54 protein-coding genes and 1 tRNA gene (1 of these 55 running past the window's edge) are annotated in these 57,671 nt (G+C 41.6%); 22 read left to right on the top strand and 33 right to left on the bottom strand.

What is annotated here, in order from left to right:
• From M2135_RS09790 to M2135_RS15555, 3 genes are all read left to right on the top strand, one after another.
• Positions 1 to 436, top strand: the 3' portion of a protein-coding gene (locus tag M2135_RS09790; RefSeq protein ID WP_280748318.1) for a hypothetical protein. 560 nt of this gene lie to the left of the window's left edge; the window shows 436 of its 996 coding nt (coding positions 561-996); the start codon falls outside the window, past its left edge; the stop codon is at positions 434 to 436.
• Positions 429 to 1,397, top strand: coding sequence for a hypothetical protein (locus M2135_RS09785; RefSeq protein WP_280748317.1), 969 nt, complete (start codon positions 429 to 431; stop codon positions 1,395 to 1,397). The genes M2135_RS09790 and M2135_RS09785 overlap by 8 nt, the downstream gene beginning before the upstream one ends.
• 225 nt (positions 1,398 to 1,622) lie before the next feature.
• Positions 1,623 to 1,811, top strand: a complete 189-nt coding sequence (locus M2135_RS15555; protein WP_348537113.1) for a hypothetical protein — start codon at positions 1,623 to 1,625, stop codon at positions 1,809 to 1,811.
• Positions 1,812 to 1,830: 19 nt separating this feature from the next.
• On the opposite strand, the gene M2135_RS09775 is transcribed toward M2135_RS15555, so the two are convergent.
• Entirely contained in the window at positions 1,831 to 2,334 is a 504-nt protein-coding gene (locus M2135_RS09775) for an RNA polymerase sigma factor (protein ID WP_280748316.1), read from the bottom strand.
• A 298-nt stretch (positions 2,335 to 2,632) separates the two neighbouring features.
• Here M2135_RS09775 and M2135_RS09770 point away from each other — a divergent pair, with 298 nt between their 5' ends.
• Positions 2,633 to 3,970, top strand: a complete 1,338-nt coding sequence (locus M2135_RS09770) for an NfeD family protein (RefSeq protein WP_280748363.1) — start codon at positions 2,633 to 2,635, stop codon at positions 3,968 to 3,970.
• Here M2135_RS09770 and M2135_RS09765 read toward each other — a convergent pair.
• From M2135_RS09765 to M2135_RS09755, 3 genes are read right to left on the bottom strand one after another with little or no spacing between them, the layout of a single operon-like run.
• Positions 3,960 to 6,830 carry a hypothetical protein gene (locus M2135_RS09765; RefSeq protein WP_280748315.1) on the bottom strand — a complete coding sequence of 957 codons (2,871 nt, stop codon included), beginning with the start codon at positions 6,828 to 6,830 and terminating at the stop codon, positions 3,960 to 3,962. The genes M2135_RS09770 and M2135_RS09765 overlap by 11 nt on opposite strands.
• A 13-nt stretch (positions 6,831 to 6,843) precedes the next feature.
• A complete protein-coding gene (nadC, locus tag M2135_RS09760) occupies positions 6,844 to 7,683 on the bottom strand; it encodes a carboxylating nicotinate-nucleotide diphosphorylase (RefSeq protein WP_280748314.1) in 840 nt (279 codons plus the stop codon).
• Between the two features lie 4 nt (positions 7,684 to 7,687).
• Positions 7,688 to 8,059, bottom strand: coding sequence for a DUF4783 domain-containing protein (locus M2135_RS09755; RefSeq protein WP_280748313.1), 372 nt, complete (start codon positions 8,057 to 8,059; stop codon positions 7,688 to 7,690).
• Positions 8,060 to 8,148: 89 nt separating this feature from the next.
• Here M2135_RS09755 and rlmH point away from each other — a divergent pair, with 89 nt between their 5' ends.
• On the top strand, positions 8,149 to 8,622 hold the full coding sequence (gene rlmH, locus M2135_RS09750) for a 23S rRNA (pseudouridine(1915)-N(3))-methyltransferase RlmH (protein ID WP_280748312.1): 474 nt from the start codon (positions 8,149 to 8,151) through the stop codon (positions 8,620 to 8,622).
• 223 nt (positions 8,623 to 8,845) lie between these two features.
• Complete coding sequence (locus tag M2135_RS09745) at positions 8,846 to 9,820, top strand: alpha/beta hydrolase-fold protein (RefSeq protein WP_280748311.1); 975 nt, start codon at positions 8,846 to 8,848, stop codon at positions 9,818 to 9,820.
• A gap of 28 nt (positions 9,821 to 9,848) precedes the next feature.
• On the opposite strand, the gene M2135_RS09740 is transcribed toward M2135_RS09745, so the two are convergent.
• Positions 9,849 to 12,506 (bottom strand): DUF5916 domain-containing protein, encoded by a 2,658-nt coding sequence (locus M2135_RS09740; RefSeq protein WP_280748310.1) that lies wholly within the window; start codon positions 12,504 to 12,506, stop codon positions 9,849 to 9,851.
• A gap of 376 nt (positions 12,507 to 12,882) precedes the next feature.
• Between M2135_RS09740 and M2135_RS09735 the strand changes: the two genes are divergently transcribed.
• The gene (locus M2135_RS09735; protein ID WP_280748309.1) at positions 12,883 to 13,269 is read left to right on the top strand and encodes a hypothetical protein; all 387 of its coding nucleotides are present in this window, start codon (positions 12,883 to 12,885) and stop codon (positions 13,267 to 13,269) included.
• Positions 13,270 to 13,565: 296 nt separating this feature from the next.
• Here M2135_RS09735 and M2135_RS09730 read toward each other — a convergent pair whose 3' ends face one another.
• From M2135_RS09730 to porQ, 16 genes are all read right to left on the bottom strand, one after another.
• Complete coding sequence (locus M2135_RS09730) at positions 13,566 to 14,516, bottom strand: DUF4421 family protein (protein WP_280748308.1); 951 nt, start codon at positions 14,514 to 14,516, stop codon at positions 13,566 to 13,568.
• Positions 14,517 to 14,594: 78 nt separating this feature from the next.
• Positions 14,595 to 15,056: a MaoC family dehydratase gene (locus tag M2135_RS09725; RefSeq protein WP_280748307.1), complete on the bottom strand. Its 462-nt coding sequence runs from the start codon at positions 15,054 to 15,056 to the stop codon at positions 14,595 to 14,597.
• Positions 15,057 to 15,142: 86 nt separating this feature from the next.
• Entirely contained in the window at positions 15,143 to 16,255 is a 1,113-nt protein-coding gene (locus M2135_RS09720; protein ID WP_280748306.1) for a D-TA family PLP-dependent enzyme, read from the bottom strand.
• 72 nt (positions 16,256 to 16,327) lie between these two features.
• The gene (locus M2135_RS09715; protein ID WP_280748305.1) at positions 16,328 to 16,801 is read right to left on the bottom strand and encodes a RidA family protein; all 474 of its coding nucleotides are present in this window, start codon (positions 16,799 to 16,801) and stop codon (positions 16,328 to 16,330) included.
• A gap of 22 nt (positions 16,802 to 16,823) precedes the next feature.
• Entirely contained in the window at positions 16,824 to 18,143 is a 1,320-nt protein-coding gene (locus tag M2135_RS09710; protein WP_280748304.1) for a gluconate:H+ symporter, read from the bottom strand.
• Between the two features lie 77 nt (positions 18,144 to 18,220).
• Positions 18,221 to 19,312 carry an ABC transporter permease gene (locus tag M2135_RS09705; protein WP_280748303.1) on the bottom strand — a complete coding sequence of 364 codons (1,092 nt, stop codon included), beginning with the start codon at positions 19,310 to 19,312 and terminating at the stop codon, positions 18,221 to 18,223.
• A gap of 7 nt (positions 19,313 to 19,319) precedes the next feature.
• A complete protein-coding gene (locus M2135_RS09700; RefSeq protein ID WP_280748302.1) occupies positions 19,320 to 20,429 on the bottom strand; it encodes an ABC transporter permease in 1,110 nt (369 codons plus the stop codon).
• Positions 20,430 to 20,432: 3 nt separating this feature from the next.
• Positions 20,433 to 21,167 (bottom strand): ABC transporter ATP-binding protein, encoded by a 735-nt coding sequence (locus M2135_RS09695; RefSeq protein WP_280748301.1) that lies wholly within the window; start codon positions 21,165 to 21,167, stop codon positions 20,433 to 20,435.
• 5 nt (positions 21,168 to 21,172) lie between these two features.
• Positions 21,173 to 22,102 carry an ABC transporter ATP-binding protein gene (locus M2135_RS09690; RefSeq protein WP_280748300.1) on the bottom strand — a complete coding sequence of 310 codons (930 nt, stop codon included), beginning with the start codon at positions 22,100 to 22,102 and terminating at the stop codon, positions 21,173 to 21,175.
• A gap of 20 nt (positions 22,103 to 22,122) precedes the next feature.
• Positions 22,123 to 23,019, bottom strand: coding sequence for an HlyD family efflux transporter periplasmic adaptor subunit (locus M2135_RS09685; protein ID WP_280748299.1), 897 nt, complete (start codon positions 23,017 to 23,019; stop codon positions 22,123 to 22,125).
• A gap of 56 nt (positions 23,020 to 23,075) precedes the next feature.
• The gene (locus M2135_RS09680; protein ID WP_280748362.1) at positions 23,076 to 24,371 is read right to left on the bottom strand and encodes a TolC family protein; all 1,296 of its coding nucleotides are present in this window, start codon (positions 24,369 to 24,371) and stop codon (positions 23,076 to 23,078) included.
• 30 nt (positions 24,372 to 24,401) lie between these two features.
• A complete protein-coding gene (locus M2135_RS09675) occupies positions 24,402 to 25,040 on the bottom strand; it encodes a TetR/AcrR family transcriptional regulator (RefSeq protein WP_280748298.1) in 639 nt (212 codons plus the stop codon).
• A gap of 119 nt (positions 25,041 to 25,159) precedes the next feature.
• Complete coding sequence (proS, locus tag M2135_RS09670; RefSeq protein ID WP_280748297.1) at positions 25,160 to 26,641, bottom strand: proline--tRNA ligase; 1,482 nt, start codon at positions 26,639 to 26,641, stop codon at positions 25,160 to 25,162.
• A gap of 530 nt (positions 26,642 to 27,171) precedes the next feature.
• Positions 27,172 to 28,050 carry a 4-hydroxy-3-methylbut-2-enyl diphosphate reductase gene (locus M2135_RS09665; RefSeq protein ID WP_280748296.1) on the bottom strand — a complete coding sequence of 293 codons (879 nt, stop codon included), beginning with the start codon at positions 28,048 to 28,050 and terminating at the stop codon, positions 27,172 to 27,174.
• The gene (gene cmk, locus M2135_RS09660) at positions 28,043 to 28,738 is read right to left on the bottom strand and encodes a (d)CMP kinase (protein ID WP_280748295.1); all 696 of its coding nucleotides are present in this window, start codon (positions 28,736 to 28,738) and stop codon (positions 28,043 to 28,045) included. Before cmk ends, M2135_RS09665 begins: the two co-directional genes overlap by 8 nt.
• A 15-nt stretch (positions 28,739 to 28,753) precedes the next feature.
• Entirely contained in the window at positions 28,754 to 29,752 is a 999-nt protein-coding gene (gene porQ, locus M2135_RS09655) for a type IX secretion system protein PorQ (protein ID WP_280748294.1), read from the bottom strand.
• 285 nt (positions 29,753 to 30,037) lie between these two features.
• Between porQ and M2135_RS09650 the strand changes: the two genes are divergently transcribed.
• From M2135_RS09650 to M2135_RS09615, 8 genes are all read left to right on the top strand, one after another.
• The gene (locus M2135_RS09650; protein WP_280748293.1) at positions 30,038 to 30,730 is read left to right on the top strand and encodes an energy transducer TonB; all 693 of its coding nucleotides are present in this window, start codon (positions 30,038 to 30,040) and stop codon (positions 30,728 to 30,730) included.
• Positions 30,731 to 30,811: 81 nt separating this feature from the next.
• A complete protein-coding gene (locus M2135_RS09645) occupies positions 30,812 to 31,786 on the top strand; it encodes a polyprenyl synthetase family protein (RefSeq protein ID WP_280748292.1) in 975 nt (324 codons plus the stop codon).
• 2 nt (positions 31,787 to 31,788) lie between these two features.
• Positions 31,789 to 32,574, top strand: coding sequence for a TatD family hydrolase (locus M2135_RS09640; RefSeq protein ID WP_280748291.1), 786 nt, complete (start codon positions 31,789 to 31,791; stop codon positions 32,572 to 32,574).
• A 148-nt stretch (positions 32,575 to 32,722) separates the two neighbouring features.
• Positions 32,723 to 32,810: transfer RNA gene (locus M2135_RS09635), tRNA-Ser, on the top strand.
• 75 nt (positions 32,811 to 32,885) lie between these two features.
• The gene (locus M2135_RS09630) at positions 32,886 to 33,614 is read left to right on the top strand and encodes a MotA/TolQ/ExbB proton channel family protein (protein WP_280748290.1); all 729 of its coding nucleotides are present in this window, start codon (positions 32,886 to 32,888) and stop codon (positions 33,612 to 33,614) included.
• 8 nt (positions 33,615 to 33,622) lie between these two features.
• On the top strand, positions 33,623 to 34,102 hold the full coding sequence (locus M2135_RS09625; RefSeq protein ID WP_280748289.1) for a hypothetical protein: 480 nt from the start codon (positions 33,623 to 33,625) through the stop codon (positions 34,100 to 34,102).
• Positions 34,103 to 34,114: 12 nt separating this feature from the next.
• Positions 34,115 to 34,705, top strand: coding sequence for a biopolymer transporter ExbD (locus tag M2135_RS09620; protein ID WP_280748288.1), 591 nt, complete (start codon positions 34,115 to 34,117; stop codon positions 34,703 to 34,705).
• The gene (locus tag M2135_RS09615; protein ID WP_280748287.1) at positions 34,705 to 35,172 is read left to right on the top strand and encodes a biopolymer transporter ExbD; all 468 of its coding nucleotides are present in this window, start codon (positions 34,705 to 34,707) and stop codon (positions 35,170 to 35,172) included. The genes M2135_RS09620 and M2135_RS09615 overlap by 1 nt, the downstream gene beginning before the upstream one ends.
• Positions 35,173 to 35,221: 49 nt before the next feature.
• Here M2135_RS09615 and M2135_RS09610 read toward each other — a convergent pair whose 3' ends face one another.
• Positions 35,222 to 35,764: a GNAT family N-acetyltransferase gene (locus M2135_RS09610; protein ID WP_280748286.1), complete on the bottom strand. Its 543-nt coding sequence runs from the start codon at positions 35,762 to 35,764 to the stop codon at positions 35,222 to 35,224.
• A 259-nt stretch (positions 35,765 to 36,023) separates the two neighbouring features.
• Here M2135_RS09610 and M2135_RS09605 point away from each other — a divergent pair, with 259 nt between their 5' ends.
• A complete protein-coding gene (locus M2135_RS09605; RefSeq protein ID WP_280748285.1) occupies positions 36,024 to 36,506 on the top strand; it encodes an Lrp/AsnC ligand binding domain-containing protein in 483 nt (160 codons plus the stop codon).
• A 53-nt stretch (positions 36,507 to 36,559) separates the two neighbouring features.
• Here the strand turns inward: M2135_RS09605 and asnS are convergent, their stop codons facing one another.
• From asnS to M2135_RS09585, 4 genes are all read right to left on the bottom strand, one after another.
• Entirely contained in the window at positions 36,560 to 37,966 is a 1,407-nt protein-coding gene (gene asnS / locus M2135_RS09600) for an asparagine--tRNA ligase (protein WP_280748284.1), read from the bottom strand.
• A gap of 70 nt (positions 37,967 to 38,036) precedes the next feature.
• Positions 38,037 to 39,482, bottom strand: a complete 1,446-nt coding sequence (locus M2135_RS09595; protein WP_280748283.1) for a pseudouridine synthase — start codon at positions 39,480 to 39,482, stop codon at positions 38,037 to 38,039.
• Between the two features lie 55 nt (positions 39,483 to 39,537).
• Complete coding sequence (purB, locus tag M2135_RS09590) at positions 39,538 to 40,881, bottom strand: adenylosuccinate lyase (RefSeq protein ID WP_280748282.1); 1,344 nt, start codon at positions 40,879 to 40,881, stop codon at positions 39,538 to 39,540.
• Positions 40,882 to 41,146: 265 nt separating this feature from the next.
• Positions 41,147 to 41,398, bottom strand: a complete 252-nt coding sequence (locus M2135_RS09585; protein ID WP_280748281.1) for a GlsB/YeaQ/YmgE family stress response membrane protein — start codon at positions 41,396 to 41,398, stop codon at positions 41,147 to 41,149.
• A gap of 308 nt (positions 41,399 to 41,706) precedes the next feature.
• On the opposite strand from M2135_RS09585, the gene M2135_RS09580 reads away from it, so the two are divergent.
• Positions 41,707 to 42,213: an RNA polymerase sigma factor gene (locus tag M2135_RS09580; protein ID WP_280748280.1), complete on the top strand. Its 507-nt coding sequence runs from the start codon at positions 41,707 to 41,709 to the stop codon at positions 42,211 to 42,213.
• Position 42,214: 1 nt separating this feature from the next.
• On the opposite strand, the gene M2135_RS09575 is transcribed toward M2135_RS09580, so the two are convergent.
• Entirely contained in the window at positions 42,215 to 43,243 is a 1,029-nt protein-coding gene (locus tag M2135_RS09575) for a low specificity L-threonine aldolase (RefSeq protein WP_280748279.1), read from the bottom strand.
• 165 nt (positions 43,244 to 43,408) lie between these two features.
• Positions 43,409 to 44,596 (bottom strand): aminotransferase class I/II-fold pyridoxal phosphate-dependent enzyme, encoded by a 1,188-nt coding sequence (locus M2135_RS09570; protein ID WP_280748278.1) that lies wholly within the window; start codon positions 44,594 to 44,596, stop codon positions 43,409 to 43,411.
• A 191-nt stretch (positions 44,597 to 44,787) separates the two neighbouring features.
• Between M2135_RS09570 and M2135_RS09565 the strand changes: the two genes are divergently transcribed.
• On the top strand, positions 44,788 to 45,759 hold the full coding sequence (locus M2135_RS09565) for a diacylglycerol kinase family lipid kinase (protein ID WP_280748277.1): 972 nt from the start codon (positions 44,788 to 44,790) through the stop codon (positions 45,757 to 45,759).
• Here the strand turns inward: M2135_RS09565 and M2135_RS09560 are convergent.
• The 4 genes from M2135_RS09560 to M2135_RS09545 form a co-directional block, all read right to left on the bottom strand.
• Positions 45,744 to 46,463 carry a methyltransferase gene (locus tag M2135_RS09560; RefSeq protein ID WP_280748276.1) on the bottom strand — a complete coding sequence of 240 codons (720 nt, stop codon included), beginning with the start codon at positions 46,461 to 46,463 and terminating at the stop codon, positions 45,744 to 45,746. The two genes, M2135_RS09565 and M2135_RS09560, sit on opposite strands and share 16 nt — an antisense overlap.
• A gap of 8 nt (positions 46,464 to 46,471) precedes the next feature.
• Positions 46,472 to 47,470, bottom strand: coding sequence for an ABC transporter ATP-binding protein (locus M2135_RS09555; RefSeq protein WP_280748275.1), 999 nt, complete (start codon positions 47,468 to 47,470; stop codon positions 46,472 to 46,474).
• Between the two features lie 4 nt (positions 47,471 to 47,474).
• Entirely contained in the window at positions 47,475 to 48,509 is a 1,035-nt protein-coding gene (locus tag M2135_RS09550) for an iron ABC transporter permease (RefSeq protein ID WP_280748274.1), read from the bottom strand.
• Positions 48,510 to 48,586: 77 nt separating this feature from the next.
• Positions 48,587 to 48,934 (bottom strand): hypothetical protein, encoded by a 348-nt coding sequence (locus M2135_RS09545; RefSeq protein WP_280748273.1) that lies wholly within the window; start codon positions 48,932 to 48,934, stop codon positions 48,587 to 48,589.
• Between the two features lie 1,376 nt (positions 48,935 to 50,310).
• Between M2135_RS09545 and M2135_RS09540 the strand changes: the two genes are divergently transcribed.
• The 4 genes from M2135_RS09540 to M2135_RS09525 all read left to right on the top strand — a co-directional run bounded on the left by M2135_RS09540 (position 50,311) and on the right by M2135_RS09525 (position 55,506).
• A complete protein-coding gene (locus M2135_RS09540; protein WP_280748272.1) occupies positions 50,311 to 50,718 on the top strand; it encodes a DUF5053 domain-containing protein in 408 nt (135 codons plus the stop codon).
• Between the two features lie 258 nt (positions 50,719 to 50,976).
• The gene (locus M2135_RS09535; protein WP_280748271.1) at positions 50,977 to 53,097 is read left to right on the top strand and encodes a TonB-dependent receptor; all 2,121 of its coding nucleotides are present in this window, start codon (positions 50,977 to 50,979) and stop codon (positions 53,095 to 53,097) included.
• Positions 53,098 to 53,168: 71 nt separating this feature from the next.
• Positions 53,169 to 53,810 (top strand): hypothetical protein, encoded by a 642-nt coding sequence (locus M2135_RS09530; RefSeq protein WP_280748270.1) that lies wholly within the window; start codon positions 53,169 to 53,171, stop codon positions 53,808 to 53,810.
• 190 nt (positions 53,811 to 54,000) lie between these two features.
• Positions 54,001 to 55,506 carry a Gfo/Idh/MocA family oxidoreductase gene (locus tag M2135_RS09525; RefSeq protein ID WP_280748269.1) on the top strand — a complete coding sequence of 502 codons (1,506 nt, stop codon included), beginning with the start codon at positions 54,001 to 54,003 and terminating at the stop codon, positions 55,504 to 55,506.
• 117 nt (positions 55,507 to 55,623) lie between these two features.
• Here M2135_RS09525 and M2135_RS09520 read toward each other — a convergent pair whose 3' ends face one another.
• A complete protein-coding gene (locus M2135_RS09520) occupies positions 55,624 to 57,192 on the bottom strand; it encodes a helicase HerA-like domain-containing protein (protein WP_280748268.1) in 1,569 nt (522 codons plus the stop codon).
• Positions 57,193 to 57,671: the final 479 nt, after the last annotated feature.

Genomic DNA, 57,671 nt, shown 5'->3' with positions numbered 1-57,671 from the left:
TCATCCCTATTTTATAAAAAACTCGCTGATGGAGGTGCACTATTATTATAAAAGAAAGTTGATCTCAGAAGAGGAGATCGTATTGATACAAAACGATTTTTTCAGCTTAATCGATTCGCTTGAAAATAAATTGAAGCAGCCGGATGCGTCTGCAAACAATGAAACTCATATTTATCTTTCAACTTTTTCGATAGAATCGACCGGCCTCTCTATGCAGTATGATCATAAAGTGAATGCGCTTTTTAGTGTGTATCCCGGTGCATATATTGTCTCGCGAGATCCTGAAATCTGTAAAGCATATACCTATTGGCTTCACTCGCTAAAAAAGTATGCGAGTCTGATAAGTGGATGTAATGAAGCTTTGCAAACGAAATTTATAGATACACAACGTGAGTTTGTTGTGAATTTGGTAAACAAGACATACACCTATGATTGATCTTGTCAGGAAAAAAATAATTAGTACGATTTTAAGTAAGATACCATCGCAAATAAAACCGGTTGATTACCTCTCAGACAGTCTTGATCTGGGAAAAGAATCGGTCTATCGGCGGTTAAGGGGAGACATGGCTTTTACGCTTCATGAAATTATAAAATTATCATTGGAACTCGATTTCTCGATCGATGAGATTGTCAAGGGGCCAAAAGAGAACCGTTTGTATGTCGATTTGCACATAGCGAATAACCCGGAAGAGACTTTTTTTAAACGACTTCAGAAATATAGTGAAGAACTGGAACACCGAGTCTATAAGACAACGTCTTATACGGTAATGGCACTTAACTATTTACCGGTTGCGTTCAGTACGCATTTTTCTGAATTATTTAAATTCGTCTATTATACTTGGTTGCATAGAACACATAATGGGATATCGAGACTTTGTTATTCGGATGTTGTCGTTTCACCGGAATTAGCATCTTTACGGGAGCGATTGGAGGTAAATACCCGGAAAATAACGCATAATACTTTTATTCTGGATGCGAATGTTTTTCTCGCTCCCTTAAAAGAGGTGCACTATTTCTATACCATTCATTTAATCAATGAGTCAGAGTTAGCCTCAATCAAAAAGGCTTTTCACCAGATGATCGACTCCGTGGAAAAAACAGTACGGACAGGTTGTTCGGATTCCGGCACGACTTATGACTTCTATTTGTCAAGCATAAATATTGACCATAATAGTAGTTACAATGTATGGAATAACGAGATTATATCCTCTTTCAGTTTTCATCTTTTGGAGATGACTGTTTTTCTCAATGCCGAATTGAGTGAGGCACATAAAAGGTGGCTGGACGCATTGAAAAAATATTCAACGTTGATCACACAATCGAATGAACTCATTCAGGCTGCCTATTTTGAAAAGCAAAGACGATTTATCGAAGATGTAGGAAGTGTGCGTTTTTAATATCCTCAAAAACATTTTTCGGCTGTTGTTTGGTTTATTTTTTTGATATTCGGTCGACTAAAGCGAAACAATTTGGTTTTTGTACTCAATTGCCGGATGATCGTTCATTAACCTGTTTGGGTGATGAACCCTTCAATCCGGCATGTAAACAATATGTAGAAAACACCGATTGGCTATTGACAGAAGCGTTTTGCCTTTATCGGGATAAAGAGGTTTTCAAACCCTATGAAAAAAAATCATTGTACAGCACTCGAAGCCGGAAGGCTGGCGCAGGAGTTGAAAGTGGCTAATCTCATTTTATATCATACGGAAGATAGTAACCTGACAGATAGAAAGCAATTGTACAGAGTTGATCTGTCTTTTCCGGAAATGTGTATGTTTCCAACGATCTGGAAAGTATCTTATTATAACTGATTCGTTAGTGGTTGCAATCTTATCTATAATCCTTTAGCGTCTTTTGTAACTCTTGGCGTGCAAAGAAAATGCGGCTCTTAATTGTTCCAATAGGCAGATCCATTTTTTCGGCAATCTCATGATATTTGTAACCACTGACAAATAGCGAAAAAGGAATACGCAATTCGTTATTCAGGTTCTCGATAGCCAGTGAAATTTCGCTTAGTGCATGTGATCCTTCAGGAGTGTCAAGGCCGGAATCGTTCATAACATCCAGGTTGTAGACATCGGCACCTTGATCGATTACAGTTTGTGCACGAACTACCTTGTGGTAATTATTGATGAAGATATTGCGCATGACTGTCATTACCCAACCTTTAAAGTTAACGTTGTCAACAAACTTTTCCTGACTGTCTAATACTTTTAAAGTAGTGTCTTGAAGCAAGTCGTGGGCATCATCTCTGTTTGCAGTAAGCATGAGGGCGAAGTTGAACAGGTTTTCCTGCATTCCAACTAATTTTTTCTGAAATTGTAGTGTGTTCATAGAATTATAAATTAAATTTGTTATATTATCTTGTTGTCTTTTCACACTGCAAATATATCGGGACAAATTGGGGTGGGAAATTTTGAAAAAAGAAAAGTCAGTGACAAATCGCAATTCATTCGTTTTCTCTAAAAAAGGCCTGAAAATGAACAGAATTTACAACTCATTCAAGTTGTATATTCCAACATTTACAACAAGGTGATTATAATTTGCAACAAACGATTATTAAAATATACATCAGATGAACATCCGCTACGCTATCCTTGTTTTACTTCTCTTGTCCTTTTGGGGAGGGGAAATGCTTTATGCTGCCAATAATCAGTCACATACTGTTTATAAAATAGATATCCGAAAGGAAATCGATAATACTACACGTATCTATCTGGCTAACGGATTGAAAGAGGCCAACCAGCTTGGCGCCGATGCCATTCTGATCCATATGAATACCTATGGTGGTCTGCTCGAAGCAGCCGACTCTATGCGTACAGCTATTCTGTACAGCCCCATTCCTGTTTATGTCTTTATCGATAACAATGCTGCTTCGGCCGGTGCACTGATATCGATAGCCTGCAAGAAAATTTTCATGCGTAAAGGAGCCAATATTGGAGCAGCGACGGTGGTCAATCAAACCGGAAGTGAATTGCCCGATAAATACCAATCCTATATGCGTTCCATGATCCGTTCAACGGCAGAAGCACAGGGCAAAGACACCACAGTCACAGCAGGGGATACCCTTATTACATGGAAAAGAGATCCACTTATCGCCGAAGCAATGGTAGACGACCGGACAGTTATTCCTAACCTGATCGACAGCGGCAAGGTGCTTACCCTGACTGCAGAAGAGGCTATCTATTGGGGGTATTGCGACGGCATAGCCGAATCGGTCGATGAAGTGATTTCCCGTTATTTAGATTTTCCGCAGTATGAATTGAAAAGTTATACCCCTTCCTGGCTCGACAACCTCAAAGGTTTCCTGATGAGTCCGGTTATTCAATCGTTGTTGATTCTGATCATCATCGGTGGGATCTATTTCGAATTACAAACACCCGGTATCGGTTTCCCTTCGGCAGCAGCTATTCTGGCGGCCATTATTTATTTTGCACCTTTATATATAGAAGGGTTAGCGCAAAACTGGGAGATCTTGGTTTTCATTGTAGGTTTGCTCCTTATCGGAGCCGAGTTATTTATTATACCCGGATTTGGGGTGGCCGGCATAAGCGGGATTATTTTCATGGTCTTCGGTTTGACGATAAGTCTGCTCGACAACACCCATTTCAACTTCGAAGGTGTTTCTGGTACGGATACCGGGCGAGCAACCCTCACTGTATTGATGGGCTTGGTTATGGCCTTTGTGTTTATCATCTGGTTTTCCCATAAAATCGGATCGAAAGGCATATTTCGCAAAGTGGCTTTAGTCGCCGACCTCGAAGAATCTATCTCTGTACCTGTTTTAACGGATATACTCGAAAAAGAAGGAATTGCTGCCACTGTATTACGTCCGTCGGGGAAAGTCGAAATCGCCGGTGAGTTATACGATGGTGTTTCCGATTCTGGTTTTATCGAAAAAGGAGAACCGATCCGGGTTGTCCGTTTTGAAAATGCCCAGGTGTATGTGATTGCTATTCCTAAAAACTAAAAGAGAAGAGCACCTCAGCCTTAAACTTCCCATAATCGATCGGTTGGATCATCCGTACACCCAATACAAGCGGATAGTTCATCCGTATCACATTCCAATCGAACAACAGGTCGCCCCCATACGCGCTCTGTGTTTGCCATTTGTACCCTTTTTCAGGTTGATTACGCGTGTAATCAAAGAACAGATTCGCTCTGACGCGTTTAATGTAAACAAAGGCTCCCAGATTCCAGTCTGGATAAAATAATGGCAGCGCATAATCGGCCTTTAATTGCAATTGTTGGCGTGTGCGTGTCAAATAGTCATACCCTCTGGTCTTATCGAGAAGTCGCTTGGGGATATAAAGTGTTTTATCATCTACATTTTGATATTGATAACCGGCTCGGATCATCAGGCTATGACTACGAACAATTCCCGGCCAATAAGTCGTCAGCCGTGTAGCATACAACTCTCCGAAATTCTCTTTGCTCATGGGCGTCGCAAGATATTGTAAACGCAATTGGTATCCCCAGCGCGGAAGAATATCCTGTACCGCTTGCCGACGGTAATTGTAGTGGTGCAATTCTGCTAATACATACTGGAAATTGCGGAATTTTCCACTCTCTTTTTCCTGATATTGGTTGTTCGTAAAGTTGTAGGTGATGATCGGTTGTAGTCCACGGATATAATGATTACGCGTAAAATTAAAAGGAATATATAATCGTGCTTCAGCTTCCAGTTGATGACGGTCGGTAGGAATCTGGCGAATCACCTGCCGCCCCTCCTCATTCTCCTGCCATCCCAGCTTATAGGCGTCACCACCATATTCCACGCTCAGGTTGACTACAGGATACCACCCTTTATACGTAAAGTCGAGTTTGCCATGGTGATGTTTATCACTATAAAACCAACCCGCCTGAACAATCGCCGAATTGAGTGCATTTTGTGACAAAACCATTGCTCCCGGCCTGACGATCGTACTGAAATCATCCGTTCCTCCGCTGATCACATCACTCACATCATAATAAAACGGCGCCCAGCTATGTATATTAAATGTATGAACTCCTTTCCGGTATGGTTTCGGATGGAATGCCACAGGTGTAAGCGTAGCTGTATCCAGATTGAAGTTCTCCTGCTCTCTTAATACCTCTGCCAATTCAAAGCGATACGGATGATCAAAATCGACTTCTTCATGATGTAGACTGTCGGTAGGCAATACCCCGACACGGTAACCCTTCGCTTGATAATCGGCAAATAACAACTGTCCGTTGGCTGGAGAAAAAGCCGGAGTGAACGCGCCGAACCGAGCATCTGTTATTCGTTCTGTTTTTCCGGTGGAAGGGTTAAGTGTATAGATATTATTTGTTCCGCTCAATCCCGATTCAAAATAAAGTTTTCCTTCATGCCATATCGGTGAGGTGATATTAGCCGACGTTGTTGGTAGCCACTCGTCCCATTTGTTTGAGGTACGATCGAGATAAAGAATAGCCGTTCCGGAATCATTGACAACAACAATAACCAAATTCCCTTTGTCGTCAAACGTTAGTTCTTTGGCAAATGCATTAGCCGGAATATCGTAAGTTGTGGTCTCTTCGCTCGAGTTCAGGTCAATGATCACCACCTCGTTGCGTCCATTTAATTGCATCCGTGAAGCAGCTATTATACCATTGCGCTCATCGATTTCCGGAGATAACAATCGCTCTCCTGGCGTTAGTGTACGGACTTTTTTCGTATCGAGATCGAATGATTTAATCACCGAATAATTTTCATGTGTCCATCTGAGGCCAGCGACAATTTCCGACCAGTAGACTGTTCTGTTATGCAAACGAATCCGTCCGTTCAGTGCGCCCAGGTAAGTCAGGTGTTTCTCCCGTCCATTTGTCAGAGCGACCAATGAATTGATGTCCTTCAAACCCGACTTGACAGCAATCACAGTTGACTTATCCAGCGGTTGCGGATATTGATAAGAGGTATATTGTTTTGTTTCGGGTGATAGATAATCCGGCGTTTGGCTGGTGGTATCTACTCTCTCCCAACCCTCCTGCAGATAGGCAAAAGTATCATGGTAAAGTCCTTTTACATTACGCCCGGTGAACTTTTTCACTCCTGTATAGAACGGACTGAAATGAAAATAATGAGTCAGATACCGGTCGGTTACTCTTTTCCAGATATCCGCTCCATAGCGGTAGCGGGCATACGAGGTTATATTATAACCCAATGCGTAAAAGTTGCCGGTATATTTTCTGTATGAACCCATATACCATTGATCGAAAGTGTAATTTTTGCCGGTGCCCAATATTTGTGCCCGGTAAGGCATACTGAACTCCGGCAGATCGCCGCGCCCACCGTTAGACATGGCCGTTTCAACCCCTACAGCATCCCCTTCCAGATACCATTGCGGTAAAAAGAAGGTAGCCAGAGCAGAGGTCTGCTCGCCAATCAGGTAGTATAATACATTAAACCCTTTCCGCATCACTTTGCTGGTCTGTAGTACGTGGCGCGACTCATGGGTCGATAAATGTTTGTCCCAGCTTTGTCCCGACAGTTTGGAAGAGGGGGTTGTGATCAGTTCCATGCGTCGCGGCGCCCATGCCACTAATCCGTTCGACTGCATATTTGCCGGATGCAGGATTACCGGAAAGCGGCGTTTGCTCTCCGCTCCGATTGTTTTTTGCAAAGGCTGATACACATTTTCCAGATATAACGCATACCGATAAGCCATCGAATCGTTTCCCTGTGGAAAAATCAGACGGTAGTGAGGAAGATCAACATAATTCCACCTGAACCGGGCGGGGTCGGTTCCGTAGTCTAAAAATTGAGCCTGTAAGCTTATCGTTGTTAATAAAACGAAAGCAAACAGGCTAATATATTTTCTGAAAATCATTTCGATTAGAATATCAACTAGCTTTAAGGCTCATATCCAAACTTTTGACAGAGTGAGTCAGTGCGCCAACAGAGATATAATCCACGCCGGTCTCAGCATAATCACGTAAGGTGGCAAATGTGATACCGCCCGACGACTCCAGTTCATACCGTCCGTTTACACGTTTCACAGCTTCACGGGTATCTTCAACATTGAAATTGTCGAGCATAATCCGGTCGATACCTCCGATACGCATGGCTTGCTCCAGTTCATCGAAATTGCGTACTTCAATCTCGATTTTTAGCTTTTTATCTTTCGCTTTAAGGTAATTTTGTGCTCCGGTAATGGCTTGTTCGATACCTCCTGCAAAGTCGACATGATTATCTTTTAGTAAAATCATGTCAAAGAGGCCGATACGATGATTAACACCACCGCCTATTTTTACCGCTTCCTTTTCGATCATCCGCATGCCCGGAGTGGTCTTGCGGGTATCCAGTACACGTGTACGGGTACCTTCCAACGCTTTGGCATAACGCCGGGTGGTGGTTGCAATACCACTCATACGTTGCATGACGTTCAATACGAGGCGTTCGGTCTGCAACAATGATTGCACTTTTCCTTCAACAATAAAGGCGATATCACCTTTTCTCACTTCGGCGCCATCATGAATATATATGGTAATTTTCAACGCGGGATCGAATGCGTGAAAAATACGTTTGGCCATTTCGATACCAGCCAATACACCGTCTTCTTTGATAATTAACTGACTCTTTCCCATCGCATCGGCAGGGATAGAAGATAGAGTGGTATGATCGCCATCGCCGATATCCTCCGCGAAGGCCAGTTTGATTAATTCGTCAATAAGATGATCCATCTTTTTATTCTATTCTGATTGATTGAATGATTGCTTTGTTGTTTTCGGTGCGATAGGTCACATTCACGCGGTATTCTTTGTTCGCTGTCATTAACTTTCCGACAAAAAAACCGCTTTCGTTTTTATCGGCATGATGAACCACAGAAAAGCCTGTCGGTTTATTGCCGGAGAAAAAACGATTCAAAAGAGCAACCGCATCGTTCCCGTTTGTTTTTTTGGATGAACCGGGAATGGCCACATCCACTTCGCTGTCCATAGCCGAAGAAAGACCTGATGCATTACCTGAACTGAATGCGTTCGATATCGTACTGATATCGGCTGCCTGCATACTCAAAAAGGAGAATACCAATGCAAACGTAACTAAAAATCGTTTCATAATTGTCTCTTTATTTGTGAGTAAATTAAGACAAAGGTACGTATTTTCTCCTAACTTTGCCGTTGTAAACCTGATAAATATCAAACCTGATGAAGATCGTTTTTGTTGTGATCGGTAAAACTGATGCCCGGTGGATCAATGATGGTATTGCTGAATACACAGGACGCCTCGTCCATTATATCCCCTTTGAAATGACAGTTATTCCGGATATCCGGCGCACGGCTAACCTGACAGAAAAACAGCAAAAAGAAAAAGAGGGCGAGTCTATTCTTAAAACGCTCCAGGCAGGTGATCACGTTGTTTTACTCGACGATAAAGGGAAAGATTTTACCTCCATCGACTTTGCTACATATATAGAAAAAAAGAGGCATACCATACCCAAGCGGTTGGTGTTTATCGTAGGAGGCCCTTACGGATTCAGTGAGGCTGTTTATCAGGCCGCTTCAGAAAAAATATCCCTGAGTCGTATGACTTTTTCGCATCAATTGATCCGAGTCGTTTTTCTTGAGCAGTTGTATCGGGCAATGACCATCCTCCGCAACGAACCTTATCACCATGAATAAACGGGTGCACTAATAATTTTTTCATTTGTCCTGTGATTGCCACAGGCTATCCGGATTATAACTGTTCTGATTAATTTGTCTGCTACACCTTCATGTGAAATTAAACTATTCATTCTTTTTTTTGTCTTTGTTAAGTGAGTTGTGTTTTATCAATACGTTCTTCGATAATAACAGAACTTTCAAAGAAACAGAAAAGGTTAATTAATAATCAAAAAGAAGTATTATGGATAGTCAATTAAGACACACAGGTATTCGAGTAGTGATCTCTTTCATTTTATGTGTTTGGTTCGGAAACGGAACTCTTTCAGCTACAGGCGATCTATTCTCGGATCAACAAATACAAAGAGGCACAGCTATGCCCGACAAAAGCAACGATATGGAGTTGAAGGCCTTGTTGGATGAAACTGTAGACAAGTTTGTTCAATTGGAGTTTAAAGACGCTGAAACCGGAAAGACCATGTCTTACAACCTATTTATACCGGATAATTATGATGAAGCCACCTTATATCCTCTTGTCTTGTTTATCGCCGACGGTAGCACAACTCAAAAAGATGTGAAGGTCCCTTTAACCCAAGGGTATGGTGCCGGAGTATGGGCCACGACCAAAGAGCAGACGAAACATCCTAGTTTTATTCTTGTTCCCCAATATGTCTCGGAAACGGTCGTAAACGATGATTTTGAAACATCTTATGAGGTGGAGATGACTATTCGTTTGTTAGAGGCGGTAGTCGATCAGTACAGCATAGATAGGAACCGGCTTTACACTACCGGACAGTCTATGGGGGGAATGATCTCCATGTATTTTAATATCACTTATCCCGATCTTTTTGCAGCATCTATCTATGTGGGATGTCAGTGGGATACGGAAAAAATGGCTGGTTTTGCTCATGATAAATTTTTCTATATCGTTGCTGCCGGAGATAAAAAGGCTCCCAAAGGTATGATAGCCTTAAGAACAGTGCTGGAGAACGAACAGGCTAAGATCAGTTCGGCGGAATGGAGTGCCAAACTTTCTCCCCAAGCCCAGGAGGCTGAGGTGCAAAAACTCTTAGCTGAAGGTAATCAGATCCATTTCGTTGTATTTACATTAGGTAGTGTTTTACCGGATGCCGGACCAGGCAATGAACATATGTGTTCCTTTGACTACGCGTATAAACTGGAAGGGGTAAGAGACTGGCTGTTTAAACAGACAAAATAATTTCCCGTCTTACCCCAAAAGGGCGTTGTCATAAGCTAAACCAGTAATTCAATTTAATCATAAACGTGTTGGATGCCGGTATGTTAAACATCCGGTCCAGATTGTTTCCCCAACCTGATACATAATGGTTGTCTCTGTTTGACATACTGTGTTCCCATACCAGATAGAGTGTCGAACCGGGTAAATATTCCCAGCGTGCGACAAGATTGGAACGGAATTCATTGAAACTGAAATCCGGATTACGCATACGTGTCTTCTCGTCCGGAGTGAGTTCGCGTGTCCGGTTTTCATAAATATCCGATTTGGTGTCGGCCGCCGCTCTAAACTGGTCGTATCTCGCGATTGAAGTAAAAGGAGCACCATAGAATTGCACGGAAATATCGGGTGTAATATTGACTTGTGCCCGTAAGGTGACACCATAAGTCCTTTGCTTCATCCGACCGAGCAGATAGGTTGTCTTTTCATCGGCCTGAAGCGGAGATAATACACCTGCATATTGAAATTCATTTCTATCCCGGTAGATTGTAAATTCACTTTCCAAGAGCAGATGATTGCCGATCCGGTAGTTGAAACTCGGATTAAGCGAATATTCCATTTTGCTACCGTTTAAATTCCTGTTACTGATATAATCGAAAGCAAAAGAGAACGGTTGCGACTGATCTGTGAATACACCCATCGAATTCCAATAGGCTGCAGGTAAGCGCATATCCGGGCCGCCTCGCAAAAGACGGTTGTCATGGCGATTGACCAGAAACGTTTGTGTCACCCACCACCCATATCTGTTTTTTAACGTAGCATCCCAGCGAAGCCTGAACCTGTTTTCATTGATCTGACCGTCGAAATCCCACGTGTTTTCCTGATTGAATTGAAGTTGAGTGGAACGGAATATAAACCAGGGACTATTTTGATTGAAAGAGATGACTGTTTGATTATGAAGCTGATCGGCTCTTGCCAGATAACCGACATCATTCAGATCGAATCCCGGCGTGTACCAGGTGAATTTTTCCGAGATATTCCATTTTGAGTTTCCTTTGCGTCCGACTTCAACATAACCGCCTGTTCCATTGAGGGAGGTTCGTGTCGGGTCGACCCCTAAATAACTTTGTGCAGATTCCCGCTGGTAATAATGAACCGAGTTGTATTGTTTCCGGGTAATGGCTTCCGCCGTTCCGTGCAAAGAACTAAACATTGCTTTGGTTTCGATGTAATATAATCTGTTTTTGAAATACTGCGTAAAATCTATTCCGGCCGTGAAAGCATCTTTTATCAATAAATTTTTTAAATGCGGTTCGTCTAAGGCCCGGTTCACGGACGTAATCATTCCTCCCAATAAGGTGTTCCCCTGCCAGTTTTTTTGCAAACGTCCGACTGTATAGTTCGTCAAGGGTTCGATCACAACTTTCTCTTCTGTTCCATTTTGTGTCACGTTGGATGAAATACGGGCGGTCACACTTTGCAGAACGCCTATGGTGATGCCGTTTTTATTTGTTCCGGTCAGTTTCAATGCACCAATGATCGGAACATTTTTTGCTGTCTGTGCAAAACTGGTTTGATGATCAACATCGGGACTATAAGAAGGCATTGCGCCCAAACGACGCGAATAGAACATATCGTTACTTCCTCCCGGTGCCAGGCTGAAAATATGACTTCCTTCGAGAAAGAAAGGCCGTTTTTCATCATAAAAAGTTTCCTGTGTTGTCAGATTCATCACGGAAGGATCTTGTTCGACCTGTCCGTAATCGGGATTGACGGTCAGGTCTAATGTGAAGTCGGAAACCGCCAGTTTCGCATCGAGTCCGACATTACCTGACCAGCGATCACCGGTTTGGTATGGACTACCGTCGATCCGGGGTTCTCGCAGATATTCCCCCGAAGCATACGGGCTTATTTCGAGCCCTTTTGAACGCGGAAGTTCTTTCATGCCGTGTAGTTCTCCGAAAGAATAAACATAGCCGTTCCGATTTTGCGGGATAAGACTCCAGTATTGTACTTCGTTTCCTTTGTAGATGACCCGGCGTACATGCAGCCCCCAGATGCCATCTTCCTTGTTCTGGCGATAGCGCAGTTGGGTGAATGGTATACGGAATTCGGCCGACCAGTAACCAGCTTGTTCATTAACGGCACTTCTTCCTTCCCATACGGCATTCCAGCTTCGGTTATTAACCAGTTGGTCGGTAATCATCATATCTGCTTTTGTGCCACCAGCATTCAATACAAACTGTGTGGCTACCCGATAGTCGTGATAGGGATCGAACGAAACACTGACCAGATCGCCGATCTCTTCGTCGCGGTTTCCGACAAATCGCCGGATGGTTGCCGGATGAAGATCGTGGCAGATAATACCAACATAGATATATCTGTTGTCATAAAACAGTTTCATCTGCGTGTTGTATTCCGAAAGACCTCTTTCTACCGGCTGTGATTGAACAAATGGTTCTGACCAGTCGCCATGGGTAGACCAGAATTCTTCGGTTAACTGCCCGTCTATATCGGGATTGAAATTTTCTACTTTCGTTGCCTGATAAACCCGTTTATACGCATCCTCAAAAGGAATTAATACAATGCTGTCGGTCTGTACTGTTTGTGCGTTGCCGGTAAATGCATATAAGAACCCCCATAAAACGAAGAATGATTTGAAAATATGTTGCGTACAATTAAAAAGGGAATTCTTTTTTCTACTTTTCATAACAATAAATATAAAATAAACATTCGATTGACTGGTGCAAAAGTAATAACAGATGATACGATGAGGTTATATGAGTTTCTTTATCACGAAAAAAAAGGGACTGAAAACGAAAAATAGCTAATTAGCAAACCTGTTACGATGTTAGCTATTTGATACTCAGATCATTGATTAGATTTTATTGTTTTTCGTTTTTATACCCCAATTTTTCCTTTTCACGAAAATATCGAAACAACCTGTTGTTGATTTGTATTCCTTTGTATCAACAAATTTAATTTGTTCTATGATTAATCAATGATTTGTTGATGGATTAAATTGATTTGTTTGTGTTTTTAATAATAAATAGGTTTTAAGTATAAATTAGGTAAAAGATTAGGTTATGAAACGTTTAGTATTGGCAGTAGCGGCCTTAGTTTTTAGCGCTACAATGAGTTTAACACAGGCACAGGATGCAAGTAAACAACCTTTCTCCTCTGGTTTCAGTCAGTTAAGTTCTTTTTTGGAACTGGCTCCGTATCAGAAGAGTGAAGTGGCAAAGATCAATGACTATTTCATGGAGATGCAATCGAATAGTCTGACAGCCACTTCGGATCTTAAAGAACAGAAGATGCACCAGGCCGTATACGGGAATCTGAAATTAATGAAAGAAGTATTAACGGCAGAACAGTATCGCAAATATGTTATGCTGCTCAATATTACGAATAACAATAATCGGCTGTTAGGAGATTACGTGGTTGCTGATACGTATCTGGCCCACACAAAGTAAATAGGTTAGTATTAGTCAGAAGAAGGTGTCCGGGAGGATACCTTTTTTTGTGTGTACCAAGAGGTTTTTTAGAATCTTGAGATCACTTTTTAGAATCGTTTGAATCACTTTTCTGTTAGAGGTACCTCTAAATTTGTTTAGACGTACCTCTAAATCGATTTACACGTACCTCTAAATTATTTTAGACGTACCTCTAACAAAAAACAGAGGTAGGTCTAACAGAAAAGTGTTCATTAAGGTGCAGATAAAGCAATCGGCCGCTTTAATTTTTTGTTCGGATAAATAAGTTTGTCTTCTCAAAAAGGAAGTTTGTCCAATAGCTTGGAAAGAAACGGGAGATCCTCTATCCGGTGTATATAAGAGAGTTGAAATTTGCCGGCAAGCAAAGTGATGGAATGGTCTTCCGTGTAAGATGGAAATGTAATATTACTAATATACACAAAACTCATGGCCCATTTTTCATGATTATAGCCAATCGACATCCGGGGGAATACGGTGGGATAGACTTCCAGTTTCTGCTTGCCGAAACTACTGACTTTTTCGCTTCCGAAATTTATCCCAACCGTACATGAGCCATTGATAAACCACCGTTTACCCAAAACCCAAGTATATGCATAACCAGCACTTAATCCGAATTGAAAATTATCAAAACTTCTACGATCCATATACACAAAGGAACTATCGGATGTAATCTGTGTCACATAAATCCCTCCTCCCAGCAACAAACTGCCGGCAGAACGTAGTTGTTTTTCATTTTGTACAAATGCTGCTTTATAGGAGAATTTTTTATTATTGACAATATAGTTGGCGTTCATTCCGTACTGCCGCACACTTAAATCCGGAGATAAGATAAACGGTTCACTCCTTTTTTTATCTTCCATATAAAACCCTTTATATCGCTGAAGAAAAAGGTCAAAAACAAATTTTCGGTCGTAATGATGGTATTGCCAGTCTATAAACCGCGTCTTTCCAAACTTTTTTTCCCGAAGAAAATCAAACGGATAACCATAGGCAAAACTCAATACCGAATTCTTCCATGACAGTCCTACCCCCAACCGCGCCGGATTATTCGGGAAATAGGTTTGTTCGCTTTGCGGCTGGATGGTCTCCAAAAAGACAAAGTCTTTAGCGACAAATCCGATAATCATCAGTTTCTGATCATAGCTGCCGATAAAAAGAGAATCTACCTGAGCAGAGGCTATGCAGGAAGAAAACGCAATGAATAATAAGAGATACTTTAATTTCAAATCGCACATATTTTGAACGGGCAAAATTAATCTATTTCCCCGACAGCTTCAAAATACAGGTTATTCAGAGTCTTTTTTTTAATTATTGAAATGGTATAAAAAGATGATTGTCCCTTCAAAGGCGCTCTTCGGACAATCTTTGATCTCCATAGTCGCTCGCAGTTCGGCTTTGGCTATTCCACGCAGATTAGTCAAAGTCAACAGTTTTACCCGTACACGAATCTCACTCCCGACAGTTACCGGCTGATTGAATTTCAATTTATCAACACCGTAGTTTATCAGTGATTTCACATTGCGGACATCGGCGATCTGTGCCCACATGTGGGGCAGAACAGATAAGGTTAAGTAACCGTGTGCAATCGTCGTACCAAAAGGACTTTCATTTTTTGCTCTTTCCTCGTCTACATGTATCCATTGATGATCCATAGTCGCATCGGCAAAAAGGTTGATCTGCTCCTGGGTTATCTTTAAATATTCTGAAACACCCAGTTCTTTACCTACATATTGTTCAAACTCATCATAATTGTTGATAATAACCATAGCACACTTTTGTTGATTTTGTGCAAAGATAACGGATTTTAGTCATATACAATCCAAAAGAAATGAACATTAATTGGTGAAATTCCTTAATAATCACTAGGCGGTATATATCGATCGCGAGCCATCACTCGCCAATAAGTCGGTTGTTGGTTTTTCTCTACCACATAAGTTCTGTCATATAAGGCGACAGTTGGACAAATATGAACCGGAACACCGTAGAACACATCTCCAAGGGCATATGCGCTGCTATCGGGGACTTTCAAGACCAGATGTTCCTCACTTTGTGCAGTCGGAATAGCCTCCGGTGCATTCAAAAAATGAACACGGGGCAATGGATTCTCTGCTGCTACCGACTTATACCCTAAATCGATGCAAATATGATTTTTATCAATGACAGATATGACGCGGGAAATAAGTAATGCTGCAAATTCAAACGACATATCTTTCAACATCTCTTTATATCCCCAATCCCAGAAAACAAAAGTGCCCGGACTACATTCACAGTTCGCCCGATGCATATGAACGGGGAAAGTCGGGGTTCCACCCATGACCATCACAAGCTGTTCCTCAAACAGCGAACACATCTTTTCATACACCCCATACACTTTTTCAAATGCACGATTGGCAGCATGTTGGCGTGAGATGATTTCCCGGTCATGAATATGTCCATCATACCCATGAAGCCCCCGTATATGAAGATGGGATAGTTTGAATATTTTCTGCACCAACATAAACGCATTTTCCGGGTGAATCCCCGTGCGGTTCATCCCGATATTCAGATCAATAAAAATATCCATAACCAAGTCCGCTTGTTGCGCAAGATATGCGACAAAACGTCCATTTGCCTCATTGTCAATCAGGCAAGAGAAGCGTGTTTGAGGGTATTTGGCAATTATTGTCAGCAGACGCCGTACCTTCGGGCCTACGGGCTGATAGGCCAATAAGACATCTGGAGCACCCGCTATTGCCAACATTTCGGCTTCAGCTATTGTCGCACATTTAAACTTATTGATACCTGCATCAAGCATCATCCGGCAGACTTCAACCATCTTATTGGTTTTGACATGAGGGCGCAACTTCTCCGTTCCTCCGGCCATCCGTATGACTTCGGTTATATTTCTGCGAATCCTTTCCGGATAGACTACCAATGCCGGAGAATCGATCTCGTCAATATGATCTATTTGATACCAATCTTTCATACTCTTATAAAAAACAGAGGATGTCTCAAAAGCAAGATGTACTTTTGAGACACCCTCCGTGTTTTATTTCAATCAATACAATTCAAATATAGCTTCAATCTCTACCGGAATATTATCCGGCAATGATCCGAAACCTACGGCACTTCGGGTTCCGACTCCATTATCCGATCCCCAGACTGCTGCGAATAATTCACTGCATCCGTTGATCACATAAGGGTGTTTCTCAAAATCAGGCGTACAATTGACCATACCCAGTACCTTGATCAACCGCTTCACTTTATTTAAACTTCCCAGATGCTGCTTGATGGTTGCCAACATAGCCAGTCCGACCTGTTGAGCGGCCTGTTTTCCTTCATCCATACTCAGATCTTCCCCTATACGACCAATGATCAATGATTTATCATCCTTTAAAGGACCGTGACCTGAAAGATATAAGTATTTACCGTCCACCACAAGAGCCGGTTTGTAAACTCCGAGTGCTGCCGGAGCAGGAGGTAATGTTAAACCTAATTTTTCAAATTGTTCGTCTGCATTGTACGTACTCATACATCAACTGTTTTTAGCGTTATTAAATAAATATATTTAAAATCATTACTCCGACCAAGCCAACGATAGAAACGATTGTTTCCATCAATGACCATGACCGGATCGTATCTTTTATACTCAGGTTGAAATATTCCTTAAACAACCAGAAACCCGAATCGTTGACATGGGAAAACATCAAACTTCCGGCGCCTAAAGACAAGACCATCAAATTGGGGTTGACTCCTCCTTGTGTAATCAGCGGCATTACAACTCCTGCTGCTGTTAAGCCGGCAACAGTTGCCGAACCGACACATACACGGATCACTGCAGCTATCAACCAACCCAGGATAAGCGGATGAACAGGCAGTTTCTGGAAAGCTGTAGCCAGTTCCATACTCACCCCGCTATCCTCCATCACCTGTTTAAAGATACCCGATCCTGCTATAATCAAAAGAATCGGTGCGATATCTTTAATCGCGTCAACATAGACCGCCATAACGTCTTTGACCTTTCTTCCCTGGCGCAAGCCTAACGTGTAGGTTGCTACAATCAGAGCGATCAACATGACCACTGAAGGTGAACCGACAAAAGCAACGACATCCGCCACTTTCCCAGGCATATCTCCGAAAGCATACGGTATAGCCGTAGCCAAAATAAGCAAGAAAACAGGAAGCATAGCGGTAGAAAAGCTATTGACTTTTCCTGGCATACTGTAGGCACAGTCTAACTCCTTCTTCTCAAACAATTTCAACGGACCGGTTTGAATATTCCGGAGCGTCCGGCCAAATAGAGGACCGGCAAGGACAATCGCAGGAATAGCAATCAGCATACCATAGATGAGGGTCATGCCGATATTGGCATTAAACAAGGCAACCAACGCTACAGGCGATGGATGCGGCGGCAGGAATCCATGAGTCACCGATAATGCAGCCAACATGGAGACTCCCATATAAACCGCAGGTAACTTGTATTGATTCACAATAGAAAAAACCAACGGGATTAACAACACAAAGCCAATCCCATAAAACAAAGGAATACCGACTATAAAACCGGTAATCATCAGCCCCCATTGAATATAACGGGTACCGAAAAGGTCGACCATTACATCCGCAATCTTCTGTGCCGCACCGCTTTCTGCAACAAGCTTACCCAACATTGCTCCAAGAACAATGATCAGTGTGAGGCTACCCAGAATATTCCCGATCCCATTATCGATTGTTTTCGGCAAATCCGTCAACGGTATTCCCAAGCCGATCCCGGCTAAGATGGAAATCACGATAAAGGAAAGGAAGGCATCGATTTTGAAATACGAGATCATGACGATCAATAAGGCCAAGCAAAGGATAATTACAATAAATGACATGATATTGATGTGATTAAGTTAGTATAACGAGGCAAAAATACTTTTTTTTTTCGTACACATCAATTCTCTTGTCCTGTTTATCCTTTCTTGCGATAACTTAAAACAGCCAGTATGTTAAAGAAAACCGCAAAAAGAACTACCACCAGAAAATGTCCGGTCATATCCATTATTCCACTCCCTTTCAGATAGATCATACGCATGACTTCTACAAAATAACGGATCGGATTAAATAAGGTCATCGTTTGCGCCCACTGAGGCATACTACTGATCGGAGTAAATAAACCACTCAATAAGGCAAAGATTATCAGGAAAAAAAAGGCAGTAAACATCGCCTGTTGCTGATTCGACGAGATGGAAGAGAGTACTAAGCCGAATCCGGTAAATGCGATCAGATATACCGCTGCAAAAAGATAGATCGTCAGGAAACTTCCGGCAGGGATTAGTCCGTAAATCAACCAGGCAATAAGCATACCGATAGTCAGAATGATAAAACCGATCACCCAGAACGGGATCAATTTGGATAATAGAAACAGGGATTTGGGAATCGGTGAAACATTGATTTGTTCGATGGTTCCTTTCTCCTTTTCACTGACGATATTCAATGCCGACAAAAAACCGGCCACTATTGTCAAAAGGAAAACCAATATGCCCGGCACCATATTATTCTTATAGCTTAGATGCGGATTAAACAGATTCGTTGAAGTCACCTGCCTTGTTGAGGTTTCAGGCAGTAATATTTTTTCAGCATTAAACCGACGAATTATCTCCGAAAGATAAGCGCTACCCATCCCTCCTTTTGTGCCATTTACCGCATTGGCAGTAATCAACAGATCGACATTCCCTTCCCGAATCAGTTCTTTTTCAAAATGCAATGGAATCTCCAGTAACAGATCGGCTTCGTCTTTTTCTATTGAGGTAATTCCCTGATCATATGAATCATAAAAATCGGTTAAAAGAAAATACCCTGAAGAGAGTGTCTTATTGACCAGTTGTTCCGAAAGTGCTGAATGGTCATGATCAATCACCCCCAGCTTGAGGTTTCGCATCTCAAAATTTGCTGCAAAAGGCAGAATAATCAGTTGTAAGACCGGAACCATAAAGATAATTTTCGGAAGAAATTTATCTCTTCTGATTTGTTTAAATTCTTTTTCAAGTAAGTATTTCAACATACGCTTTTCAATGTAAACGGACTTTGAAACGTTTCACACTCAATCCAATGATGAACAATGCCATAAACAAAAGAATCGCTACTTCTTTCATGACAGCCATTGCCGGTACTCCTTTTATCATGATATCCTTAGCGGCTATAATATACCATTTTGCCGGAACGATATTGGATAACCATTGTAAAACGAGCGGCATATTCTCTACCGGAAACATCATGCCGCTTAACAGCATCACGGGGAGCATCAGTACCATAGCACTGATAAGCATTGCAGCCTGTTGAGTATCGACTATCGTAGATATAAGTAATCCCAAAGATAATGAGACGATCGCATAAAGTATAGAGACCATGATCAGCAAATATAAACTCCCTTTTATCGGTACATCCAACAAAAAATAGGATAAAAATAAGATTGTACATATATTTACAATACTCAACAAGAGATAAGGAAGTGCTTTAGCCAGAATGATATAAATCGGTTTCAATGGAGAAACCAGCAAAATCTCCATGGTTCCCATCTCTTTCTCCTTGACAATACCGACAGAGGTCATTATGGCACAGATAAGGATTAAAATCAATCCCATCACTCCCGGCACGAAATTATAGGCACCCTTCATCAAGGGGTTGTACAACAGATGTACGACCGGAGTCATCACCGCGGATTGTGTCGCCCTCGAGCGTTCAACAGAGACACTACCTGCGGCCACTTCTGTCTGAATGATCGCTGTGGCATAGGCTGTTAATTGTGTCGCTTCATTCGGATCGGTCGCATCTACCAAGATTTGCACGGAGGCATCCGAAGAGGAGACATACTGTGGAGGAAAAACAACCACCATTTTGACATACTCACGTCGAAACAACTCCTGTATGTCCTCCTGATCATTTATTATCCCATATAAATTAAAATACTCACTGGCACTTAAACGATCGGTTATTTTCCGGGTTACATCATCGCGACTGTGATCCAATACAGCAATAGGTACTTGTTTTATTTCAGTAGTAATCGCATAACCAAAAAGAATGATGAGGATAATCGGCATGAATAACATAATCATCATCGTGCGCAGATCACGAAAAATATGATACATCTCTTTTGTCAAAAACGAAATAAATTGTTTCATCGTTTATTCTCCTCTATTTGCTTTTCGAGCCAATTCATGAAAAACCTGATTCATATCAGAAGCATGATGAGATCTTTTTAATCCGGCCGGAGTATCTAAAGCTTCTATTTTCCCATCGACCATAATGGAAACACGATTACAGTATTCGGCTTCATCCATATAATGAGTCGTTACAAATACGGTTATTCCACGAGCTGAAGCCTGATAGATCAACTCCCAGAATTGACGACGCGTGATCGGATCGACCCCTCCTGTCGGTTCATCCAAAAAGACGATCTTAGGAGCATGAATCACAGCGACAGAAAAAGCCAACTTCTGCTTCCAGCCCAATGGCAATGAATCTACCAACGTGTTCCGTTCATCCTGCATACCCAATACATTCAACAGTTCATCGGTTTTCTGATTGATCTGTTTCTGTTTCAAGCCATAAATACCCCCGAACAATCGAATATTCTCCCAGACCTTTAAATCACCATACAAGGAGAACTTCTGACTCATATAACCGATATGTTGTTTAATTTGCTCAGTCTCTTTATACACATCGTATCCGGCTACTTTGGCTTTTCCTGAAGTCGGTACGGACAAGCCACACAACATACGTATAGCTGTTGTTTTCCCTGCCCCGTTGGCTCCAAGAAAACCAAAGATTTCCCCCTCACCTACTTCAAAACTTATATGATCAACAGCGGTAAATCGTCCGAACTGTTTCGTTAATTCTTTTACTTCTATAACATTCATCCTTTTTACATCTTCTGTAGAGCCATGAAACAATCTTCTATACCTGCTTCAATCGGATTGATCTGTATATCGACATGTCCTTTTCCTTCCAAATAGACCTTTAGTTCCTGCATCAGGACACTTTCTGTTTTCCCCTTCATACTATCTTCCTGAAGGGTCAGATGTTGGGAATCACCAAAAGAATAACAGGAGTACGTTTGTGGAAACTCACGCAAATCAATCAGCAACTTATACATATCCGCCGATCTGACCGACCATAAAGGAAAATCAAAAGAGTGACGGATCTGTTCCGGAGTATCTATCGACAACGTTTGCCCCGAACGCATTAATGCAATGCGATCACAGCGTGAAGCCTCATCCATATAGGGTGTTGAAACCAGTATAGTAATCCCCTGTTTCTTCAGTTCGTCAAGCATATCCCAGAACTCGGTACGCGAAACAGGATCGACTCCGGTAGTCGGTTCATCCAGAAAAAGCACTTCGGGTCGATGAATCAAAGCACAACATAAAGCCAATTTTTGCTTCATCCCTCCGGATAGTTTACCGGCTCGACGATTTTTGAACGGTTCGATCTGTACATAAATATCCTGGATCAACTCATAATTTTCTTTGATCGTCGTGTTAAATACGGTAGCAAAAAAGGTCAGGTTTTCCTCCACTGTCAGATCCTGATACAGGGAAAATCGCCCAGGCATATATCCTACGATCGTTCGTATTTTGCGATAATCTTTAATAATATCCAGTCCGCAAACGGAAGCATTTCCTTCATCGGGCAGAATAAGTGTAGTCAGAATACGGAAAAGCGATGTTTTCCCGGCACCATCCGGACCAATCAGTCCGAATAGTTCGCCGGCTCGTACTTCGAGTGAAATATTATCCACCGCAACAACATTTCCGTAAGACTTACTTATCTGATTGATCTGTATATTATTCATGAGAAAAACCTCTCGTCAGCTTAAAATTTTGTTTCCCCATATTGCCCAATCTTGAGATAACCATCATTCTTCACCCCTATCTTTATGGCATAAACAAGATTGGCACGCTCATCTTTTGTCTGAATACCTTTGGGAGTAAACTCCGATTTATCGGAAATCCAGGTAATCGTTCCCGGATATTCTCTCCTATCATCCCCAAAATCGGCAAAAACACGAACGGTTTGCCCCAGTTTCAATTGAGACAATTGATCGGCAGTGATGTACGCCCGTAAATAGAATAGATCGACATCGGCTATTTTATACAGTGGCTTACCGGCCGACGTAATTTCACCCGGTTCGGCATATTTAGTCAAAACGGTTCCTGTCTGCGGATTAACGATCCGACTCTTCTGCAGTTGATCATCCAGCTGCATAATCTGATAAAGAATTCCTTCGGCTTCGGCATCTGCCCCACCGGTTGTTTTACTTAAGGTAGAATACTGCGCATCCAACTGTTTTTGCAAATAGGCGATATTATTCACAATATCATCCACTTGTTTCTGATTGCCAGCATTCGCTTTTACCAGATTTTCCATACGTTGTTGTTCGGTACGCGCCGTAGCGATTTGCTGCTCTAATACAGCGATCTGTTTGCGTATATCCGGTTTGCGGTAATCCACCGAGCGAAGTCCGGCCATCAACTGCATCTTTTTCAGATATAACTGTGTGCTATCTACATAGCCAACGACAGCTCCGGCTTCCAATCGGTCACCTTCTTTGATATTCAACTCCATTATTTTTCCGTTTGTCTCCGATGAGACCAGTATCTCTGTCGCTTCGAAAGCCCCTGTCGCATCAATATCCTCTTTATTTCGGCTACAGGATATAAAACCTGTCATAATCACGCTTAGTAATACTATACACTTCAATCGTTTCATATTTCATTCATTAAATTCCAGTGACTGTTCCCGCACTTGATACGGGAATGGTATTTTTATTCTATTTTATTATTCGTACTATGCAGATACGTATAAACAGCCATCAATTGTTGGATATACCGAGTCGTTCCATGCTGTTTGGCCATATCTTCTGCATTTATCTCACGGATAAGATCGGTAACCGAAATCACCCCATTTTCAAGTTTAACCTCCGCCGCCTTTTTGATATTGGAACGAAGACGTATAATCTCTTCATCCGCACGCATGAGTTCTCTTAATTTCCTGATCTCCGTACTTTGCTGCATCAGTTGAAGATTTGTATTAAACAGGAATGTTTCGCGTTGAATATCTATATTCCGCATATTTACATCCACCTTTCTTCGATCATTTTTCAGCGAATATAATTTCCCCAGATTCCAGGAAAAACGTACACCGGCAATATAAAACGGCTCAAAACTATCTTCCAGCATATTGAGGCCTGGACGCCCATAACCACCCTGAACAAACGCATTTATCCGTGGCATAATCCCGGCTGTAATCTGTTTATTCTGTGTTTCAATTAACTTACCCCGGGCCTCCAAAATACGTAACTCCGGACGATTAATCGCAGTACTCAGAGTTGTCGTAGGCAGCTGGGGTCTTTCCAGAACAACATTCTCCGCCAACTCTTTCCCTGTCAATACACTCAACATTTGTTTGTATGCACTTCGGGAAGCTCTTAATTCAATCTCTTTCTGGCGGGCATTCAACAATTCTACCTCCAGGCTCTCCTTATCCGATTGGTTGGCAACTCCATTACTCATCATAGCCACGATACGGTCGATATTCACCTGTAATTCATGTTGAAGCAGTTCATTCTGCCGAATCAGTTCATCCTGAAGCAGACAACCGAAATAGAGTTGATTAACACGATCATTCAGTGCATACAGATCACTCTCCAACTGTTCACGGTTTACGGTTGCTTCGACCCGGCTCAACTCCCGTGTCGAACGAATAATCCCCCCATCCCAGATCGTCTGGTTTAGCTCAGCCGTCACCTGGTATTGATCTTTACTAAGTGTAGGAATATCAAATCCCGGAAGAACAGCAGTAAGTTTTTCCGTATCAAACGGTAGTTTGGTCACCTCATTCTGATAGGAAGCTTTCCCGCTTACGGTGAGTTGCGGTAGCCAACCCTTGCCTGCATTCGACAGATTATACTGTTCCGTTTGATCGATCAGTCCAAACTGACGGATCTGTGGGTAGTTATGCTTTGCCCACTCATAACATTGAAAAAGCGTGATATTTTCCTGTCCCGTCACAGATCCGACTAAAAATATATTTATCAACAAGATGATCCGTAATTTTTCGATTATTCCAGATTGATGCATAAGTTTATGAATTTATTTATCCGTTTTTTCAGGCGTTAATAAATGAAGGATTATTTCGGTTATACGGGATGTTCGCCCAAGAATGTATTCATCGAATTTCTCCTCCTCGCTATCCAGGAAAACATCGGTCAGCGGCTTGCGTATTAACAGCGGAAATACAATCATACTGACTATGGCGATAAACAGATCCATCAACACCATTTTTCGTATGATCCCTTTATCCATCTCTTCCTGCAGCTGAGTTCTCATACGAATAAGCGGTTCTATTTGTTGCGTTTTTTTAAAAAAGGCCTGATACAAATGTTCAGGATCACGATTAACTTCGCTGACCACAAATATGGGAAGCAACATATTATCGTATAAGACCGACGTGTATTCCTGAATAATAAGAGGCATTTTATCCAACATTGTTCCTTCCTGATCCATCACCTTTTTGATATTCGGAAGCAAATGATCCAATAACTGTCCGAAAATAGCATCGAATAAAACCTCTTTCGTTCGAAAATAATAATGTAAAGCTGTCCGTCCAATCCCTATTTCCTGAGCAATATCACTCATTGTCGTTCGCACAAACCCCTGTCTGACAAAAACTTTTTTGGCAGCCTCTATAATACGGGATTCTACATCCTCTGTTTCATTTGATACATGCATGATCAATTGTTATTAAATGTTTTGACAATCATGTCTGACATACGTGTCAAAAATAGATTAAAAAAAGAGAGAAACCAAAAAGCTTCTCTCTTTTAGACTATTTTAACTCTAGTTGCTTTTCAATAAGCCCGGGCAAAAACAACGCGTTGTGCAGACGGACAGCCAGTCACCATACACTTCCCAGGGGTTTTATCACCTTCTAACGGTATACACCGGATCGTTGCTTTTGTTTCGTTCTTGATGCGTTCTTCCGTTTCCGGAGTTCCATCCCAATGCGCCAGGATAAAGACACCTTCTTCTATTCTTTCCTTAAACTCTTCATAGGTCTCTACAGAAACCATATGCGACTCCCGGAAATCGTAAGCCTTTTGATAAATATTCTGCTGAATATCTTCCAACAGATTCTTTACATATTCTTCTATACCGTCGCAAGAGATCGTTTCCTTTTCCAGTTTATCCCGACGCATCACTTCGATCGTGTTATTTTCCAGATCACGTCCTCCCATCGCCAAGCGTACCGGAACACCTTTCAACTCATATTCGGCAAATTTCCATCCCGGTTTCTTGTTGTCGGCATCATCAAATTTAACAGAAACACCCAGTTTTTTCAGGTTCGCTACAATTCCGTTCACTTTCTCACGGATCTGATTCAACTGCTCTTCATTGCGGTAGATAGGAACAATAACCACCTGTATCGGTGCCAATAAAGGAGGCAATACCAACCCATTATCATCCGAATGACACATAATCAATGCACCAACCAAGCGCGTGGAGACTCCCCATGAAGTAGCCCAGGCGTATTCTTGCTTACCATTCTGATCGATGAAAGTCACATCGAATGCTTTTCCAAAATTCTGACCTAAGAAATGAGACGTACCGGCCTGCAACGCTTTCCCATCCTGCATCATCGCTTCGATCGTATAAGTATCTTCGGCTCCCGCAAAACGTTCGTTTTCGGATTTTAGCCCTTTTATAACAGGCATAGCCATATATTTCTCAGCAAAATTGGCATATACCCCCTGCATCTGACGGGTTTCAACCTCCGCCTCTTCACGGGTAGCATGCGCCGTATGCCCTTCTTGCCATAAGAATTCGGCCGTCCGAAGAAACAGACGTGTACGCATTTCCCAACGCATCACATTGGCCCATTGATTGACCAGAATAGGTAGATCACGATACGATTGTATCCAGTTGCGATAAGTATTCCATATAATCGTTTCCGAAGTCGGACGAATAATCAGTTCTTCTTCCAGCTTGGCCGCCGGATCGACCACCACCCCTGCTCCATCAGGATCATTCTTGAGGCGATAATGGGTAACAACTGCACACTCCTTGGCAAAACCTTCGACATGCTGTGCTTCCTTACTTAAAAAAGACTTAGGTATCAATAAGGGGAAATAAGCATTCACGTGACCGGTTTCTTTGAACATATCGTCCAACACACGCTGCATCTTTTCCCAGATGGCATACCCGTATGGTTTAATCACCATACATCCACGCACGGCAGAGTTTTCTGCCAATTCCGCCTTAATTACCAAATCCTGATACCATTGCGAATAATTTTCGCTCCTTTTGGTAAGTTCTTTCAGCTCTTTTGCCATTTCGCTTAATTCTAAATTTGACCTTAATAATCTCGTTTTTAGTGGGTGGCAAAGGTAAGAAATATTTATTTACCCTGTACCTATCATCTAATCTTTCACCCCCCAGATGAAAATCAGTAAATAATCGAACCGCTTTTGCCCTGCCTATTCTTTCGGTTGGCTTTCGAAAAACACACATCCATTTTCCTACATCATACCAAGAATATAAAAACATCACTATGAACCTTTTAATGCAACACCTGCGTCTATTTTTTGTTACACCTACCTCTGTTTTCTGTTAGAGGTACGTCTAAAACAATTTAGAGGTACGTCTAAATCCGTTTAGAGGTACGTGTAAAATCATTTAGAGGTACCTCTAACAAAAAAGTGTTTCTGATGCATCAAATAAACCGACAGCAACGTAACGGTTTTTGTTTGGATCCGTTCACGGAACAGTACTGCAAAAGGGCATTTTGTTATCCGTTTCATTTTCAGGGACAACACAGATTTAATGGAAAGTTTATCGATTCTATCGAAAAAACCTCTTTGATCTACTGATTCATATTATTGATGAGATGGATACGGGTAGCGACATCCTCCATCAACCACTTTGGCGTAGAGGTTGCACCACAGACTCCGACTGTATGCACAAAATCGGGTAATGGATCTGTAATCTCTTCAGGCGAAGAGATAAAACAGGTATTGGGATTCGCTTTACGACACTCCTCAAAAAGTATTTTCCCGTTCGAACTTTTTGTGCCGGCCACAAAATAGATCCAATCATGAGTTGAGGCAAATCGCTTTATATTGGGTAAGCGGTTGACTACTTGGCGACAAATCGTATCATAAAATTCAAACCTTACCCCTTCGTTGAGGCGTTCACGTATCTCAGTCACAACACTTTTAAAGCCATCCAAGGATTTTGTGGTCTGCGAGAAAAGAATGATATCATGCGTATAATCCAGTTGATCGAGATCTTCTATTTTTTCAATGACAATGGCCGTTCCGGCTGTCTGTCCGACCAAACCATTGACTTCGGCATGCCCTCTTTTACCATAAATAACTAATTGGGTATTATGTGCACGATTTTCAATATAACATTTATGGATTTTATGTTGTAAGCGCAAAACTACAGGACAGGTCGCATCGATAATTTCAACCTCATTCTTCCGGGCGATCTGATAGGTCGAAGGGGGTTCGCCATGCGCCCGAAGCAATACTTTCCCTCCTTTCAGCTGCTCCAATCCTCGATGATCGATGGTTTGAAGACCACGTTGCTCAAGCCGCTCTACCTCAAGACTATTGTGTACGATATCGCCCAGGCAGTATAAGATCTCATCCGATTTATTCAGTTCACGCTCTGCATTCGCGATCGCATTCACGACACCAAAACAAAACCCGGAACCTTTGTCTATTTCAACCTTAACCATTCAGGGATACCGCCTTTTTATAATGTGTCAACAACCAATTTTTCTGTTCTTCCAAGGTCATAAACGAGTTATCCAAAACAACAGCATCTTCAGCCTGTACAAGAGGTCCCTCTTTACGAGTTGTATCGATATGGTCACGCTTTTTTACATTCGCCAACACCTCTTCATAAGAGGTCTTTAATCCTTTCGCGTTCAGTTCATCCACCCGACGCTGGGCACGTACTTCCGGAGAAGCTGTTACAAAGATTTTCAGTTCTGCATCCGGAAAAACAACCGTTCCGACATCACGTCCATCCATCACAACTCCTTTATGGCGCCCCATCTCTTGTTGTTGAGCCACAAGCACACGACGAACAAATCCAAGCGCAGCCACAAAACTCACCCGCTCTGCCACATCCATCTCGCGTATTCGCTGTTCAACATTTACGCCATTCAAATAGGTGTCGGGGCGACCAGACTCTTCGTTCAGCCGAAAAGAGATACTGATATCAGACATCTGTTGTTCCAACTGGTCGGCATCAACCTCCTCTCCTTTAAACAACTGATGTTGAATAGCATAAAGAGTCACAGCGCGATACATCGCACCTGTATCGATATAAATATAACCAATCTCACGCGCAAGATCTTTCGCCATAGTGCTCTTTCCACTCGACGAATACCCATCAATAGCTATTGTAATCTTCTTCATATATCTCTATTTACATCAAGGTTTGAAATCAGCAAAGGTTGTCGATATACTCAACATCATAGCCATGGCCGACGGATGGTAGCGAGCCATAGAGACGCCGACATCAAACATTTTGATTTTTACACCCGCCCCTGCTGAAAAACCGCCTAATTTATTTCCATTCTGCAACTTCATATCCATATTCCGCTTCGGATTGAATCCGATTCCGATCCAGAAATTTTCGGACGGAACAAAGTCGACACCAATCACTAAATGTTTGGCCAATGTCTTCCCAAAATTATCCCCTTCATACGCTTTGTCATTATTATCGACAAACTCCATTTTCCATTTATTGAGATACATAGCCATAAGCGAGAGCCGTATAGGGGCATGAGCCATTTTTTTAGTGATACCCAGCTGAATATCCCAAGGCATTTTCTGCCGTTCATCTTCATACGGTTTGAGTTGGGCGCCAATATTCTTTAATACAAAACCAAAAGAGAACGCTTTCTCTGCATCATAATAACTCAAACCGGCATCTACCCCAATCCCCAATGAAGTGAAATCGGCAAAACCGGAATAAAGAAATTTCAAGGAGAGTCCTCCGCGCCATTTCTCACTCAGGTCGTAGGCATAAAAGGCATTCAGGCTGATATCATTGGCCGAAAAGTCGCCGATAATCTGACTTTCCGGCAAAGCTTCTTTGAAATTTCCATAATTGATATAAGTCACTCCGGCTCCCCATGCCGCACGTTCACCTGCCGCTTTGGTATACAAGGCACTTCCTACATTAATATCTGCTATATAATTCATATAGTTCAGATTCATCATTCCATCCATCTCACCGCCCAGTAGTCCCGGATTGTGAAAGATCAACGAAGGATCGCGCTCTATTAAAGCGATAGCATGCCCACCCAATGCATTTGCCCGGGTAGAAGAAGGATAGCGCAAAAAGGAGAAAACTTCGTCCCCGTTCTGAGCAAAAGTCGTCAGTGTAATAAAGGAGAACAGAAGCAGATATAATCTATTTCGCATATTTTATTCACAAAAAAATCGTCCAAAGATACGTTATTTCAGAAAATTGTTTTTACTTTACAGCCGCAAATAAAATCGGGTCCGGAATTTTGGATTGAGATCAATTTGCCTACTTAATGAAACGGTAAAAAACACAAAAAGGTATATCCTATTTGTTTTTTACGCTAAAAAAAGCAAAAATCAGAGAGTTTTCTTATTTTTGCATTTGAATATAATCCTGGAAACAGGATTTATGTTGTACTTTTGTCATACAGGAAAAACACATTTTAATTTATAGTATATAATATGGAAGTAAAAAAATCACCGAAAGCAGATCTGGAAAGCGGTAAAACAATGAGTCTACTTATGGGACTTGTTATTGCTTTAGCCGTTGTGTTTGTTGGGTTCGAATGGGGAACTCGCGACGTTCTGATCGTTACTGCAAGTGATGGTGTTGCAGACATCATTGCTGAGGAAGAAATTGAAATAACAAGGCCGGAGAACACTCCGCCCCCACCACCTCCGCCGCCGGCACCCGCCGCTGTTGAGGTTTTAAATATTGTTGAAGATGATGTCGAAGTGGCCAGTGTAGAAATTGTATCCTCTGAGGATAATCAAGCAGAAGCTCAGGCTCAGACTTATGTCGCCCCAACAATCGTTGAAGACGAAGAAGAGTCGGCTCAACAGATTTTCACCGTGGTAGAAGATATGCCTCAATTCCCGGGAGGAGATCAGGAGTTATTGAAATTTATTTCGCGCTCTATCAAATATCCGGTTATTGCACAGGAAAATGGTATCCAAGGTCGTGTCGTTGTATCATTCGTGGTCAACCGTGACGGAACTGTTGTTGATGCAGAAGTTGTTCGTGGTGTAGACCCGGCATTAGATAAAGAAGCATTACGTGTGGTAAACACCATGCCCAAATGGAAACCGGGTATGCAAAGAGGGAAACCTGTACGTGTAAAATATACAGTTCCTATTATGTTTAGATTACAGTAATCATACATACAAAGAGAAAGGCTGCTCAAATTTGCAGCCTTTTTTATTCTATTTTTTTTAAATCCCGAATGGTATATACAGATGAACTCTTTTGAAGAAACGCTCCAACGAATAGATAACGAGATCGCGCATTTAAAGTTTGACCGCCAACCAGGAAGTTTATACGATCCGATAAAATACATTCTTTCTTTAGGCGGTAAAAGAATCAGACCGGCTTTAGCCTTACTGGCCGGGAATATATACAACAACAATATTGACCATGTTGTTTTGCCGGCTTTAGGGCTGGAAGTATTCCACAACTTCACACTACTCCATGACGATCTGATGGACGAAGCCGACAAACGGAGAAACAAACCGACAGTTCATAAAGTCTGGAATGCCAATGCGGCCATACTCTCCGGAGATGCAATGTTAATACAAGCGTATCAGCTTATCTGCTCAACAAAATCCGAACATCTGAAAGAGATTCTCGACCTGTTTAGTATCACCGCCTTGGAGATCTGCGAAGGACAGCAGCTGGATATGGAATTTGAATCGCGCTTGGATGTCAATGAAGCGGAGTACCTGGAGATGATCAAACTCAAAACCGCTGTCCTGATCGCTTGTTGCTTGAAAACAGGCGCCATACTGGGAGGAGCACCCAAAGAAGATGCTGAAAATTTATACGTATGCGGCATAAACATCGGCCTGGCTTTTCAATTGAAAGATGACTATTTAGATGTATTCGGCGATCCCCAAACATTCGGGAAAAACATAGGAGGAGACATCTTGTGTAACAAAAAAACATTCCTCTTGATAAACGCTCTGAAATTGGCCGATCAGGAACAAAAAGAACAATTACTTTATTGGCTCAATCAAGATACATTTGATCCAGCTGAAAAAATCAGTGCCGTAAAAAAAATATTCACAGAACTGCAACTCGATAAATTAAGCGAAACCAAAATGAAGGCTTATTATACGAAAGCATTACAACATATACAAGCTTTATATGTTTCGCCTAAAAAAACAAAAATACTGGAAGATCTTTTTGATCAGTTGATGTATCGCCAGTCGTAACCATGCCATTGATAGACACCCACTCGCACCTTTATCTGGAAGATTTTGATCCGGAACAACCGCAACTGATTCATGAGGCTGTGGCTTCAGGAATCTCTAAACTATTGTTGCCGAATGTTGATCTAACAACTATTGAACGCATGCATCAATTAGCAGATCAATACCCGGAATTTGCCTATCCTATGATGGGACTGCACCCGACAAGTGTCAACAAAAATTATGCAACAGATTTAAAAGAGATCGAATCCTGGTTGCATAAACGCTCTTATTGTGCGATTGGAGAGATCGGAATTGACCTGTACTGGGACAAGACCTACCTGAAAGAGCAAAAAACTGTATTCACAGAACAATTAAAATGGAGCGTTGCACTCGATTTGCCGGTAGCCATTCATACGCGTGATGCATTCCCCGAAGTTTTAGCGTGTATTCATGCTGTTGGTTCGGACAAACTACATGGCGTTTTCCATAGCTTTGGTGGCACAATTGACGAGTTGAATGAGATCAAAAAACTGACCCGTTTTAAGATCGGCATTAACGGAGTTGTCACCTTTAAAAATGCCAACCTGACAGAAACACTGAAACAGACCGACATCAATCACATCGTATTAGAAACCGACGCCCCTTATTTGGCTCCCGTCCCTTACAGAGGGAAAAGAAATAACCCGATATACATCTGGAAAGTAGCTGAAAAGTTAGCTCAAATATATCATTTACCCTTAGAAAAAGTCATTGAAAGCACAAGTAACAATGCGTTGATGTTGTTTCAAAACATATCTTCGCACATATAAATATATTTTTTAACAATAAGCCGGAATTTATTTGATGGATATTGCTTTTATGTCGAACAAAAACTATAGATTTGTGCACCGAAACATTTGCATATGCGATTTTTTTCGTATTTTGCGCTCGTTTTGGACGGAGATGAAAGCGCATATTGGAGAGATGCTCGAGTGGTTGAAGAGGCACGCCTGGAAAGCGTGTATACGCCTAAAGCGTATCGCGGGTTCGAATCCCGCTCTCTCCGCAATAAATAATACCATGAAGATTATAAACAATTAAATCAAATAGAGAATTATTAATCTTAAAAATTAAACACACAATGAAAAAGTTATTTGCAAAAGCATTCTTGGGTTTGTGCGCCCTTGGAACCTCTACTGTAGCATTCGCGCAGGAAGCCGTTGTTGAAGGTGGTATGCACCAGGCTTTAAAAACTAAGTTTATCGAAGGTAGTGCCGACTTTATGAGTTTGCCAGCTATTGCTTTAATCCTTGGTTTGGCTTTCTGTTTGGAAAGAATTATTTACTTGAATCTGGCAGACACAAACGCAGACAAATTGTTACGCGGCATTGAAGAAGCTCTTGATAAAGGTGACGTAGAAGGTGCTAAAGCAATCGCACGCGACACAAGAGGTCCTATTGCTTCTATTGCATATCAAGGATTGATGAGAATTGATCAAGGTGTTGATATCGTTGAAAAATCTGTTGTTTCTTACGGTGGTGTACAAAGTGGTTTGTTAGAAAAGAACCTTTCTTGGGTTACCTTGTTTATCGCTATGGCTCCTTCATTAGGATTCTTGGGAACAGTAGTAGGGATGGTAATGGCATTCGACAAAATTGAGCAAGTTGGTGATATCAGTCCAACAGTTGTAGCCGGTGGTATGAAAGTGGCTTTGATCACAACAATCTTCGGTCTTATCGTTGCTTTGGTTCTTCAGGTGTTCTACAACTATCTGTTGAGTAAACTGGAAGGCATTTTGAATAAGATGGAAGACGCGTCTATCACATTAGTTGATATGGTGCTTAAATACTACGTGAAATTTAAAAAATAATACAGACTATGGCTGTTACTAAAATAAGAAAAATATCAAGTTGGACCCTTATAGCTTGTACTGTTATCACATTGGTGGTAATAGGCTTGTTCTTCCTTGGAGGAGACAATGAGCCGCTAAAGGGTGAATTGTGGAATCCTATACATGTCGATACTATATTATATTGGCAATATATATTGTTAGGATTAACTACTGCTGCTACATTAATATTCGGAATTTGGCAATTTGCTGTTAATTTCAAAGACAACCCTAAAGGAGGAATTACTGGACTGGTAATCCTAGGATTGTTTGCTGCGTTGTTATTCATTACTTATGCAATAGGAGACGGTAATGCTCTGCCTAATATAATGAACTCAGAAGCACAAGCTTATAATATCCCATTCTGGTTGAAGATAAGCGATATGTTTTTGTATTCCACTTATGCACTGATAGGCTTGGTTATTCTTGCAATTTTTGCAGGTAGTATTAAGAAAATTCTGGATAAATAACAAAAAAGTATTATGGCAGGTAAAAAAAGAAAAACACCAGGGATTAATGGTACTTCTTCAGCCGATATTGCTTTTATGTTGCTGTTATTCTTCCTTTTAACATCTTCAATGGATACAGACAGAGGTTTACCCAGACGTTTACCTCAGCCTATTCCAAAAGATCAGAAAACTGATGATGTAGATATTAAAAAGAGAAACATTCTTGTAGTGTTGATTAACAGTCAGAATCAGATTCTCTGTAACAATGAGTTTATCGATATCAAGCAACTGAAAGACAAGGTAAAAGAATTTATCGAAAATCCTTTTAACGACGAGCATAAGCCAGAAAAAGTGGAGGAAGATGTTCCTTACTTCGGGCAAATGATGGTGACGAAAAATCACGTTATTTCGCTACAGAATGACCGTGGTACGCAATACCAATCTTACATTGATGTACAGAATGAATTAGCTGCTGCATACAATGAGTTAAGGGACGACATCTCAACTAAAAAATTCGGCAAAGTATTTATCGAATTAGATGAAGAACAACAAGCTGCTGTTCAGAAAGTCTATCCACAGAAGATTTCTGAAGCAGAACCTAAAAATTATGGAGGGAACAATTAATGGGAAAATTTAATAAAACCGGCGGACGTGAGATGCCTGAATTAAATACCTCATCATTGCCTGACTTGGTATTTGCGTTCTTGTTCTTCATTATGATGGTAACAACAATGCGTGAGGTATCTTTGAAAGTCGTATTCCGGTCGCCACAAGCTACGGAATTGCAAAAACTGGAAAAGAAATCATTGGTAACATTCATTTATGTAGGAGAACCAACCGTTGAGTTCCGTGCACAAATGGGTACCGCTACACGTATTCAGCTGAATGATGCATTTGCAGAAGTATCAGAAATTCAAGATTACATTGCACAGGAAAAGTCAAGTATGAAAGAAGAAGATGCTCCTTTTATGACTGTATCTATCAAAGCAGATAGAGAAACACAGATGGGGCTTATCACTGATATCAAACAAGCGCTTCGTGAAGCATATGCTCTAAAAATTAGTTATTCGGCGACACCACGTGTCAACTAGAATAATTTTTATGATACTAAAAAAGGCAGGACTAAAATCCTGCCTTTTTTTATTTTATACCATAGACTTCGGTATAAATAAACGTCTTTATTTCGTCAAACCGATCATGCATATGAGTCATTCCATAAGTCATCAGACGCATTTCAAACCACGAATCGCCTACACGATAGGGAGGTTGAAAATAGATATGATCATCTAACACATACCCTAAACGTTCGTAAAAGCCAACTCTTCGCCGACTCATCTCGTCATTTGGCATTTCTACCTCCAGAACTACCGCCCTATTATTAACTTTCATAAATTCTTTCAGAGCCTTTCCCCCCACTCCATCATTTCGCGCAGATTCATCAATCGCAAAATGCTCGATATATACAAAATCAGCCAATTCCCATGCAGTGATAAATCCGACATAACTGTCATCACGTAATAGAACATATACCGTAAAACAGGATTTTTTGTCTATCAACTCCCTGATTAAGTAAAAATCACGCCGCTCTTCTACCGGAAAGGAAGTGTTGTATGTCTGCTCAATTCGTTCCAACACTTCATCTGTATTATTCTCTACAGGCAAGCAAGTTATCCTTTCATTCATCTTTATTCATTTTCAAATTCCCTAAAAGCAAATAGTTGTCATATTGAGCCTCCAAAATTACAACTATTTTCAGTTTCCCTCCAAATGAATATTGAATACTGCTCCAGCTGAAAAATCAACCAACGGGAATAAAGAAGGAGTAAATAAAGTTTTAAATTTGTTTCAATATTCGAATAAAGTTTTCAAACTATCATAAATTCATTACATTTGTATCAGAAATGTAAGCATCAGACAAATAACACTATAAACAGATATCAGAATGGCACAACATCAATTAGATGAATTAGATGAAAAGATATTGAAACTCATTATCGGGAATGCCCGCATGCCTTTTTTGGAAGTAGCAAGGGAGTGTAATGTATCAGGAGCTGCAATCCATCAACGCATCCAAAAATTAACGAATATGGGAGTCATCAAGGGATCCGAATTTACCGTAGACAACACAAAAGTCGGATATGAGACCTGTGCCTATATGGGTTTATTCCTGCAAAATCCAGGACAGTTCCCTGCCGTCACTGAAGCATTGAAGAAGATTCCTGAAGTCGTTGAATGTCATTATACGACAGGGCAGTATGATTTATTTATCAAAATATATGCTAAGAACAATCAACATTTACTGAAAATCATACATACAAAACTACAGCCATTGGGATTGGCACGTACCGAATCGCTGATCTCATTCAAAGAAGCCTTCAAACGACAAATCCCGATCAACTTTGAAGAAGAAAATGAACAGATATAAAAAAGTCCCGGTTTAATCTATGAACCGGGACTTTTTTATATCGTATCAGAACATTAAAATTCCGCATTTTTAGGAGTTCGCGGGAAAGGTATCACATCACGGATATTCGTCATTCCCGTAACAAAAAGAAGTAAGCGTTCAAAACCAAGCCCAAATCCGGCATGTGGCGCTGTGCCGAATCGACGGGTATCCAGATACCACCAGATATCTTTTTCGGGAAGTCCCATCTCCGTTGCACGGGTTAATAGCTTATCGTAATCTTCTTCACGCTGAGATCCGCCAATGATCTCCCCGATTTTAGGGAATAACACATCCATTGCACGAACCGTTTTTCCATCATCATTCTGTTTCATATAAAAAGCCTTGATCTCCTTCGGATAATCAGTCAGAATAACCGGTCGTTTGAAATGCTCTTCAACCAGATAGCGTTCGTGCTCAGAGGCCAGATCGGCTCCCCAATAGATCGGAAATTCGAACTTATGCCCTTTGGCAACCGCCCCTTCGAGGATCGCAATCCCTTCGGTATAAGGTAAACGCACAAACTCATCTTTTAAAACGCTCTCCAGACGTTCAATCAACCCTTTATCAAACATATCATTCAGGAACTTCACATCGTCGCTGCAGTTATCCAAAGCCCATTGTACACAATACTTGATAAAATCTTCGGCCAGATCCATATTCTCTTTGATCTCATTGAACGCCACTTCAGGCTCTATCATCCAGAATTCAGCCAGATGTCTCGGAGTATTGGAGTTCTCTGCACGGAAAGTCGGTCCAAATGTATAAATCGCTCCTAAAGCCATTGCCGCCAATTCGCCTTCCAGCTGCCCGGAAACGGTCAGACTTGTCGGCTTTCCAAAGAAATCTTTATCGTAAAGAATCGATCCGTTCTCATCCTTTTCCAGTTCATACAGGTTTTGTGTGGTTACCTGAAACATTTGTCCGGCACCTTCACAATCGGAAGCTGTTATAATAGGGGTATGGAAATAAAAGAATCCTTTGTCGTGAAAAAATTGATGAATCGCTATTGCCATGTGATGACGAATACGGAAAACGGCTCCAAAGGTATTCGTTCGTGGGCGCAAATGAGCGATTTCACGTAGAAACTCCATCGAATGACCTTTTTTCTGCAAAGGATAAGTAGCCGGATCTGCCGTTCCGTAAATCTCGATCTCGGTTGCCTGAATTTCCGCACTTTGGCCTTTCCCTTGCGACTCCACCAACAGACCGTTCACACTGATACATGCGCCGGTGGTAATCGGTTTTAAAAACTCTTCACCCAACTGATCCACGTCCACAACAATCTGAACATTATTGATTGTAGAACCGTCATTTAAAGCAATAAAATTGACTTGTTTACTACCTCTGCGGGTACGCACCCATCCTCTTACATTCACGGTCGTACCAAAAGCATCACTTTTCAGTACATCTACAATTTTTGTTCTACTAATTGTTTCCATATTATTACCTTACTATAAAATAATTCAAACAAGATAGCCGGTTTTCTATTAACCGGCTATCTTTTTATGTTTATTCAAAAGCTCCCATTCTGAGAGCATTCACTTCTCTTTCATTCAGATAGCGCCATTTTCCCCGGCTTAAATTCTTCTTCGTAAGACCGGCAAAATAAACCCGATCCAGTTTCACCACATGATACCCTAGTGATTCGAATATACGACGAACAATCCGATTTCGTCCGGAATGAATCTCTATTCCCACCTGGCTCTTATCATACTCGCTGGCATAACTAATTGCATCGGCATGGATCTCACCATCTTCCAATTCAAGGCCATTGGCGATTTTTTCCATATCTTCGATAGCCACATTTTTATCCAACCAAACATGATAAATCTTTTTCTTCTTAAATGAAGGATGGGTCAACTTAGATGCCAAATCACCATCATTGGTCAAGAGTAATACACCGGTTGTATTACGGTCGAGACGCCCAACCGGATAAATACGCTCTGTACAAGCATGCTTGACCAGATCCATCACTGTCCGACGATCTTTCGGATCATCTGAAGTTGTCACACAATTTCTCGGCTTATTCAATACAATATACACCTTACTCTCAATCTGAACCGGTTGATCATGGAAAATAACCTGATCCTGTCTGGTTATCTTTGTTCCCAGTTCTGTCACAACTTCTCCATTCACTTTTACTGCTCCAGCCTGAATAAATTCATCAGCCTCACGCCGTGAACATACGCCAGCATTGGATAAGAATTTGTTCAAACGGATCGGTTCATTGGGATCTGCTAGTACTTCCTTGTATTTTAACTGTTTCTGGAAACTATACTTGGCATTAGGATTATAATTTCCACCCCCGCCTCCCGGACGACGGTTATTGTTCATCGGACGACGGTTATTTCCATAACCACCTCCATTATTGCCATAGCCACTATTATTACCATAGCCTCCTTGGCGATTGCCATATGACGGACGTCCACCAGTTCCACGATTATCATACGTATTCGGGCGGGTATCACCCACGCGTGGTCTCCTTTTTTTCAGCCCATCATTTCCGTAAGAGTCGCCTGAAGGTGAAGATGAGTAAGGTCTGTCAGAGTCATTATTATATTGTGGTCTTCCGCCTCCTTCATACTGATTGCCGTATGACGGACGATTGTTCCCATACGAAGGACGGTTATATCCTCCACCTTGATTACCATATCCACCACGGGTATTATTCCCGTAAGAGCCTCGGTTACCATATCCGCCGTCACGGTTATCATACGAGCGCATACGATTCTGGTTGCCATAAGTAGACTGGTTGTTTCCATAAGACCGATTATATCCTCCACCACGCTCATCCCGTGGCTGGCGATTGTAAGGTCTTCGTTCATAGTTACCTTCCGGTTGATAGCCTTGATTATAAGGTCTTCTTCCACCTTCTTGGTCTGTGTTTTCCCTCCTGATACTTGGTATCACTTTTCTGGGGCGCGGTTGAGATTCATCTCTTTCTTCTGTATCCATTGTTCTTGATTAATAAAAATTAACAATAAGCAGCCTCCCGGTTGCTATTAACTCACTAAATACCTGTATAATTATGCGGCGTTATCGCCTTTAATTCTTCTTTTATTTTATCATCGACATCCAATGTCTCTATAAATGAACGAATAGACGTTGCTGTTATCGCTTCATTCGTCCGGGTAAGGGCTTTTAAGGCTTCATAGGGGTTAGGATATCCTTCACGGCGTAAAATAGTTTGAATACCTTCTGCCACTACAGCCCAACATTGTTCCAAGTCATGTGTTAATGCTGTCTCGTTCAAAACAAGTTTACCTAATCCTTTCATCAAACTTTTAAATGCAATTTCAATATGTGCCAAGGGGACACCTATATTCCGTAAAACGGTCGAATCGGTCAAGTCTCTTTGCAAACGTGAAACCGGTAGTTTGGCAGACAAATGCTCCAAGAGGGCATTGGCTATACCCAGATTTCCTTCAGCATTTTCAAAATCGATCGGATTAACCTTATGAGGCATTGCCGACGATCCGACTTCTCCGGCTTTAATCTGCTGTTTAAAATACTCCATTGAGATATATTGCCAAAAGTCACGATTCAAATCTATCAGAATGGTATTGATACGTTTCAACCCATCAAAAATCGCTGACAGGTTATCGTAATTGGAGATCTGCGTAGTCCATTCTTCGCGTTTAAGACCTAAAGAACCTTCGACAAACCGAGCACCAAAAACTTTCCAATCAATTTCCGGATAAGCCACATGATGGGCATTGAAATTACCTGTTGCACCACCAAATTTTGCTGAGACCGGAATCTGTTGTAATAATTTAAACTGCTCTTCTAACCGATAAACAAACACCATGATCTCTTTACCTAAACGAGTCGGCGAGGCTGGCTGACCATGCGTTTTAGCCAGCATAGGTATATGTTGCCACTCTTTTGCCGATCGGGTCAATGTCTCAACAATCTCCTGTAATCCGGGGAAATAGACTTCCTCCAAAGCTTCTTTCAGCGAAAGAGGGACTGATGTATTGTTGATATCCTGGGAAGTCAATCCAAAATGAATAAATTCTTTATAGGGTTGCAACGACAACTGGTCGAATTTTTCTTTTATAAAATATTCAACGGCCTTTACATCGTGATTCGTTGTTTCTTCTATTGTTTTAATGCGCAGCGCATCATGTTCCGAAAAGTCCTGGTAGACCTTACGTAAAGCGATTATGGTATCTTCTATCGCTAATGGCTTCAGCTGGGGAATAAAACCCGAAAGAGCAATAATATACTCTATCTCAATTCGAACCCGATATTTTATTAATGCAAACTCCGAAAAGTAAAGTGCCAGCTTTTCCGTTTTATTTCTATACCTACCATCAACCGGTGAAATGGCTGTGAGTGTCGACAACATCATAAATATTCTATCAATGGAACTGCAAAGTTAATGCATTTCTCTGAAATAAAAGCAAGTAAAGAGGATATTTCGTGTCAAAAAGGGTATTATTTCCCGTTTAAATAAAGAATAATGTCTATTTTTGCCAATCTGTGACTCACAGAATACTATCCGACACCCGTTTTTCTAAGTACAAGAACAAAAAAAAGAGTAGTGATTCGCTACCCTTTTTTATTATGTTTCGTAATGAACAGTGTTATACGTTATTCCATCCAATATCCTCTTTTTATGTTCTTCGGTTGAAGAAAGAGAGAATCCACAACAACAAGACTGCACCTATTGTCGACATCAGTAATGCTCCCAAAAGGCCGGTTGTTGAAAATCCGATTATCCCATAAATCCACCCACCTAAAACACCGCCAACCAAACCAACGATAAGATTCATAATAAGACCAAATCCACGTCCTTTCATGATCCAGCCGGCTATTGCTCCTGCTAAAATGCCAATAATTATTGACCCTACAAAACCTAATCCCATAATACGTTTAATTTTTAATGAATACTTTAATCCGGTTAATCTCTACTACGTTTATCAAATATTTCATACTAACAAATACGTGTCGTTTTTTGTTTAGGAATCTATTTTTACAATATCACAAACGTTATCTCTGGAATTTCAATGCAACTACGCAAATCAAACGATGCTAAAATACGAAGTATTGTTGAATAAAGCCACATTTTATTGACAAAATAATTGATTTATTTACTTATTTTTATTATGTTTGTGTATTCATGGCCATAAAAAAAACGGCCAATGATGATTAACCAAACTAAAAAACAGATACTATGAATCAATTACAGTTCGAAGAAAATCTGTTAAGCATCCAAAAGAACATGTTTAACTTTGCCATGCAACTGACCTCAAACAGCGATGACGCTGAAGACCTCATGCAGGATACGACCCTAAGAGTACTTGGCTGTAAAGATAAATTCACTGACAACATAAACTTTAAAGGCTGGGTATTAACCATCATGCGCAATCTGTTTATCAACAACTATCACAAAATGATACGAACACAATCCGTGATCGATTCCAATGCAGATATTTACAATCTGGACATAACAGGTGATGGGTATAGCTCTCCGGAGTCTAATTTCAGGTTATTAGAAATTGCCACATTGATCAACCGATTAAATCCTGACTTTAAAAAACCTTTTTCTTTATTCCTCTCCGGCTATTCCTACAATGAAATTGCAGCAATTTTAGCGATCCCTTTAGGAACTGTCAAAAGTCGAATCTTTTTTGCGCGTAGAATCCTGCGCAAAACCCTCAAACAATACCGGGAAGATTAATCTACACAGAGAGAAAGATTTCGCGAAAAGTCTGTTCTATAGCCGCAATGTCTTCACCACTGGTATCCCAGGAGGTTACCAGACGAGCCTCATTGCGTTCTTCATTCCAGATGTAGAAAAAATAATGCTTTTGCAACTCTTCCAAAGCCGCAGGAGGAATAGTAAAGAACAGTTGATTTGACTCTACCTTTTGAGTCAAGCAGACTTGTGGATACTGCTCCAGGATCTCAGCTAATTTCGCAGCACTGATATTGGCTTTACACGCATTTTCAAACCACAGATTATTCGTCAGGTAAGCACTAAACTGCGCAGAAAGATAACGCATTTTAGAAGCCAGTTGCGCCGATTGTTTGCGATAAAACTGAAGATTCTCTGTCAACTCCGAACGAAAAGAGAGAACAGCCTCCCCCATCATCATCCCATTTTTAGTACCTCCAAAACTAAGGATATCAACACCAGCATCAACTGTTAATTGCTTCATAGAACAATTCAAATGGGCGCAGGCATTAGCCAGTCGAGCCCCATCCATATGCAGATACATCTTATGCGCATGAAGAAGGTCAGCCAAGGCCTTTATCTCCTCAACCGTGTAAACCGTACCCAACTCAGATACCTGAGAGATATAGACCACTTTCGGTTGTGGATGATGACATACGCCAAAATGTTGCAAATGGGGTTTTATGAGTTCAGGAGTCAATTTACCATCCGATGTGGGGATTGGAGTCACCGTACAACCAGTCATTCGCGCAGGAGCGCCACATTCATCAACATAAATATGAGCCGTATCAGCACATAAAATAGAATGAAATGGCAAAGTTGCTGCTTGTAGTGCAACCGTATTTGCTCCCGTCCCATTAAATACAAAAAAAGGCGAAGCTACCTCACCAAATACCTCTTTTATTTTTTCGATTGCCGTCAAAGTCCAGGGATCATCACCATAACCTACAGCATGGTCTTGATTCGCTTCAACAATGGCTTCCATAATACGCGGATGTACTCCCGAATTATTATCACTTGCAAAACTTCTCATATTCACATCATTATTTGGCTCCAAAAATAAAGAATAATCTTAATAAAAGAACAAAAACAGACTTCAGATACTCACACAAAAAACAACATCAACCATCTCCAAAAGGAGATAATTAACCACAAACAAGCCAAACCATTTAATAATGAAAATCAGAAAAACAAAGGATTATTTCAGGATACCACGCTTTTTAAAGACTTTTTCAATCGTATTCATGGCATAATCCAGTTGCTCTTTTGTATGAGTCGCCATCAGCGAGAAACGAATCAATGTATCTTCCGGTGCAACAGCCGGCGAAACTACCGGATTAACAAATACACCAGCTTCAAACAACTCACGAACAACCATAAATGTCAAATCATTATCCCTGATAAAGAGTGGAATAATAGGGGTTGAAGTATGTCCGATTTCACATCCCATATCGCGGAAGCCTTTCAAGGCATAATTTGTCAGATCCCACAGATGAGCAATACGTTCAGGTTCACTCAGCATAATATCTAAAGATGCAATCGTTGCAGCAGTCGCTGCCGGCGTATTACTGGCACTGAATATATAAGAGCGGGAATGATGGCGTAGATAATTAATAACCTCTTTATCTGAAGCGATGAAACCACCGATAGAAGCAAACGATTTACTGAATGTACCCATAATCAGATCTACGTCATTTTCAACGCCAAAATGATTACACGTACCGCGTCCATGATCACCCAATACGCCAATACCATGCGCTTCATCAACCATCAGACTGGCATTGTATTTTTTAGCCAACTTCACAATAGCAGGTAAATTCGCAATATCACCCTCCATACTGAAGACTCCGTCTACAACAATCAATTTCACCTTATCCGGTTCACATTTCTGAAGTTGTTTCTCCAGAGATTCCATATCATTATGCTTGAACTTCAGCTTAGTAGAGAACGACAAGCGATGTCCTTCGATAATAGAGGCGTGATCCAATTCATCCCAAAGAATATAATCTTCACGTCCGGTCAGACAAGAAACAACCCCCAGATTAACCTGGAAACCTGTAGAGTATACAATCGCATCTTCTTTTCCGACGAATTCAGCCAAACGCTTCTCTAATTCAATATGTAGATCGAGTGTTCCGTTTAAGAACCGTGAACCTGCACAACCGGTACCATATTTCCGAATAGCTTCTATAGCTGCTTCTTTGACCTTTGGGTGATTGGTTAGTCCCAGATAAGCGTTAGAACCAAACATTAACACTTTCTTACCATCAATAACCACTTCGGTATCCTGATCACTTTCGATCGTTCTAAAATAAGGGTATATTCCGGCAGCCATCGCACGCTGAGGAGCATCATACTTGGCTAATTTCTCCTGTAAAAGTCTCATATGTGTTGAAGAGAGAGTTTCCATCTCGCTAATTGTTTTAAAATGAACCAGATTTGGTTTTTACATAACTCCTATGTTTCGGCAAATCCAGCCGCAAAAGTAGTAAAAAAATAACTTATATATGTCGGCATGCAATAAAAGTTTGCTAAAAGCGTTATTTTTGTTTACTTAGCAGCATTAAAGAGAGCAGAATGCATAGGAAAAACAAAAAAGTCCAGGCAATTATCAACCCTATATCCGGCGTAGGCTCCAAACGGAAAATACCTAAAATGATCGAGGAGATTTGTCAGCGGGAAGAAAGTCTGTTGAATATCTCATTTACCGAATACGCCGGACATGCCAGCGAACTGACCCGACAAGCTATTCAGGAAGGCGCACATACCATTCTTGCCGTAGGTGGTGACGGAACCATTAACGAGATCGCCCAGGCGATGTTGCATTCCGAGGCTATCCTGGGTATTATACCCAAAGGATCGGGGAATGGGTTAGCCAGAGAACTCCATATTCCCATGGATACGAAACGGGCGCTCGAGGTCATCATTAAAGGACATATCACCACAATCGATAGCTGCCAGGCAAACGACCGGACTTTTTTTACCACCTGCGGAGTAGGATTTGATGCCGCTGTCAGTCAGAAATTTGCTCACGAAAAGCACCGGGGCTCTCTAACCTATATCAAAAACACCATTGAAGAATATTTAAGTTATAAACCCGAGCCCTACGAACTGCTTGTCGACGATCAGACCATCAAAGAGAAAGCGTTCCTGGTGGCCTGTGCCAACGCTTCACAATACGGCAACAACGCCTTTATCGCACCGCATGCGGATATTGAAGACGGAAAAATGGATTTAACCATCTTATCCCCTTTTACGCCTCTGGATATTGCACCGCTTGCCATCCAACTCTTCACCAAGCAGATCGACCGGAATAGTAAGATTAAAACCATAAAGGCTAAAAAAGTCTCCATCATCCGTCAAAAACCCGGCGTGATGCACCTCGACGGAGAACCGGTAATGGTCGGCAATCGTATCGATATTTCCATCATCCCTCACGCCTTAAAAGTCTATACACCAGAGGAAGTTTCGTTTACGGAAGAGGTCTATAATCTATTCGGACAAGTAACCCGGTTCTTCGACAACAAACTACCTTACATCTTCAGATAAAATGCTTTTGTAAGCGCAATGTAATCATCCGTATATTGATGTCTGCTGCTTTCAATCGTCAACCTGTTTTGCACAAAAGAAAGACCTTGCTCGGTGGTTATCTCCACAAGAATACGTTTAGGGACTGCTCCTACGGTTGGAATAACCGCTGTCAAACGAGTCATAAAAAAGCCATAACGTTTAATGGTTTGTTCCAAAGCCTCCTGTTGGTCGGCAGGAAGAATCAAAGCGATCCGTCCATTCGGCGCCAATAATTTTCGGCTATCTGCAATCAGACTGTCCAACGACAATTCAACCGAATGCCTTGCTATCGTTCGTTTGATATCCGGTGACAACAGAGCATGATTAAAATAAGGAGGATTTGAAACAATCAGTTCAAATGTATCTGCGACCGTCTCCACATATGCATTCAATGAGAGATGCGACACCTGTATGCGCTCTTTGAAAACAGAAGCTGAAACATTCTCTACAGCCTGAAGATAAGCATCCCTGTCCACATCAATAGCCGTTATAAATGTTTCCGCTGTACGTTGTGCCAACATCAAGGCGATCAGCCCACTTCCTGTACCAACATCCAGTATCCGACTTATTCCCGAAGGCAAATCAACCCATGCTCCGAGCAAAACACCATCAGTCCCGACTTTCATCGCACATTTATCCTGCCTGATCATAAATTGCTTAAATTGAAAATAGGAGTTTGCCATACGATCAATTACCGAAGTTGTTCAATTAAATCCGCTATAGCCGTTATCATGCATGTTGTTCCATCAGGAAAGCGAAGCGTCAACTCTTTAGGTGAATGGCAGGTAATGTTGATCTGATCATCTCCGACCGGAGACGGGCGATAGCCGTTCCTAACCAATGCATTCCCCACCCAGTATGAAGTCAGGAAATCACCCTCCACCCCTATCGGACGCGTAGGCAATGCGGTATTCAATCGTCCTGTAGAGGCATCAAAAGCAATTCCTTCTTTGCTGAAAAAGGTCTCAAATGTTCCACTGAGAATCAAATCTTCAGGCGTACCGCAAAACATCGGCCTGTTTTTCTCCTGCAACCAAAGCCGGTCGCCCAGCTGAATCGCCTGTTCGAGATCGTGGGTTGAGAGTAATACAGCCTTATCTTGTTCAACGGCTAACCGACGAAGCAAAACCATCGTTTCTATCCGACTGGTAATATCCAGATAAGCGGTCGGTTCATCCAGAATAATCACCGGACACTCCTGCGCAAGCGCTTTGGCTATCATTGCCTTCTGACGTTCTCCGTCACTCAATTCCGACATGTAAGCGTTCGCCTTGTGAGCAATCCCTACCAGCGTTATAGCCTGTTCAATAATCGCATGATCGTGTGGTTTCAACTGTCCGAAAAAACCGGTGTAGGGGTGACGTCCCAAAGAGACCAATTCATAGACAGTAATGCCCCCCGCATTGGTTTTCTCAGTAAGAACAACCCCTATGGTCAGTGATAATGCTGCTTGACGATAAGTGACCAAAGGTTTTCCCTGCAACAAAACCGAGCCACTCAACGGCGTCTGAAAACCAGCCAATGTACGCAGCAAGGTCGATTTTCCGGCACCATTCAACCCTAATAAACAAGTTAATTCGCCACAATACAAGTGTAAATCGAGCGACTCATGCACCACCTTCTGCCGCCCTCCTTTCAACGGATAGCCGATACGTAACTGTTGTGTCTCTATAACGGGTTGTCCCTTCATCTTTTCAATTAAAATATTGAATGTTTTTCCGGTTTACAATCACATAAATAATCACTGGAGCACCCAGAATCGGCGTAACAGCATTCAATGGTAATATAGTATTGGTACCCGGCACAACCATCAACATATTGCATAAAAGTGCGATACAAGAGCCACACAACATGGTGACCGGCACCAACGATTTATGATTGGAGGTTCCCAGCATCAAACGTGCAATATGAGGAACAGCTAATCCGATAAAAGAGATCGGTCCACAAAAGGCTGTGGTAGTAGCTGTCAGAATACCCGTGCATAACAAGATAAAGATACGTGTCTGTTTGATTTTCACCCCCAGATTAGCCGCATACATTTCCCCCAACAACAAGGCGTTCAACGGCTTGATCAACACGATAGCAAAAAACAGGCCGACCAGTGTGCAAAGTGCAAAGAAAGGCAACTGATCGACCGAGACCCCTGCAAAATTACCCAATCCCCACATCACAAACGTATGCACTTTGTCTGCCGCAGCATAATAATTCAATATCGAGATCACCGATGAAGCCAGATAACCGATCATAATCCCGATGATCAGCAACATGACATTACTCCTTACTTTAGATGAAAAATAGATGATCAATCCCAAGACAATACATGCCCCGGCAAATGCCGCCAATATAATAGCCAGATAACCGGTAACTGCCCAACCGGTCAGTTGTTTCAGCGAACCTCCCAGATAAAGCATAACAATAGCCACACCCAGATTGGCTCCATCGCTGATCCCCAGAATAGATGGCCCCGCCAAAGGGTTGCGGAAAAGCGTTTGCAACAACAGACCGCTGGTAGCCAATGAGGCACCCGCCAGTAAAGCTGTTACCGCCTGAGGCAAGCGGGCGTGTAAAACGATATGCTCCCAGGCTGTTCGTTCAACATCCTTACCCAATAAGATCTCCACAACATCACTGATCGGAATAGCAACAGCCCCATAAGCCAGACTACCGATAAACAAAAACAGCAATAGGCCGGCAAGCAATGGATAAAACAACACGCTCTGTTTGTTCATGAAGGCAAAGGTAGTGCTTTTTTAGACAACTCTTCGCTGCCGATCGCATACTGATTCGGTTTTGTGGTGATCCATCATTATACAACATTTTCTCCTAACAATATTTTCGGCATTGTTGTCAAGCAACGAGTCCAACGTTTGTAAAATTTCTCCAATCCAAGTTTTGAAACTCGAGCGTGTGCTTCTTCACTGTCTAATACCCAATACAAAATGTAAGTTATTTTTCCAATTTGTCGGGTCAGTTTTACAGGTAATTCTCCCTCTTTTACCGCATTAAAATCTTTCTGACGGTGGGTTCTCTTTATGTATTTCACATCAAGAACTCCATCCTGAGCAAGATAAAAATCAGCCACTTCTCTCATTAAAGTTTCTATTTCCTCCTGCTTATTTATTTTTGCCTCGTATATACAAATTTCGTTGAACATTTTGTCTTTGTAATTATGTTTTAACGCTCAAAGCTGAGTGTAATCCCACTTCTTCTTCATTATTTTTCAATTGAAAACCCAAGTAATCCGCCTAAAGTTAGCGTTATTATAATCATTGATATCAACAAAATAGGTTCTTATCAACCAATCATTTACTCCAGTTTTTTTGCGAACCCACACCGTCACTTACGCCAAACCGCTTGTGCTTGTGACACAACTCACCCACAAATATAAAGAAAAAAGGATTACAGCCGGATTTTCAGCATCTCTACATCATACAAGGCAAGAAAGATTTTACTCCGAAACAAAACGGAATCCGCCAATTGACACTTTGTCAATTTTAGCAATGTGTCAATTGAACCCCTTCGACATTCGTCTATTTGGAGCCATACACGAGGCTGTACGAAAAAATGGGCTGGATTTGAAGTTATTTTTTACAACAAACATTGATTATCATATTATCTTATCCATTTTACCCTGTATGAAAAAATAGCTATTCTGGAAAAAAACGAACTGTTTTTGAGTCCATTTTTCGGTCTATTTCAGCCCCTCAAAAATTCATCTAAATGATTTTTAAAACGGCTTAGATGCTTCTCGAAAGTCTTCTGCATAACTTGTTGCTGTTATGCAGATAAATCACCGGAAAGAGCAGCATAAAAAACTCAAAAACAAACCATCTTTTGCCTAAAATACGCAAAACAAGCGTCTATTTTACCCAATATCACCAAAACACGAGTTAGTAAAAAGTAGCTTTTTAATGAATTATAACACAGATGAATCGATTTTAATAGCAAAATGGCATTACCAACAGAAACTAAAATTGCGTTTTCTGAAGCAATTGTGAACTTGACTTTGTTGACAAGCAACCCGCTTTCATCATCCGAGTATCTATAAGTATGTTGTTACGAAAAACGCCTTAAAATTTATTCCTTGCAACTTGTTCCGTCTTTTTCAAATGGAATAATCTCTTTTTCTTTGTAAGGCTATTTCCAGCCATGTAACATATATGGCTTTAGTTAAAATAAGGTTTGAGCGCTTAGGCTTGTAAAAGTCTGGGCGTTTTATGTTATAAAATATGAGAATAATTGTTGAACTACCTCTTAAATATCCAAAAGGTTATTATATTTGTAATATAATCAGTTACAAGTTCTTTACATGATGAATTGAGAAGAGTTAAATGCTCGCATAGAAATTGTTAAGGGAAATCTTAAATTCTATGTTCTTTTCGGTGATGATATCGTAAGTAAATCATCTGAAAAGGAACTCGAAAGTCTCATTGATAAACAGTTGGATGTTTTAATTGAACTTTTAAAGTTGAAAAATTAGCAAAAGCCCCCTTAATTGGGGGCTTTTAAAGAACTTAAAATATTTATGTTATGGATTTGAAAAAATGGAAAAAAGAATGGGTATCTTTAGAAACTGAAGAGCAAAGATCGGATTTTGCAGTACGCTTCAAAGAAGCTATAAGGCAAACACCGGATGACAAACGCCCAGAATTGGAAGCGGCATTTCTGGAGATGGCCGCCTCTGATCTTGAAGAGGCAGAGAATTTATTGGAGGTGGTAAAACTTCGCAATAAATTAGAGCCTGTTCTGAACTTTATCTCCCTGTCAGAGATCGCAAAAGTTTATTTTGGAAAATCAAGACACTGGCTTTATCATCGACTAAATGGAACAAATATAAACGGCGTTCCCGCTGAATTTACGGCCAATGACCTAAGTACACTCAAGACCGCATTAAACGAAATATCAGAGAAAATAAGAAAAGCGGCACTATCGATCTAACCTAGATCTGATTGCCATTCGCTGATAAACCCTGACCAAAAAAGGTCGGGGTTATTTCTTTAAGGCTATTCTAAAAGAATATGAGAACAACTCTATCTCTAAATTAACCGTTCTATTTTGTTAGTATTTCATCCCAAATTTGTGTGACGAACAGCATTCTGTGTGTTATTTGTCACAAATCGAGGTCGTCTGTCCCGTTCTTTTTTTTGTTTGTTTTCCCTCCTTTACATTTGCCTCAAACAAAAAAAGAACAGCTTCATGAAACGACTATTTTTAATATCCGTTTTTTGGGTCATACTGACAGCACTTTCGGCTCAACATCGTATAACAGGAACAGTATGGGATGAATACAATCAACCGTTGTCCAATGTCAATATCTATATCAAAGAGACATTGGAAGGCGGAAGCAGTGACCTTGACGGACATTTCGAGTTTAAGACCGAAGCGTCCGGAACAGTGACCCTTTGCGTGATGATGTTGGGGTATGAGAACTGGACACAAACCGGGGAACTTCCTTTTCCCGAATTAACAATAAAGATGCGGCCGTCCAACCTGGAGTTGGATGCAGTGGAAGTTGTTGCCAGCAACTTTATCCTCAAAGGGAGCAGCCAGTGGAAAGAGATGGGCGCAGTAGACCTGGTGACTACCGGAGGGTCTGTCGGTGATCTTTACAAATCGATCAATACCATGCCGGGCACACAGATGGCCGGAGAGAACGGACGCCTTTTTATCCGTGGAGGTGAAAGTCGGGAGGCACAGACCTATATCGACGATATGCATGTATTGGTGCCTTATACGACCACCGGTTCGGAGAACACACCTGTGCGTGGCCGTTATTCGCCTTTTATGTTTGAAGGTATGACATTCTCTTTAGGGGGATATGATCCGGAATACGGACAGGGACTGTCCAGTGTGTTGCCATTGCAGACTAAAGATGAGAGTCTTGTGACCAAGATCGGGAGCAGTCTGACCACGGTTGGTCCTTCTGCTGGAGGGACTAAGAGTTTTGAAGAAGGATCGGCCTCGTTCGATTTCAGCTATCAAAACCTTGAACCCTATTATGCGGTAGTTCCCGATCGAAGTGAATGGCTACGCCCCTACCAAAAATTCTCCGGCGGTACGCAATGGCGGTACAACCCCAATAAAAAGACTGTAGGAAAGATCTATGCTGCATATGATTATACGTCTCTGGCCACGCGCGAAGAAGATCGGCGTTTCGACCTGAAAGAACATAATTACTACCTCAACACCACGTTGCGTCATCAAACCGAAAACGGCTATAAACTTTTTGGAGGAATCGCTTTCTCTTGGTTGAACAGTCGCATCCATGGCGCTTCGGTTGCTGATGATCTGTTCAATAATAAAGAGTGGGAATTTCACCTCAAGCTGAAAGGGGAAAAACGCTTTTCCCCCTTATTCAAATGGCAGTTTGGCGCAGAGACCATGCAACGGGGCATCACCGAAAAGTATCGATCGACCGACGCTTATCAGCAAGGGATCGATCACTCGATCAATGCAGTCTATACCACCGGTAGTTTTAATTTCACCGAACAATTGAACGCATCCCTCTCTTCACGACTGGAATATACAACTGCAAACGATCGATTCAACTTTTTACCACGCCTGACTCTGAACTACAACATGAACGATTTTTACCTGTCGGCCATAGCCGGCCGCTATACGCAGTTGACCTATAACGAATCTCTGTTGCAACGTCCGGGACTCCCTTCCGAAAGTTGCTGGCATTACATCCTGGGAGGGTATCATCAATCGGAAGGACGGGTTTACCGTGTGGAGAGTTATTATAAGAATTATGATCGCCTGGTTTGTGATACAGACGGACAACTTGACGCTTCAGGCAACGGATACAGTCGTGGTTTCGACCTGTTTTTCAACGACAACAAAACCATTCGTAACCTGGAATACCGCTTTTCTTACTCTTGGAATGATGCCAAACGCAAATACCGCGATTACCCGGTAAAAGATATTCCACAGTATGCGACCCAACATAACGCATCTGTTTCATTACGGTATGAATTAAAACCTCTACGGAGTATTATCGGGGTGACCGACCGTTTTGCCAGTGGACGCCCCTATCATGATCCGAATAAAGCGGGATGGATGAATGCAACAGCGCCTGTATACAACAGTTTAGACTTAAGTCTTACTGTTCTGGCACATAAACGGGTAATCATATTTGCTTCAGTTTCCAACATTCTCAACCGCAAACAGGTTTATAATTACTCATTTTCTGAAGTGCCCGACCATAAAGGGCGTTATACCGGAACGCCGGTTCGTTCCAATGCCGATCAGTTCTTTTTCATCGGCCTTTTCATCACCCTGAGCGGAGATACGGCTTATGATGTCTCTAATTTTTAAATAAACCTGTAACGATTCTGTTAAAATAACATCAAAATAAAAATATGTCTCACCATTAAACAACTAAAAAAATGAAACGATTCATCTTATCCGCCTTATTGGCAATCATCTCTTTTACCGCTGTATTGAACGGTCAAACAACAGCAACTTCCGATCCGTTGGCAACGGCTGTCGAGCGCCTGGATCAGGCCCAAACGCCCGACGATTGGAAACAGACGCGTATTCTTTTTGAACGCCTGGCATCGGTTAACCCTGAGGCGTTATTGCCAACCTATTATCTGGCTTTTATAGATATACAGCTTTCTTTTATAGTGACCGATCAGAAAGAGAAGTATCAATATCTGGAAGAAGCGGAAACCTATCTGGAAAAATTGAAAAAGACCAAGTTGTCGGATAAAGCCATCCGTTCGGAAATCAGTACACTCAAAGGATATTGGTATTTTGCACAAATGGCACTTAATCCGGCAGTCAACGGTCCGAAATACGCCGGTGTGATTACTGCTGCATATAGCGAGGCACTACAACAAAACCCGGACAACCCGCGTGCGATCGTTCTGAACGCTCATTTTCAGCAAAACATGTCTAATTTCACAGGAGGTTCTTATGCGTCATTTGAAAGTGATATGAAACAAGCAAAAACGCTTTTCGAAACAATACCTGTTGATCCTCTTTTACCACACTGGGGGAAGGAATGGATAAAATCAATACGATAACATGAAGATCATTAAATCTTTACCCAAAAATACTATTTCGAGTTAATAATTAAAAAATATCCTATATTTGTGACAATAGATTACTGAATGTTCTGGCGACCTTGTAAAAGTATTGCCCCGTTTTGTTGATATTTTTTTGAAGAAACTGTTATCCTTATATATTTTATTCATCTATTAAAATTGAAAAACCATGAGCAGTGATCCTTTAAAGAAAAGTTCAGTTCATTTTTCACGCAGAGAGTTTTTAGGAACAATGGCAGCAACTGCTGCATTTACGATTGTGCCACGTTCGGTTTTGGGAGGAGTTGGTTATACCGCTCCCAGTGATATGGTTAATCTTGCCGGTATCGGAGTAGGCGCCCAAGGCGGAGGGGATATTCGTAATATTGCAACCCCTGATGTGCCTATTCAACGACGGACAACTCCGGGTTATACCCGTTTTTCACAACCGTATGGTGGAATTCAGCCTCCCCCACGTCCACGCCCGACAGCCTCTGCCGGAGTGGCCAACTCGGATTCGGCGGTTCAACTGGGTGCTGCCGCAAGTGGACAATCCTTTAAACACGCCAATATTTATGCCTTATGTGATGTAGATCATGATTATGCAGGGCATATTATGGCCGGTTATCCAAAAGCCAAGAAATATGTGGATTTCCGTGAAATGATTGACAAAGAAAAAGAGATTGATGCGGTATTGATCGGAACGCCCGACCATACGCATGCCGTGATCGCAGCTTATGCGATGAACGCCGGCAAGCATGTCTTTGTAGAAAAACCAATGGCGAAAACCATTTATGAGACCCGTTTCTTAAGAGATCTGGCCAAAAAGACCGGACTGGTCACACAAATGGGTAACCAGGGACACAATAACGAAGGAACCATGCAAACCGTAGAATGGATTCAGGGTGGTGTTATCGGTAATGTCACAGAAGTGCATATGTGGTCGAACCGTCCAAGTTGGCGACAAGGGTATTACGATCGTCCGGCAGGTGTAGCCGTTCCTTCCAACCTGAACTACGATATCTGGTTAGGCCCAGCCCCGGAAAAACCTTATCATCCGGATGTGGTGCATTTCAACTGGCGTGGATTGTGGGATTACGGCACAGGAGCGATGGGTGATATGGGTGCACATACGTTTGACGCACCGATCTGGGCGCTTAACCTGGGACTGCCAACGAAGATACAAGCCACATCTACTCCGTTCAATAACGATTATTTACCTCAGACCGAAAGTGTAACTTATGAATTCCCGGCACGTGGCAATATGCCTCCTGTGAAGGTAACCTGGAGTGACGGTGGAGTTAAGCCGGCTCGTCCGGCAGCTTTGGAACTTGATCGTCAATTACGTGAAGCACTTTATATCGGTGATAAAGGGATGATTATGCATGGAACGCATGGTGCTGCTCCGCAGTTAATACCGGAAAGACCAGGCTTTACTGAACCTGCCAAAACATTACCTCGCCCCAAAAGTGTTTATGTCGATTTCATTGAAGCGATCAAAGAAGGACGCAAAGCGGCCAATGATTTTGAAATTGCGGCAAAATTAAACGAGATCATGTTATTGACAAATATCGCAGTCGTTTCTCAACGTTTGAATATCACTTTGGAATATGATGCGGCAAATATGCGTATCACCAATTGCCCGGAAGCAAACGATTACTTCCATTACGAATATCGCAAAGGGTGGAGTCTTTAACAACTGATTAAAACTCGTCTAATACGACCATAGAACAGAGCGGGTGAATTTTCAGACCTCTTTCAAATGAAGAGGAGACTGAAATTCACCCGTTTTATTATACCCTTATGGTAAAGGTTACCTCTTTTTACTCAAACCTAAAACACCAAAAAGTCCACGAACCAGTTCGGTAGAAGCTGTGCGCCCGATCTGTTTGACGGCCGGACTGCTCAGAATCTCTTCAAGCATCGTTTTTTGAGGTTTTTTACGGGAAGAGCTCGTACTGCGCTGTGTCGCTGTTTTTGCTTTCTGTATCTCCTGCTGCTGCCGTACCTTTTGCGCTTCGGCTTCTTGTTGTTCGATCCGCTTTGATAAGATCTCGAAAGCGGTGTAATTATCTACGGCCTGTCGATATTTGGGCAACAACTTACTTTTCTTTACAACATCTTCTATTTCAACATCGGTTAATATATCCATCCGGGAACGGGGAGAAGTCAACATCGTGTATGATAATGCGGTAGGAATACCTTTTTCGTTCAATACGGTGACCAACGCCTCTCCCACCCCCATTTGTGTCAGAAGTTCATCGGTCTGATAATAATCGGATGGCGGAAAGTTCTCTGCCATACTTTTAATCGCTTTCCTGTCCTTGGCCGTAAAGGCTCTTAAAGCATGCTGCACCTTGAAACCCAATTGTCCCAATATCGCTGGAGGCACATCGGTCGGATTCTGTGTACAGAAGAAGATACCGATTCCTTTGGAGCGAATCAATTTGATCATGGTCTCTATCTGTTTCAACAACGCACTGCTCGCTTCTTGAAAAACCAAATGTGCTTCATCAATAAACATAATCAGTTTCGGTTTATCCAAATCACCTTCTTCGGGAGAAGTAGCATACAACTCCGCCAACATCTGTAAAAGAAATGTAGAAAACAGCTGTGGTTTATCCTGCATATCCGTCACCCGGATAATATTGATCATCCCCCTTCCCTGCTCATCCACACGCATCAGATCATCCACATCGAAAGAGGGTTCTCCGAAAAACAGATCGGCTCCCTGTTGTTGCAATCCGATCACTTTGCGCAGAATCGTTCCGGTAGATGCTGTCGAGACTTTCCCGTATGCCTTTTCAATATCCTCTTTCCCTTCTGCGGTGATGTATTGCAACACTTTGATAAAATCTTTCAAGTCTACCAAAGGCAATTGGTGATCATCACAGAATTTGAAAATCAGCGAGACAACGCCTGTTTGTGTATCGTTTAATTCCAATATTTTAGCTAAAAGTATCGGGCCAAATTCGGTGACGGTAGCCCGTAGAGGAACACCTCGCTCGTTGCTGATCGTCATCAGTTCGACCGGAAAAGAGGTCGGCTGATAATTCAGATTCATCTTGGGATAGCGTTCACGGATCACCTTATTTTCACTACCAGCCGCCGCCAATCCACTCAAGTCGCCTTTGATATCGAGCATTACGACAGAAACACTGGCCTCGCTCAGGTTCTCTGCGATCACTTGCAATGTTTTTGTTTTTCCCGTCCCTGTCGCACCGGCAATCAATCCATGTCGGTTCATGCTCTTTAGCGGTACACGGACGTATGAACCGGTCAGTACCTCTCCATTCAACACAGGCGCACCTAAAACAAAAGACTCCCCCTTGAATGTGTAATCGTTATCAATGATTTGCTTAAATTGTTCTGTTTTATCCATAATACGATGTTCAAGTTTAGATCGATTTCTCTTTTTGTTTATTTATCAAGCGATAAAAGTACAATTTTTCTTTTAACAATTCATGTCTCTGAAAAAGATATAAATCTTCGCTTCAGCCATATAATGGGAAATTGAATGGTTTAAATCTTCTTCCCGATATAGAACACGTAGCCAGAAAAATCCTTGTACTTATGATAAAACAGGAAAGGTCTGTTTGTTTTTCTACATCATCCTATGGAAATAAACACATGATCCTGCCCACTTTTTTGTCACCTACCTCCGTTTTTTGTTAGAGGTACGTCTAAAACAATTTAGAGGTAGGTGTAAATCGATTTAGAGGTACGTCTAAAATTGTTTAGACGTACCTCTAACAGAAAAGTGATCATAATGTCCTGTCCTGAAATAGGTTGTCATTCAACAAAAGTAAACTTATGTTAGAAACGAAACAAAATGGCAGTATTCGTTACAGCCGCTCATTA

It is taken from the genome of Parabacteroides sp. PF5-9, assembly GCF_029893105.1.
Lineage (GTDB): Bacteria > Bacteroidota > Bacteroidia > Bacteroidales > Tannerellaceae > JARXWG01.
The sequence above is the reverse complement of the archived record's forward strand: the minus strand, read 5'-3'. Positions and strand labels throughout refer to the sequence as shown.

What these genes read in the sequence shown, in the direction of transcription:
- M2135_RS09785 (WP_280748317.1), top strand. Translation starts at nt 429, where the DNA reads ATGATTGATCTTGTCAGGAAAAAAATAATTAGTACGATTTTAAGTAAG.
- M2135_RS15555 (WP_348537113.1), top strand. Translation starts at nt 1,623, where the DNA reads ATGAAAAAAAATCATTGTACAGCACTCGAAGCCGGAAGGCTGGCGCAG.
- M2135_RS09775 (WP_280748316.1), bottom strand. Translation starts at nt 2,334, where the DNA reads ATGAACACACTACAATTTCAGAAAAAATTAGTTGGAATGCAGGAAAAC.
- M2135_RS09770 (WP_280748363.1), top strand. Translation starts at nt 2,633, where the DNA reads ATGCTTTATGCTGCCAATAATCAGTCACATACTGTTTATAAAATAGAT.
- M2135_RS09765 (WP_280748315.1), bottom strand. Translation starts at nt 6,830, where the DNA reads ATGATTTTCAGAAAATATATTAGCCTGTTTGCTTTCGTTTTATTAACA.
- nadC (WP_280748314.1), bottom strand. Translation starts at nt 7,683, where the DNA reads ATGGATCATCTTATTGACGAATTAATCAAACTGGCCTTCGCGGAGGAT.
- M2135_RS09755 (WP_280748313.1), bottom strand. Translation starts at nt 8,059, where the DNA reads ATGAAACGATTTTTAGTTACGTTTGCATTGGTATTCTCCTTTTTGAGT.
- rlmH (WP_280748312.1), top strand. Translation starts at nt 8,149, where the DNA reads ATGAAGATCGTTTTTGTTGTGATCGGTAAAACTGATGCCCGGTGGATC.
- M2135_RS09745 (WP_280748311.1), top strand. Translation starts at nt 8,846, where the DNA reads ATGGATAGTCAATTAAGACACACAGGTATTCGAGTAGTGATCTCTTTC.
- M2135_RS09740 (WP_280748310.1), bottom strand. Translation starts at nt 12,506, where the DNA reads ATGAAAAGTAGAAAAAAGAATTCCCTTTTTAATTGTACGCAACATATT.
- M2135_RS09735 (WP_280748309.1), top strand. Translation starts at nt 12,883, where the DNA reads ATGAAACGTTTAGTATTGGCAGTAGCGGCCTTAGTTTTTAGCGCTACA.
- M2135_RS09725 (WP_280748307.1), bottom strand. Translation starts at nt 15,056, where the DNA reads ATGGTTATTATCAACAATTATGATGAGTTTGAACAATATGTAGGTAAA.
- M2135_RS09720 (WP_280748306.1), bottom strand. Translation starts at nt 16,255, where the DNA reads ATGAAAGATTGGTATCAAATAGATCATATTGACGAGATCGATTCTCCG.
- M2135_RS09715 (WP_280748305.1), bottom strand. Translation starts at nt 16,801, where the DNA reads ATGAGTACGTACAATGCAGACGAACAATTTGAAAAATTAGGTTTAACA.
- M2135_RS09710 (WP_280748304.1), bottom strand. Translation starts at nt 18,143, where the DNA reads ATGTCATTTATTGTAATTATCCTTTGCTTGGCCTTATTGATCGTCATG.
- M2135_RS09705 (WP_280748303.1), bottom strand. Translation starts at nt 19,312, where the DNA reads ATGTTGAAATACTTACTTGAAAAAGAATTTAAACAAATCAGAAGAGAT.
- M2135_RS09700 (WP_280748302.1), bottom strand. Translation starts at nt 20,429, where the DNA reads ATGAAACAATTTATTTCGTTTTTGACAAAAGAGATGTATCATATTTTT.
- M2135_RS09695 (WP_280748301.1), bottom strand. Translation starts at nt 21,167, where the DNA reads ATGAATGTTATAGAAGTAAAAGAATTAACGAAACAGTTCGGACGATTT.
- M2135_RS09690 (WP_280748300.1), bottom strand. Translation starts at nt 22,102, where the DNA reads ATGAATAATATACAGATCAATCAGATAAGTAAGTCTTACGGAAATGTT.
- M2135_RS09685 (WP_280748299.1), bottom strand. Translation starts at nt 23,019, where the DNA reads ATGAAACGATTGAAGTGTATAGTATTACTAAGCGTGATTATGACAGGT.
- M2135_RS09675 (WP_280748298.1), bottom strand. Translation starts at nt 25,040, where the DNA reads ATGCATGTATCAAATGAAACAGAGGATGTAGAATCCCGTATTATAGAG.
- proS (WP_280748297.1), bottom strand. Translation starts at nt 26,641, where the DNA reads ATGGCAAAAGAGCTGAAAGAACTTACCAAAAGGAGCGAAAATTATTCG.
- M2135_RS09665 (WP_280748296.1), bottom strand. Translation starts at nt 28,050, where the DNA reads ATGGTTAAGGTTGAAATAGACAAAGGTTCCGGGTTTTGTTTTGGTGTC.
- cmk (WP_280748295.1), bottom strand. Translation starts at nt 28,738, where the DNA reads ATGAAGAAGATTACAATAGCTATTGATGGGTATTCGTCGAGTGGAAAG.
- porQ (WP_280748294.1), bottom strand. Translation starts at nt 29,752, where the DNA reads ATGCGAAATAGATTATATCTGCTTCTGTTCTCCTTTATTACACTGACG.
- M2135_RS09650 (WP_280748293.1), top strand. Translation starts at nt 30,038, where the DNA reads ATGGAAGTAAAAAAATCACCGAAAGCAGATCTGGAAAGCGGTAAAACA.
- M2135_RS09645 (WP_280748292.1), top strand. Translation starts at nt 30,812, where the DNA reads ATGAACTCTTTTGAAGAAACGCTCCAACGAATAGATAACGAGATCGCG.
- M2135_RS09640 (WP_280748291.1), top strand. Translation starts at nt 31,789, where the DNA reads ATGCCATTGATAGACACCCACTCGCACCTTTATCTGGAAGATTTTGAT.
- M2135_RS09630 (WP_280748290.1), top strand. Translation starts at nt 32,886, where the DNA reads ATGAAAAAGTTATTTGCAAAAGCATTCTTGGGTTTGTGCGCCCTTGGA.
- M2135_RS09625 (WP_280748289.1), top strand. Translation starts at nt 33,623, where the DNA reads ATGGCTGTTACTAAAATAAGAAAAATATCAAGTTGGACCCTTATAGCT.
- M2135_RS09620 (WP_280748288.1), top strand. Translation starts at nt 34,115, where the DNA reads ATGGCAGGTAAAAAAAGAAAAACACCAGGGATTAATGGTACTTCTTCA.
- M2135_RS09615 (WP_280748287.1), top strand. Translation starts at nt 34,705, where the DNA reads ATGGGAAAATTTAATAAAACCGGCGGACGTGAGATGCCTGAATTAAAT.
- M2135_RS09610 (WP_280748286.1), bottom strand. Translation starts at nt 35,764, where the DNA reads ATGAATGAAAGGATAACTTGCTTGCCTGTAGAGAATAATACAGATGAA.
- M2135_RS09605 (WP_280748285.1), top strand. Translation starts at nt 36,024, where the DNA reads ATGGCACAACATCAATTAGATGAATTAGATGAAAAGATATTGAAACTC.
- asnS (WP_280748284.1), bottom strand. Translation starts at nt 37,966, where the DNA reads ATGGAAACAATTAGTAGAACAAAAATTGTAGATGTACTGAAAAGTGAT.
- M2135_RS09595 (WP_280748283.1), bottom strand. Translation starts at nt 39,482, where the DNA reads ATGGATACAGAAGAAAGAGATGAATCTCAACCGCGCCCCAGAAAAGTG.
- purB (WP_280748282.1), bottom strand. Translation starts at nt 40,881, where the DNA reads ATGATGTTGTCGACACTCACAGCCATTTCACCGGTTGATGGTAGGTAT.
- M2135_RS09585 (WP_280748281.1), bottom strand. Translation starts at nt 41,398, where the DNA reads ATGGGATTAGGTTTTGTAGGGTCAATAATTATTGGCATTTTAGCAGGA.
- M2135_RS09580 (WP_280748280.1), top strand. Translation starts at nt 41,707, where the DNA reads ATGAATCAATTACAGTTCGAAGAAAATCTGTTAAGCATCCAAAAGAAC.
- M2135_RS09575 (WP_280748279.1), bottom strand. Translation starts at nt 43,243, where the DNA reads ATGAGAAGTTTTGCAAGTGATAATAATTCGGGAGTACATCCGCGTATT.
- M2135_RS09570 (WP_280748278.1), bottom strand. Translation starts at nt 44,596, where the DNA reads ATGAGACTTTTACAGGAGAAATTAGCCAAGTATGATGCTCCTCAGCGT.
- M2135_RS09565 (WP_280748277.1), top strand. Translation starts at nt 44,788, where the DNA reads ATGCATAGGAAAAACAAAAAAGTCCAGGCAATTATCAACCCTATATCC.
- M2135_RS09560 (WP_280748276.1), bottom strand. Translation starts at nt 46,463, where the DNA reads ATGGCAAACTCCTATTTTCAATTTAAGCAATTTATGATCAGGCAGGAT.
- M2135_RS09555 (WP_280748275.1), bottom strand. Translation starts at nt 47,470, where the DNA reads ATGAAGGGACAACCCGTTATAGAGACACAACAGTTACGTATCGGCTAT.
- M2135_RS09550 (WP_280748274.1), bottom strand. Translation starts at nt 48,509, where the DNA reads ATGAACAAACAGAGCGTGTTGTTTTATCCATTGCTTGCCGGCCTATTG.
- M2135_RS09545 (WP_280748273.1), bottom strand. Translation starts at nt 48,934, where the DNA reads ATGTTCAACGAAATTTGTATATACGAGGCAAAAATAAATAAGCAGGAG.
- M2135_RS09540 (WP_280748272.1), top strand. Translation starts at nt 50,311, where the DNA reads ATGGATTTGAAAAAATGGAAAAAAGAATGGGTATCTTTAGAAACTGAA.
- M2135_RS09535 (WP_280748271.1), top strand. Translation starts at nt 50,977, where the DNA reads ATGAAACGACTATTTTTAATATCCGTTTTTTGGGTCATACTGACAGCA.
- M2135_RS09530 (WP_280748270.1), top strand. Translation starts at nt 53,169, where the DNA reads ATGAAACGATTCATCTTATCCGCCTTATTGGCAATCATCTCTTTTACC.
- M2135_RS09525 (WP_280748269.1), top strand. Translation starts at nt 54,001, where the DNA reads ATGAGCAGTGATCCTTTAAAGAAAAGTTCAGTTCATTTTTCACGCAGA.
- M2135_RS09520 (WP_280748268.1), bottom strand. Translation starts at nt 57,192, where the DNA reads ATGGATAAAACAGAACAATTTAAGCAAATCATTGATAACGATTACACA.